Source organism: Larkinella punicea (assembly GCF_003334855.1).
Lineage (GTDB): Bacteria > Bacteroidota > Bacteroidia > Cytophagales > Spirosomataceae > Larkinella > Larkinella punicea.
Window position 1 is genome coordinate 230687 of record NZ_QOWE01000009.1, and the last position, 57671, is coordinate 288357.

A 57671-nucleotide genomic window follows, 5' to 3' on the forward strand; every position below is an offset into this window, starting at 1 on the left:
CCGCGCGCGACACCGGAACGGCATATCCGCCCGGCCATCGGCCCGGAAGTAGAAACCTAGTTCACCTTTCGGAATTTCGCCCCGAATGTAAAACTCCTGCGCTTTCGGCCGGATTTTTTTGGGCGCCATCGCCTGCGGATCGAAATCCCGGGTGCGTTTCAGATCACCCGTCAACCGCGCCAGGCATTGCTCGGCAATTTTCACCGACTCCCAGCATTCCAGCACGCGCACATAGTTGCGATCCCAGCAATCGCCCAGCGTCCCGACGGTTCCTTCGCCAATCGGAATATCGAATTCCAATTCAGGATACACGGAATAGGCATCGACCCGGCGCAAATCGTAGCGCAAACCCGACGCCCGCAAAACCGGCCCCGAACAGCCGTAATTGATCGCAACCGGCAACGGCAACACGCCCACATGAGCGGTTCGTTTCACGAAAATCTTGTTTTCAATCACCAGTTGCTGCAATTCCACCAGCTTCGGTTTCAGATACGTCAGAAACTCCTGACACCGTTCTTCAAAACCAACCGGCAAATCGTAATACAAACCGCCAATCCAGACGTAATTATACAGCATCCGCGCTCCGCTGACCCACTCCAAAAGCCGCTGGAGATGCTCGCGGTCGCGCATCATCCACAGAAACGGCGTATAGGCACCGATGTCCAGTGCGTAGGTTCCAATGGCCACAAAGTGTGACGCCAGCCGGTTTAGTTCCGAAACCAGCACCCGGATGTATTCGATCCGGCGGCCGTTGAGCGTCGTTAACAGTTCCTTGTCAATCCCCAGCATCCGTTCCACGCCCATGCAAAAGACGTGCTCGCTGTTCATGGCGGCCATGTAATCCAGGCGGTCGACAAACGGCAGGATCTGGTTATACGGCAAGGCTTCGGCGTGTTTCTCGAAACAGCGGTGCAGATAACCCAAATGCGGCACCACATCGACAATAATCTCGCCATCGGTGACGATTTCCAACCGCAAAACACCGTGCGTCGAGGGATGTTGCGGCCCCATGTTCAGAATCATCTCGCCGGAGCCGAGTTCGTCGAGCGTATATTTATTCGGCTCGGAAGCCTGAAACACGCCGGGCTGGTAGTCGTATTGGATGGTTTGTGTGGTCATCGTCCGTCAAAGGTCGGCAGGAGACAGTCAAAAGTCAAAAAAGCTTTTCGGTATACCGACTCAACAATTATTTCGCAAGCAACCATTGTGGTTTTTAAGACTTTATCTTACCTTTGCGTTCCTGTTTGAGAAAATATTTACAGCAATGGCTAAGAAAGGCAATAGAATTCAGGTGATTTTGGAGTGTACGGAGCAGAAGGATACGAATGTACCGGGTACTTCACGCTACATCACCACCAAAAACCGCAAGAATACGCCAAGCCGGATCGAACTGAAAAAGTACAATCCGAACTTGAAACGCGTAACCGTACACAAAGAAATTAAATAATTGTAACCGCGGGACTGTTCCCGACGATCCAAGATGGCAAAGAAAGTTGTTGCAACCCTGAAAAAGGAAGGTGGCGGTAAGAACTTCGCGAAGATTATCAAAGCCGTGAAGTCGCCGAAAACCGGTGCCTACACCTTTAGAGAAGAAATGGTCCCACTGGAAGAAGTACAAGCTGCGTTGAAAGGCTAGTTTTTCCGGTTTTATGGTACATCGAAAGTCCCCTTTGTGGGACTTTTTTGTTTGTATCTTTGTTCGACAAAACAGACACGAGGCTGTATACGTACGAATCGCCGTCTGTAGTCTGCCATCCAACGTTCTAACGACAAAGAAATGGGTCTGTTTGATTTTTTCTCGAAGGAAAAAAAAGAATCACTCGATAAAGGGCTGGAGAAGTCCAAAGAAAGTTTTTTCTCGAAACTCAACCGCGCCGTCGTCGGCAAATCGACGGTCGATGAGCAGGTTCTGGACGAACTGGAAGAAGTCCTGATTACGTCGGATGTGGGCGTTGGCACCACCGTGAAAATCATCCGGCGCATCGAAGAGCGCGTTGCCCGGGATAAATACGTCAGCACCAGCGAACTGGACAACATTCTCCGGGAGGAAATTGCGGCTCTGCTGGCCGAGAATAAATCCGACGATGTCGATGATGATTTTTCATTACCTGCCGATAAAAAACCGTACGTGATCATGGTGGTAGGCGTCAACGGCGTCGGCAAAACCACCACCATCGGCAAGCTGGCATCCCAATTTCACAAGCGCGGTTATAAAGTGGTGCTGGGCGCGGGCGATACGTTCCGGGCGGCCGCCGTTACCCAACTGAAATTGTGGGGCCAACGCGTGGGCGTTCCGGTGATCGAACACGGCATGAACACCGATCCGTCGGCCGTGGCTTTTGATGCCGTCAAAAAAGCCGTGGACATGAACGCCGATGTGGTGATCATCGACACCGCAGGCCGTTTGCACACAAAGGTGAATTTGATGAACGAGTTATCGAAAATCAAACGCGTTGTGCAGAAATTCCTGCCCGAAGCGCCCCACGAAGTATTGCTGGTGCTCGACGGTTCAACGGGTCAGAACGCGTTTATTCAGGCCACGGAGTTTACCAAAGCGACGGACGTTACGGCCCTGGCCATCACGAAGTTAGACGGTACGGCCAAAGGCGGTGTAGTGATCGGCATTTCGGATCAGTTCAAGATTCCGGTTAAATACATTGGCGTGGGCGAAAAAATCGAAGATTTGCAGACGTTCCACAAGATGGAGTTCGTGGATTCGTTTTTTAAGAAAATTTGATAGGCAGACATAGTTTTTGATTTTCTGATCTGTGTGTCAAAGCCAGCTCGTTTCGTGCCATTGGCACGCAATGTTTGTAGAAATTGGCCATCCCAACCATTCTCCAGCGTACCATCGGTACGCAACCGATATTCATATTGCGTACCGATGGCACGCGAATCTGCCTGATTAATCGTTTTGCTACAAACATTTGTCCCCTATGGGGCCGAAATTCCATCATTATGTCTGAAAACCGGCTTCCCGCACTACTAAAATCGTATCTGCTCCTGCTGGCGTTTGCTATTTTCACCGCCTGCAAACCCAGCCAGACCAGCACGTCATTTCAGGGCATTTGCGGAACGGTTCTATTCAAATCCGGCAACCACATGCCCGGCCCCGACCGGCCGCAGCCGAAAGGCCAGCCCGTTGTTCGGGAGGTTTTGATTTATGAATTGACGAAAATTGACCAGACAGAAGCTACGGATGACGGTTTTTACACCAAAATCAACAGTCGGCTTGTTAAAAAAGTAAAATCAGATAAAGACGGAAAATTCTGCGTCAGTCTGCCAGTGGGTAGCTATTCTGTATTTGTTCAAGAAGAGAAAGGGTTGTATGCCAACCTCTCCGACGGCCAAAACAACATTTTTCCGGTAACGGTGGAGAAAAACCGCCGGTCAACAATCGCATTTGATATTTCGTATCAGGCGGTATTTTAACCGTCATGAACGCTTTTCTGATCACGGTTTCGGTGCTGGCTCCCTTCGCCTGGGTCATCTACAAGTTGCTTCGCTACACCGCCAAAACCATCGGCGACGAATCGCCGTTAGTGATTGTTGTTACCTACGAAATTGATGATTGGGAGTATTTTGTCAGCTTCAATTTTTTCTTTTTATTCTTCTTTACCCTAATCAATCTATTTTTTCTCTACGCTGCCGTGTTCTTCCAGATTTCCGCTGCAGCCGTCTCCTGGCACTGGTTTATTAGATTATGTTTTCTGGCTATCTCGGTTTACGCCTTGTGGTGGTGCGTTCTCCTTTTTCGGCTTGACTGGCAATATTGGCGCATTACCAGAGGGAAAACTATTACGCTCGACCCGGCCGATAAAAGCCTGGAAATAGCGACCAGCCAGGAAACGGTTCGCTTCACGGCCGCCGACGTGGATAAGGTTGAAAAACATACACCCGGTCTTAATTCCGGCAAAATGGTTGCTGGCTACCATTATTTCATTTTTAAATTGAAAGACGGGCGTCGGATTTATCTCAATCATAACAAGAGCTACCTCGATTTCGCCATCGATGACTATTTCAAAACCGTTCCGATTCAGTATGTCCCGCATAAAATTCCGTGGATTGTTGCCCCATAACTTTCTCCTGAATTGTACTTTTCCGAACTTTGCCCAAAATACCGGTGTTGTGCCACAACGGTCACCGCTCCGGGTACTTAGCATTCTACTACTTTGAAAACAAAAGGATTACGCACGAATAAAATCAATATCGTCACGCTGGGTTGTTCGAAAAACCTGGTGGATTCAGAAGTATTGTTTACCCAATTGAAAGGCAACGGTTACAACGTTTCGCACGAATCGAAGAAAGACGACGCCAACATTGTGGTCATCAATACCTGCGGTTTTATCGACAATGCGAAGGAAGAATCGATCAACACCATTCTGCGGTACGTCGATGCCAAAGACGCTGGCGTGGTCGACAAAGTATACGTAACCGGCTGTTTGTCACACCGCTACAAAGACGAGCTGGAAATTGAAATGCCGACTGTCGATGCGTGGTTTGGTACGAATGAACTACCGCGATTGCTGAAAACGCTGAAAGCCGATTACAAACACGAACTCGTGGGCGAACGGCTTTTGACCACTCCCGCCCATTATGCGTACCTGAAAATTGCGGAAGGCTGCGACCGCCCCTGCTCATTTTGTGCCATTCCGCTCATGCGCGGACACCACGTTTCGCGTCCGGCGGAAGAACTGATCAAGGAAGCACAGTCGCTGGCCCGGCGCGGCACCAAAGAACTGATTCTGATTGCCCAGGATTTGACCTATTACGGGCTGGACATTTATAAAAAACGTACGCTGGCCGACCTCATCAACCGCCTGGCCGACGTCGAAGGCATTGAATGGATTCGCTTGCAGTACGCTTATCCCTCCGGTTTTCCGATGGATGTGCTCGATGTGATGCGCGAGCGGTCGAACGTCTGTAACTACCTCGATATGCCACTGCAAACCGGCTCGACCGAACTCCTGAAATCCATGCGCCGGGGCATTACCCGCGAGAAAACCGAAGCCCTGATCGACACCATTCGCGAAAAAGTACCCGGTATTGCGCTCAGAACCACGTTGATTGTCGGCCATCCCGGCGAAACCGAAGCGATGTTTGACGAAACGTACGATTTTGTCGAACGGATGCGGTTTGACCGGCTGGGTGCTTTTACGTATTCCCACGAAGACAATACACATTCCTACACCATGCCCGACGACGTTCCGGCCTACATCAAGCAGGAACGCGCCGACGCCATCATGGAACTTCAACAGGGCATTTCGGCGGAACTGAATCAAGCCAAACTCGGCAATACGTATAAGGTGTTGTTCGACCGGAAAGAAGGCGGTTTTTTCATTGGCCGAACAGAATTCGATTCACCCGAAGTCGATAACGAAGTGCTGGTTCCGGCGGGGCAATATGTCCGTCAGGGTGATTTTGCCAGGGTTCGCATTACGGAAGCCCATGAATTCGACGTATACGGTGTCGTAACCGAATAACAAAAACAGCTAACTCCCTCTCAACCAAGCCGGTTTTTCAGTATATTTGGGTCCGAACCTTCCCGACGGTATGGCTCCTCTTTACCGGCTTGTTGTTTTTCTTTGTCTATTCTCTCCGGTTTTTGTCTGGGCAGACCAACCCGTCATACCCGTTTCGTCCGGTAATCAGACGCTCGTTCTCGATCACGATCTCTGGTTTGTTCAGGATACGGCCCATCGGCTGACCATCGATCAGGTCGTGCGCCCGGAAATGGCCGCAGCGTTCCAGCCCAGTTCGTCGCCCATTCCGAATTTTGGCTACAGCAGCGGCAATCAGTTTTCACACCCGGTCTGGGTGCGCTTCCGGCTGAAAAACACGTCCAATCAAATCCAGGCGCTGTTCTGCGAAATTGATTTCTGGGCCTTCGACGATCTACAACTGTATATTACCGACGGTCAAAAGGTCGTTTATACCTCTCCCGTATACGGCTGGAAAACGCCCGTTACGCAGAAAATGGTTTACCACCGCAATTACTGGTTTCCGTTCACGTTGCCTGCCGGGATGGAAGTCACCTGTTACGTTCGGTCGTTCAAAAGCCGGGGCGTTCAGGTGGTCCCGATCACCATTCGGCCACAGGGAGGGCTCGATACCTTCATTCTGGGCGATTACGCGTTCTGGGGTGGTATTTTTTCGGTATTTCTGTTCGTTATCGTCATCAGTTTTTTCTTTTACCTGACCACCTTCGACCGAATTTATGCAAAGTACATTCTCTGCGTGATCGGTCTGGCGGGCTACTTTTTCATCAACGACGGTTTTTTATACCAGTTCTATTTCGATAGCCAGTTCCGGATGCCCAACCGAAACATCTATTTCGTGTTTCCGTTGCTGCTCTTCTTCTTCCAATTGCTTTTCGTGCGGTCGTTTTTGTCGCTGGAAAAAACCCCGAGTCGCCTGTGGCATCGGGTGGCAACGGTGGCTCTGGTGGGTGGCGTCTTCTGTTTGACGTCCCTGCTGGTCGAATGGATCACCTACGTCCCCCCCCTGGTCGAACTGATGGTGATGCGGCTTTTTATCGTTTTTTACTGGCTGCCGATGCCGTTGATCTGGGCTTTCATCGTCATCAACCTCATCCGGGGGTATCGCGTGCAGGAAGCCTGGCTTTATCTGGTGGCCGTCAGTCCGTTTTATGCCCTCAATTTTCTGGTGATTCTGTGCAATCTCAAGCTGTTTCCGACCTACGCTTTTCTGGAAAGCTACGAGAATTTCGCCCTGGCGGCTTTGTTTGAAGTCATGGTGCTAACCTTTGGGCTGGCGTACCGGTATAAACTCATCCGCGACCACAACGAACGACTCAGCGAAGAACGCACCCAGCAGCAACGGCTGGCGTTTGAAGCGCACGTGCAGGGGCTTCAGCTCAGAAATGAATCCTTTCAGGAGAAAGAACGCATTGCCCGCGACTTGCACGACAACGTGGGCGCGCAATTGTCGTTCATTGTCAACAGTTTGCAGCAAATCGCGCGTCAGGCCGAAAAACAGCCGGTCGCCAACACCCGGCCCTTGTCGTCGCAGCTCCGTTCTGTCGTCGATTACACGCGCGAAGCCATCAAGATGCTCCGCGATACCATCTGGGCCATCCACCAGGAAAGTTTTACGCTGGAAGAATTTGAGGAGCGGATCAACCACTACGTCAGCCGGTATTTTCAGCAACTGGACCCGCTACAGATTACGATCCATACCGAAGGTAAACTCGCCCAGCCGCTGACCTCGGTTCAGGCCCTGAACATGTTCCGAATCATGCAGGAAGCCTTACACAACGTAGTCAAACACGCCCACGCGACAGAGGTGACGGTTTTGCTGCTCGCCAAACCCGACGGTTCTTTCCAACTGAGTGTCAGCGATAACGGCAACGGTTTGTCCTGGAATCAGGACGAATCGCTCGACAACCATTACGGGTTGCAAAACATGAAAAAACGTGCTGAGGAGTTGGGCGGTCAGTTCCGGATTTACTCCGATCGTGGCACGGTGGTGGAAGTGGCGGTCTGATCGTTATTCCATCCAGACGGTTTTGATATTCAGGAATTCTTTCATCCCGACTTCCGCCAACTCCCGGCCAAATCCCGACAATTTCACCCCGCCAAACGGCACCCGCGGATCGGAACGCATCAGCGAATTGACAAACACCGAACCGGCCTGAATCTGCCGCGCCAGCCGGTCGGCCCGATCCAGATCCCGCGTCCAGAGCGCCGAACCCAGACCGTAATGGGATTGATTCGCGAGCTTCACCGCATCCTGTTCGTCTTTCGCTTCAACGATAACCGCCAGCGGCCCAAACGTTTCCTGATCGAAAGCCGTCATTCCCGGTTTTACTTTATCCAGCAAAATCGGTTGCACATTGCAGCCCTCCCGGTTTCCGCTATGCAGAATCCGGGCACCCTGCCGAACGGTTTCCGCACACTGGCTTTCAATCGTTTCGGCCAGATCGACCCGCGCCACTGGCCCCATGGTGGTATTTTCCAGTGTCGGGTCGCCCTGCTGAATAGTTTGAATATGACTGAGAACGCGTTCTGTAAATTCTTTCTTAACCGATTTTTCGACGATAAACCGCTTGGCGGCAATGCAGCTTTGCCCGGCGTTCTGCATCCGCGACTGCACGGCGGTTTGGGCGGCTTTTTCCAGATCGGCGTCGGCCAGCACAATCAGAGCGTCGCTACCGCCCAGTTCCAGCACCGATTTTTTGATCTGGCTGCCGGCAATTGACGCCACCGACATCCCCGCTTTTTCGCTGCCAGTCAACGTGACGGCTTTGACACGCGGGTCTTTCAGAACGGTTTCGACGGTTTTTGATTCAATGAGCAACGACTGAAACGTGCCGGTCGGAAACTCGCAGGCCCGGAAGATTTCTTCAATCGCCAGCGAACAGCCGCTGACGTTGGCGGCATGTTTCAGCAAACCGACGTTGCCCGCCAGCAGCGACGGAATGGCAAACCGGAACACCTGCCAGAACGGAAAATTCCAGGGCATCACGGCCAGCACCACGCCCAGCGGTTCGTAGGCCACAAAACTCTTTTTGGCTTCTGTCTTTATCGTCAGATCGGCCAGAAACCGGGGTGCGTGTTCGATGTAGTAATCGCATCCAACGGCGCACTTTTCAACTTCCGCCACGGCTTCCTTGAGCGTTTTGCCCATTTCAGCCGTCATTAACGCCCCATACCGCTGTTTTTCCTGGCGCAGATAAACCGCTACTTTCCGAAAATAGGCCAAACGTTCTTCCAGCGAAAGCGTCGACCAACCCGTAAAAGCGCGGTCCGCCTGTTTGATTTTCTGGTCGAGCGACTGTGCGCTCAGGGCCGGATAGGATTTTATTTTTTTCTGGGTGTAGGGGTTGACAGATGTAAAGTTCATGGCCTGTGGTTTTTATTCCTTAGCAAAAAAATACCCTAACCGACTGACCAGTTAGGGTGAAAATTTCAGCAGCAATCCTTATTGCACGCAGTGAATACCCGATAAGGGGCCGGTATCTTTTTCGATTTCCCGCACCAGCATCACCATTGTATCGATCATCTGCTCAACCCGTTCGCGACCAGCAATGGCCTGGAATTTCTCCCGAATCTCCTCCATGCAGTTGAAAACCGCTACCATCAACTGCTTGCCGCGTTCGTTGATAAAAATCTGACTGGAACGCGAATCGCGCTCGTTTTTCACCGTATAAATATAGCCGTCGTCTTCCAGCAATTTGACGACCTTGCTCATCGCCTGTTTGGTAACGCCCGCCCGTCTCGCCAGCTCGTTGTTCGTAATGCCATCCTCCTCCAGATTGGCCAGAAAGGCAATATAACTCGCTTTAAAATCCGGAAAGCCCAGTTCGGGAAGCCGTTGCTCGACATACCGGCCTAAAAACCGCTTCATTTTCGACATGACACGGCCTAACGTCCGCTCACGCACTTTATAAAAAAACTGAAAATCAAACGGTTTTTCAACCGCCACCGCTTCGGTATTCATACGTCTTCCTTTGCGTCGTTACAGAGCCGACAAGTTACAAACTTTTCACAAGGTGAGTAGCATCTACTGCGTAAACGGTCGTTGGCCTGCCCCAATGCCTGCTATTAAAATCCTGTTAAAGTGCGGAAACAACTAGTCAATTAAGTTGACTACTCTCAAAACTTCTTCTACTTTTGCCCAAAAGTAGTCAACTTGGTTTACTAAAACAAGATTCGTATAACTTTTCCTAAAAATGGCAACAGAACAAACCACACCCGTGAAAAAGTATCTCCCCCGTCTGCTCGTGCTGGTCGTTGTGGTGGCGGCTGCTTTTTACGGTTTTCAATCGTATCGCTACAATCAACAGTACGAAACAACCGATAACGCCCAAATTGAGGGCAACACGGCCCCGGTTCTGGCGCGGGTTGCCGGGTATGTGCAACAGGTTGGCATCGAAGATTATGCGGCCGTCCGGCGCGGTCAGGAACTGATCACCGTTGATCCGCAGGAATATGAAGTGGCGCTGCAACAGGCCGAGGCCGATTACCAGCAAACACTGGCCGATATTCAAACCGCCCGGGCGGATCTGCAAAATGCGCAGGCCAGTTTCCGCAATGTGCAGCAAAATCTGAAAGTCACCCAGTCGAATGCCAATGTGCAACAATTACGGGTCTCGAAAGCGGCCAACGACCTCAAACGCGACGAAAATCTGTACAAAGGCCAGTCGCTGACGCAAAAGCAACTGGATGACAGCCGCAACAACTCCGAGGTTCAGGCTCGGCAGTTCGACGCCAATGTGCAGCAGATCGGGCTGGCCAAAACCTCCGAAGCCGTGGCCCAGGCCAACATTGCGAAGGCCCAGGCCAACATTCTGAAAGCGCAGGCGCTGCTGAAAGTGAAACAGGCCGCCATCGACAACGCCAAACTGCGGTTGGGTTACGCCAAAATAACCGCTCCCATCGCCGGCAAAATCGGTAAGAAAAACGTGGTGGTCGGCCAGTATGTGCAACCCGGCCAGAACCTGTTCACCATCGTGAACGACTCGACGTTCTGGGTGGTGGCCAACTTTAAGGAAACGCAACTGCAACACATGCGCGTCGGGCAACCGGTCGATGTGAAAATCGATGCGTACCCGGATCTGGAAGTTAAAGGCAAGATCGTTTCGCTCTCGGAAGCGACCGGGGCCAAATTTGCCCTGCTGCCCGCCGACAATGCCTCCGGCAACTTTGTGAAGGTAACCCAACGGGTTCCGGTGAAAATTGAAATCGAAAATCCGGCGAAATACAAAGAACTGCTGCGGGCGGGTTTGAGTACGGACGTAGCCGTGAAAGTGCAGTAAGATGGCATCAGCAGGATTCAAAAAGTGGATTATCGTCATCACAACCGTGTCGGCAGCCATTCTGGAGCTAATCGACACGTCGATTGTCAACGTCGGGATCACCCAGATGGCGGGCAATCTCGGCGTTACGATTGAAGACATTTCATGGGTCGTCACGGCCTACGCGATTGCCAACGTGATCATCATTCCGATGACCGGTTTTCTCCAGAACTATTTTGGCCGGAAAACCTACTACATCGGTTCCATCATTCTCTTTACGATTGCGTCCTATTTCTGCGGCATTGCCGACAATCTATGGACGCTGGTGGCTTTCCGTTTTTTGCAGGGAATCGGCGGGGGCGCGTTGCTCTCGACCTCGCAGGGCATCATGTACGATGCGTTTCCGCCCTCGCAGCGCGCCATTGCCTCGGCCCTTTTCGGGATGGGCATCGTGATGGGTCCGACCCTCGGACCCACCCTGGGTGGCTACATCATCGACAATTACCACTGGAGCTGGATGTTTTTCATCAACGTTCCGATCGGGATTCTGGCGGTTTTTCTGTGCTCGACCTTTATTGACAAACAGCCGTCCGAATACAGCATCGATCGCAGTACGATCAAGATCGATCAGATCGGGATTCTGTTGCTGGCCGTGGGCGTCGGGAGTTTGCAGTATGTGCTGGAACGGGGCGAAGCAGATGACTGGTTCGACGACCGCGCCATTCTGTACCTGACCATCGTAGCCGCCATTTCCATTCCGTTGTTTCTGTGGTGGGAATTGAAAACCAAGAGTCCGGTGATGGATTTGCGGGTGGTGAAAAACCGCAATCTGGCCGTCGGTTCGGTGCTGGTGTTCATCATCGGCTACGGCTTGTTCACCTCGATTCTGCTGTTTCCATTGTTTGCCCAGCGGATTGTCGGGTATACGGCGACCAAAACCGGGAACATCCTGATTCCGGGCGGGGCGGTGGCGTTGATCATGTTTCCGGTGGTCGGGCGGTCGATGGCGGCTGGTGTTTCTCCGCGCATTTTCGCCATTCTCGGCTATCTGGCGTTCATTTTGTTCTGCTACATGATGTCGAACCTCAACGCCGACGCCAGCGAGCGCGATTTTACGTGGGCGTTGCTGGTGCGCGGGGCCGGTTTAGCGATGATCAATGCGCCATTGATCAACCAGTCGATTTCAACCTTAAAACCGTCTGAACTGCCGACCGGTATTGCGTTTACCAACATGGTGAGGCAATTGGGCGGAGCATTCGGGGTCGCGATCACTAATACGTACATCGCTCAGCGCAGTGCGGTTCACCGCAACGATCTGGTTTCGAACCTGCAACCCGGTGATGCGTTGACCACCGACCGGTTGAATGCGATGGCCCAGAGCCTGGCGTCCCGGGGTGTCAATGCGTTCGACTCCGTTACGGCCGCCTATCGAAACATGGATGCTTTGATTTCCAAACAGGCCCTGATGATTTCGTATCTGGACACGTTCCGACTCGCCGGGCTCTTTTTTGTGGTGACCCTGCCGCTGCTCTTTCTGATGCAGAACAAAAAAATGGACCCCGCAGCCGCCAAAGCCGCAGCCGATGCCGCCCACTAAACATCTCACCCCCAATCGAAATGCCCCCAACCCCCTAAAGGGGGCTAAAACCTCTGTTTTGAAAGCCCCCTTTAGGGGGTTGGGGGCATTTCGAAATCTGTTAGAACCTAATTTTCAGGTAGTTGCTCACACTAATAAAATGAAAAAATTAAGCCTATTTATATTTACCGCCTTGATCACAAACCTTGTACAGGCCCAGTCGATTCCGGACGACTTGCGGGGGCTTATCAATCAGGCCAATACCAACTATCCGCGTCTGAAAGAGCAGCAGCAACAGCTTCGGGCGGGCGAAGTACACGTAGCCATTGCCCGCTCGGCCTACCAGCCCAACATTACCGGTAACGGTATTTACCAGTACGTTACGCCCGTCGCGAAGGCCACCTTGCCGGTTAACGGTCAGGATGCTACGATTCAATTTCAGCCCAACCACAACGTCAATGCGAACATTGGCATCGGGCAGACCCTGTATGACTTTGGCCGAACGGACGCCAGCATTAAACAGGCCGTCGATCAGGTGCAGTTGCTGCGCCGAAATCTGGAACTGACCCGGCAAAACCTCAGCTATCAGGTGGCTGCGGTTTATTACGGCATCGGTTTTCTGGAAAAGAGTCTGGTAGTGCAGGATTCGGTCATTACCGTGGCGCAGGGCAACATCCGGATTTTTACAAACCGCCTGCAAAACGGTGAAGCGTTGCAGTATGATTTGCTGACGCAGCAGGTTCGGTTGAAATCCGCCCAGAATCGAAAAATTGATCTGCAAAACAATCTGGAGCGGCAACGGGCGTTATTGACGTATCTGACCGGCGATCCAAATCCGGCCATCAGCCCTGCTGCCGCTCAGTTCGATGCGCAGGTTCAGCCATTCACACTGGAAGGAAGCCTGCAAACGGCTCAATCAACAAATAAAGAAGTACAACTAGCGCAAGACCGGGTACGGGCGGCTCAAACCGATGTATTGGCCAACGACCGCAGTGGACGGCCTAACCTGAGTTTTAACGGTTCAGCGGGGTACAAAAACGGGTATTTACCGGAAATTGGCGCGCTGAGGTTTAACGTAGCGGCCGGAGTCAATTTGACGGTACCGATTTATTCCGGCAAACGATACAGTCTGCAAAACCAGGCCGCCCGTCTGAATCTGGACGCCAGCCGGTACGCCGTAGAGAATGCCAACGCCCAGTTGCGGCAGAGTCTGGAGCAGTTGAACGCCGACATTCGGAGTAATCAGCAACGGTTACAGAACCTGGAAACGCAGGTGTTACAGGCCCGGAAAGCGCTGGAAATTGCCCAGATCCGGTTAACCTCCGGCGTCATTACACCCGTTGAGTTGCAGAGCGCGGAAACCGGTGTGGAAGAAGCGGAACTGGCCCGATTGAACTATCAGTACCAACTCGTACTCAATCATTTGGAGTACAAACGATTGCTGGGCGAAAATTTATAGGTACCGGAAACGAAAAGTTGATTGTCTGGCAAACTAAAAAAGAAAACAGACGGTTCTTTCAACGTGGCCACGTACACAAATAGCCGCTCTCACACACCAGCAGATGCTCGTCTGCACGACTAGACAACCTGAAAACAGTTTACGACTATGAAAGATCGCGTAACCAACATCCTCAAGAACTTCGGCATCAAGGAATCGGCCATTCATCCTACCGTTCACTTTACGCGCGACCTGGGCCTCGACAGCCTGGACACGGTCGATTTGATCATGCAGTTGGAACAGGAATTCGGCGTTCGGATTCCCGATGAAGATTACTCAAAACTGACTACCTTTCAGGGCGTTGTAGACTATTTGCAGACGGAGCAACACGTTGCCATGCAGGACTAAGCAAAACTAAAGATAGAATACGAAAAGAGCCGACGTGCGATTCCGGAAGGATATGCACGTCGGCTCTTTTTTTGGACTACACTTCCATACTCACCAGCGCACTTCTACGCTTATCAGAATAGCGCGAAATCGATCTTTCTAAAAGATTGAGCCGCCCCAAACAAACTGCTCGAATCCACTGGCGGGTTGGAATCGCCCCGCCAGCCAGCTTTCAGTTAAGTTAATACTCTTTGCCCTTTCATTTACCGTCATCAGATCATGCGGAGTGCAGGTTTCCTTCACCTCAATGGCCGTCTGACGGTTCAACACAAAGTCAATCTCGGTTCCGGTGGTTCGCTGGTAATACTGCACCTTACCCAAACGGGCCAACTGATTGGCAATGGCATTCTCAAAAACCTGACCACCACTCACCTGGCCGATTGTCTGAAGCAGTCCTGTATCCGCGAAATAAAGCTTGGGCTGTTTGGAAAGCTCCTTATCCAACCCACTGGTGAAAGGCGTTGTGGTTTGGATGAAATAGGTGTATTCCAGTAAATGCAGGTAGTCTTTCAACTTATTTCGATTCAGCCCAACCAGACTCGACAACTTCGAATAATCAATACGGCTCCCCACCCGACTCGAAAGCATGGCAATCAGTTTGTAAAGTGTATCACTGACACTAAAATCTGACAACAGCCTGACATCCAGCTCTATGTAAGCATTTAATACATCTTTTAAATAGTCGGTTTTTGCGGCTTCGTCATCGGCTAACACAACTTCAGGAAAACCGCCAAATCGAAGATATTCTTCATAGTATCCCTTCCATTTGTCGTAAAAAGGAAAAAGAAAAGGTTGCATCCGTCCGGTTTGCAGGAGGGTAGTATCCCCATTTTTGAAACGCACAAATTCTTCAAAATCCAGCGGACTCATTTCAAAGATTTGTTTTCGACCAGCCAGACTTTCCGCGAAATGATTACGGAGATAGAAAGAACTGGAACCCGTTACGAGAAACTTAATCCCGTAAGTGTCATAAAGACTCTTGATGACACTTGGGCTGTTGGGAACCAGTTGGATTTCGTCCAGAGCAACTACCGCCGGTCTATCCAGACTCAAGCCCAGTGAAACAAGACCGCGTTCAATGTCATTGTAGGAATTCTGATTGAAGAGAATACGGTTTTCTATCCGTTCAAAATCCAGATAAAGCGTGTTGGAGTGCGGTATTTTGCTGAGTAAATGCCGTAAAGCTGTAGATTTCCCTACACGTCGCATACCGGTAATAACCGTTACCTGCTTGCGATTAAGATGCGCTTCTAAAGCGCTGTATATCCTTCTTTCAACCATTTTATCGGATAATTTGCACAAGATTTGTGCAAATTATCCGATAAAATGCATAATTGCTAAAAATCGGACAAAGTATCCAAATCTACACCTCCATACTCACCAGCGCACTGCCCCGCAAAACCGGGATGACGTCGTATAGATCGTGCTGCAAACAGTAGATAATGTCTTTGTGAATACTGAGCCGGTGCAGCCGCCGGACGTGGGAAGACGGAGCGAGGTAGGCAGGTAAATCGTTTTTTGCCTGGGCATACAGCCGCAAGGCCATCAGTCCGCTGTCTTCTGGAACCATATATTCGTCTTTCAGCCGCTCAATCAGCGCCCCGGCAAACAGGGTGTCTTCCAGATTGACACGCCCTTTCCAGCCTGCACACAAGATCAGCACGTCGTAGCGTTCGCCCTGTAGAAACCGCGCCACCGCTTCGAGGTTCAGGAATGACCCGACGAGTACTTTCACGGCGTTTCGTGAGCGCGTGATGGCGTAGGTACCGTTGGTAGTCGTCATGGCGATGTCGGCGCCGATCAGTCGCTCATCCATGTAGCTGAACGGCGAATTATCCAGTTCGAAACCGTCCACTTTTTTGGCGTTTCGTTCGGCTGCGGCCAGATAGCCCCGGCCCTGCAACTGGCTGCACTCCTCGACCGTCGCCACCGGCGTGATGCTGTTGACCCCGTGGGCAAAAGCGGTCACCATACACGAGGTAGCCCGGAATACGTCCGCTACGACAACAATGGAATTTTCGAGAGAATCGGTATGCAGGTGGAGTAAATCGGGAGTCAGGCAGACGTCGATTGTTTTCATGCTGGGAGGGATAGGAGCACGGATTGAACGGATAAAAATCAGTTTTAATCCGTTCAATCCGTGCTCCTATCTAAGTTAATTTTTTACAAAAGGTAATTTCACGACCTGTGCCTTCAACAGCCGGTCGCGGACTTTGACAAATAGTTCGGAACCCGGTTTGCTGTATTCCGTCGGAACGTAGCCCATCCCGATGCCCTTGCTAAGCGTGGGCGACTGGGTGCCGGACGTGACTTCACCGATGCGGTTTCCATCAGCGTCGCAAAGCTCGTAATGGCTCCGCGGAATGCCCCGGTCGATGAGTTCAAACCCGACCAGTTTCCGTTTCAAACCGTCCTTCTTCTGATTTTGCAGGTTTTCGGAATTGACAAACGGCTTGGTAAATTTCGTCACCCAACCCAAACCCGCTTCCAGGGGCGAAATCGTGTCGTCGACGTCGTTTCCGTAGAGGCAATAGCCCATTTCAAGCCGCAGTGTATCCCGCGCGCCCAGTCCGATGGGCTGGATGCCGTAGGGTTCTCCGGCTTTCATGATCGCGTTCCAAACGGCTTCGGCCTGTTCGTTGGCCACGTAAATCTCAAAACCGCCCGCGCCGGTGTAGCCCGTTGCTGAGACAATGACGTTGGGAAAACCGGCAAAATCCGTTTTTTCGAAGGTATAATACGACATCGAATCCAGCAGGACGTTGGTCAGCGGTTGCAGTGCCTGAGCCGCCAAGGGCCCCTGAACCGCAAACAGACAGGTGCCGTCCGAGATGTTGATCATCTCCAGGCCGCTTTCAAAATCATTCTGGCTCTGGATCCAGTTCCAGTCTTTTTCGATGTTCGACGCATTTACCACCAGCATATATTCTAACTTGCTGATCTGATAAATGAGCAGATCGTCGACCACGCCCCCTTGATCGTTGGGCAGGTAGCTGTATTGCACTTTGCCGTCGTAGAGCAGCGAGGCATCATTGGCCGACACTTTCTGAATCAGATCAAGGGCTTTTTCACCTTTCAAAATGAACTCACCCATGTGGGATACATCGAAAATTCCGACGGCATTGCGGACGGTCTGGTGCTCCAGAAGGTCGGAGGAATACCGCACCGGCATTAGAAATCCGGCAAACGGCACCATTTTTGCCCCAAGTTGTTCGTGAATCGTTTCGAGCGGTACGTGCTTTAAATCCATAAAACGGAAGAATTGTAAATGCGATTCGGATTCCGGTTCAACGCATCGATCGCGCTCTTTATCCATTCACCCGAATTACAAAACTACCGAATTGTTGACGGTTTTCCATGTACATGACCACCTGCTGCCGGTTTCTGTTTCCCTTTGTTTTTTTATTCAGCCCTTTATTAATGCTTGCTCAAACGACGATCAGGGGGCAAGTTCAGATTGATAGCACCCATCAGCCGGTTTCCTACGCGCTGATCAGCGAGCCACAGCACCGGTTTGGCACCTACGCCGACGCGCAGGGACGGTTTTCGGCCCCGATTCCGGAGGGCATCGACACGCTCCTGATTAGCTGCGTCGGCTTTGAGAATCTGCTGCTGCCACTGGCCGGTTTGTCGGACAGCACGGCGGTTTACCGGCTGCGGGCCAAACCGAACGTGCTGACCGAAATTGTGGTTCGGGGCCGAAAACCGAAGGTAGTGGCCGTTGGGGCCATTCGGAAACGCGCGCCGATTGTCTGGGGCAACTGCTCAGGCCGGAACATCGAGTTTGCGTTGCACGTTCGCAATACCAAAGGCATTCGGGGCTATTTGCACCGGGTTTCGTATCTGATTGCACGCGGGGGCGTGGCGACGGCACCGTTCCGGGTGCGCGTCTACGCCAACGCGGACGGCGAACCGGGCGAGGACCGGCTGCCCCAGAGTGTGGTGACAGCCGCCCGGCGGGGCAACACCTGGTGCGAGGTCGATCTGTCGCGCTACCAGATTGAATTCCCAAAAGAAGGCCTGTTCATTGCGATGGAATGGCTCCCGACCAACGAAGACCGGTACAAATTCGCGACCTCGTTCAAAATGCCGGATGGTCAGAAGAACGTGCGGGAGTGTTTCGGGCAATACCTGGCGTTTAACCGGGAGTTGCGCACGGCAACCTACTGGGAGCGCATCAACGGCGGCACCTGGCGACGCAACGCGCCCCTCTCGCGGGTCGGAATGGGCGAGCATCCGGTGATTCAGGCGAAGATTGCGCTGGAGTGAAGGCAACTGACCGGGATTTCTTTCGTATCTTGGCTTTGTTAACGCTAACTCGACGATGGGGACGATTGTATTCAAAGAGCAGATTAAACGCCGAAACCCGAAAGTACCCGACTCCTTGATTTACGAGAAGTTGGGCCGACGCACGCTGTACTACAAAGGGTATAAAGACGTGCTGGCGGGACGCAAAACACCGGAAGAAATCATGGGTTGCAGCGATATTCAGGGGGCGGTCGTGGCTGCTCTGCTGGGGTATTTATATACGAACATTAACCGAAAAGCGTATTTGCTGACGACAAATGAAGTGGGTTTGCTTATGCCCAACCTCGGCCGTACGGCCAACGACATTGCCATTTTTGACCGCAATACCATCACGGAACTCCACGGAAAGTATTTCAAAATACCACCCAAAGTGGTGATTGAGTTTGACATCAAAGTGGATGTTGAAGAATATGCGGCTGGTGATCAGGATTATATCTGGGATAAAACCGATAAACTTCTGGCGTTTGGCGTCGAGCGCGTCATCTGGATCACCACCACCGCCCGAAAAGTGTTCGTCGCGGCCCGCAACGAGCCGTGGATTACGCAGACCTGGTCTGATGATGTAACGGTTTTGGAAGGTTGTACCTTGAATCTGGCGGAGTTGTTAAAGGAAGAAGGGATTGCGTTTTGAGTCACGTCATAAATATGATATATAGTAATCATAAAATTAATTATTTAAAATATTTATAATTTCTAAATGAAGATCATCTCTATTCCTAATAAACTCAAATATTGGCCACTCAAAATATATATGTTTGTCAATTTCTTTTAAAACCTTTGCTCTTTTAAAATTCTCTAACAAATCTTCATCATTATCATTTAGAATTAAATATGCTATTTTAAAAATAGGTGTAGAAGTCCCAACCTTAATTTTTTTTAATTCTTTTTTTAAAGTAGTTTTATTATCTAACCTCTTTAATGCAATACACTTATTAATTAGCAATCTTAGCAAACAATTTTCCTGATGCTCATTTCTTGCTTCAATTTTATCACTAAAATTACAAATAGATTTAGCTAAGTGATTATCATTATTTTTCAAAAAATTGAAAGATTGAACCATCATTGTTTCAATTGCTTTATCGGCAGTACCTTTTTCCCAATTCCCCCAACATTCAAATATAAGAAGCAGCCCTGCAATTTGAAAAACCCTCAGAGATTCAGCGAAGTACTCTTTAGAAATCCCTACAGTGTCTCCAATCTTTAAATTGTAAGGATTATCAGTTCTTGTAATATATTTTTTATTTACAATTGATGAATTATGAACTATTATGTGTCTTCTTTCTCTATATTCTTTGATCAAGCTCCAATTTATTATATCTTTTTCCAGACTAATTTTCAGTCGAGTTTCAAAATGATCTAATAGTTGTTCAAATGTTTTCTCAATCAACATGGCTTCAACTTCCCTTTGAATTTGAGCATTAACTAACTCTTCAATTGACTCATATTCATTAATTTCTTTAAGAGACATTTTAACCTCTTTATCGTTTAGAGATTTTTGAAAAGAAGTGTAATAGAATGATAATAAGTCTGCCAACAGATATTCAAAATAGTTATTCAACATCAAAAAAGCTCCTTTAGAAAGAACTTCAAAGTTCTTTGTTGATATCTTAGATTGCTTGTCCACCATCTTTAAAAGCAAATTTGCATCTGCTTCATCAATCTGTATTTTAAAAGAACTCTTTTCATTATCGTCTCTATTTTTTTTATCATTATTTCTTATTGTATCAATATCTATACCCGATTTCTGAAACAAGGCATTAATAAATCCACTTGCTTCAGAAGCCATACTCCTGTCTTCTCCTATAGCTAAATCTCCAAATTTTTCAAAGTAATAAGAAACCGCTTTCAGGTTAGCTTGATATGTCTTATAAATATTCTCAATACCTTTTGTATTCTTCATAAGTAAACTTTATTTGTATAAAGCTAATAAACTTCAAATTTATAACGAATATAAGCAATATTTATCATTGATGAAGGCCTAAAATTAATCCTTTGCAAGTCTTACCCTAATAGAAGGTTTTTGAAGCCTACTGAGCGGGATTTGCAATCCTGATTAGCCCTCATCAATCCTATGTTGTTTTCACCCCCGGCAGGCGGTTTTTCAGAAAGGTAATCTGCCTCTGGTGGTTTGATTTGTGCTCGCAAACGTGAAATTCATTGAACACGCCAAAACCGCCCAGACGTAGCAGTAATGCATGGTTAAGTTAATCAGTACTCTACCGGAAGGCCCCTGGTAATTTCCTTTTACCTTATTCAAGCAAAAGCCCTGACCATCAAGCCCGGGCCTTTGTAAATCAGCCAACCGGCGTAAGCCGCCAACCAGATCATTAACTCGCCAGAAAGTTAATAGCCTGTTTCAGGGTGCGCTCGTTTCCGGTTTCGGGGTCGCTATACGACCGCTCACCCACCTCAATCGTTAATTCTTTCCTCATCAACTGTTTGGTATCAAGCTCTTTTCCTTCCTGGGCTTTGATCCCAACCTGATCAAACAAACTGATGATCGCGGGCATACCCGCCGGGGATTGATAAAACCGGTGGGAAACGTAACCGGCTTCGTTTTCAAACCGGACGGCAAAGAAAGGTATTCCCTTGCGTTCACTAACGCCCTCCTCAATGTGCGTGATCGTAACGGTTTGTCGACCATCAGCCAATACCGTCTTGTACTGCCCTTCTTCTACTGCGACTTTCATAGCGTTGATGGGGCAAACCCTTTCAATCAGATTTTATATCCTTTTCCTTCAACGAACACTTTCTGATTGTATACTCATCTTTTATCAACTCATGTGGATCGTTTTTTCGTTACTGGCCGCTCTAGCTTCCGCTGTCGTGGTGACACTTTCCAAAGCGGGCATCAAACACGTTGATTCCAGCCTGGCGTTTGCGATTCAATCGGTTTGCATTCTTCTGGTGTCGTGGGGCGTCGTGATCGGGCAAGGCAATCTGCCGGATGTCAGTCGCATTGAACGGCGCGTCTGGATTTACCTGATCGCTGCGGGCATCATCACCTGCGTATCGTCACTGCTTACATTTCGAGCGTTGAAATTAGGCGATGCGTCCCGCACGTCGCCACTGGACAAAATCTCGCTGCTGTTTACGATTATCCTGGCGGTTATCTTCCTGAAAGAAAAAATCAACTGGCAAATCATCACCGGAGCACTCCTGATGGCTGGTGGGGCAGTGTTGATCGCGCTGTCGAAGGAATAACCGGTATGGGGCAAACCCCGCTTACTCACTCTTTCAGCAATTTACTGCGCCGAACGGTTTGCCCGTCTTCATCCTGAATCAATACAAAAAACAGGCCCGGTGGCAAGGTAGACACGTCGATGTTCCCGGAATAATCGGTAGCGGTCCGGGTCAGGAGTGCCGAGCGAAGGGCTATGCCCCGGACATCCACCAGCGTAAACCGGTAGGTCCGGCTTTTGACCGATTCCGGCACAAACGCAACCGTCACCTGCCGGGAAGCGGGATTCGGCGAAACCCGCAGGCTCATTCCCGAACTGACGGGCGGATTTACCGACGTAATGACGTCCAGCGTGATTTCTGCCGAAACCAGTTCGGCACAGCCGTTGGCATTGGCACGAACCGAATACCGTCCCGATTGTGTGGCCGTATACAATTGCTGCGTGGCTCCCGCAATCGGAACGCCGTTCAATAACCACTGGTTGCCCGTTGTCGCATTGGATCGCAGGGTGTAGCCATCGCGGGTAATCACCGGTGCCTGCGGATCTTTGACCGTAACGACGACAGCCGCCGAGGTCGCCGTGGGGCACTCGCCCGACACCCGGACGCTGTAGGAACCGGCAGCAGCCACCGACAGCGTAGCGGATGTAGCCGCCGAAATCGCCTGTCCGTTCAACAACCACTGATAGGCATAACCGGCCACATTCTGCGCCCGCAGCACCACCGAACTGCCCCGGCAAATGTCCGTCGCGCCGTCCGGCGTTACCACCGCCACCACCGCAGAACCCGGTTTTGGCGTCACGGCCACGCGCTCCGATGCCGGGCAACCCGCTGCTTTCACCCGCAGGTTGTAGAAGTAATAATAGGCATTCGTCAGCGTGTCCCCGTTGAACAGTGATCCTTTCAGACTGATGACGCCGGGAATCTGGAACGGAAAACCCGTGACGCCGACATTACTCCGAAAAATAGTAGCACCATCTTCATAAGCAATACCAATCGTGTAATTGCCCGCTTCAGGAATCGACAGATTAAGCAGATAATTGGCGCCCGGATCGGTGGGGTCGTCCGATTGCTGGCCCGACGGGGGCGTTCCAACGGGCGTGTTGGGACTTCGCGTGGGCGTCACATCGAGTGTTACGCTGGAAACGAAGGCTCCATCCGGTTTCTGAACCGTAAACGTAATCCGTCCTGCACTGCCAATATACAGCCGGGCACTTTCCAGAACGATCGGAACCTGCGTCGAAATCACCGGTTGCGGCCCAAAATTCCCCGAATACGTCCCACCGCCAAACGCCTGTTTCGTGGTCGGGCCGAACGTGCCGGCAAATTGGTTGAGTGCGGCATAATAAATTCCGCTGGCCGGTTGGCTGAGCGCCGTTGCCTGATTGCCCGCACCGATCAGGTTACCGCCCGTCGGGGCATCGTACCAGAAAGCTGTGCCACTGCCGGTATTTCGGAGAGAAACCGCACTGTTGTCACAGGCGGAAACCGAAAAACTGCCCTGCTCGGTGATGGCTGCCGAAGTCGTCAGAATGCCGACCAGTTGATCGTTTGCCGCATTTTGATCCGCTGGCAAACGCGTCTGAACCGTGAAGCGATAGGCGGTTGTGGTTCTGAATTCGGCTAAGCCACGCAGAACCAACCGGGCTTCCTGCGACGGCCCCAACGCTACTCTCAGCGTGTCGCTCAGGTTGGCAACAGCCGCACCAAAAGGGGCCAGAATCTGAACCGTCACCGGAATGTTCCGCTGCTCGGTGGAGCCATAATTCCGAACCGTCACCGCTACCTGAATCTCGGACTGGCTGCAAAAACCGTTCTGGGGCGACACCAACGCACTGATTCCGACATCGCTTTGCGGTCGAACGAAGCGCACCAGATAATCCTGCGTTTCGCCGTTGGCATAATTTCCGCAAGCCTGCACGGCACTGGCATCACTCGTTTCGACCGTCACAATCCGCAGGCGCGTAGATTGTCCTTCTACCAAACCGCCCGGCACCGTTACGGTTGTCGAGAACGTGGCCGTAGTCGTCAGCACACCCGAGGTAGCCACTAGCTCGTCGGCGTCATCAAAATCACCGTCTAAATTCCAGTCGATAAACGCTCTTGTAACAGTCTGCCGGTTTTCGCCACAACTGCCGAGGGTGATGTTCAATGGTAACTGCTGCCCGATGGAGACGTTGGTGATGACACTGGAGAAATCTGAATACGACTGGCAGCCGTCGCGCCCGGCCTGATCGATGGTACCGAAACGAACGCGGTCGATGTTGGCCGCACCCGCCGACGTAGCCGCCGATGCACAATAGGCTTTCCCGCCGGTTCCGCTGACGATCAGACCGAAATCCTGTCTTCCATTTGCCAGACTGTTTTTGTGCGAAATAGTCAGCGTATAGGTTTTTCCGGGAATGGCGTCGGCAATCAGAATCTGCTCCACATTGTCCCGAAGGTTATCCCCGCGCGTCGCCGGATTCGCCGGGTTGGCCGGATCGAGCACCCAGGGTAACAGTGTCTGTGAACCATCCGCCACCCGAATGTCCAGGTCGTTGACCAGTCGCGGACTGCGGTTATTGAAATTCGTCACGGAAGCACCCAGACTCGTCCCGGCCGGATCGGTCCAGCAAATCGTGACCACCAGCGGTCCGCGCCCCGAGGCTACGATCTGCACGGTTTGTCGTTCGCCCTGATTCAGCGTTCGCTCTTCCAGCAAATGGCTTTTGTCGGTATTGGCAATAACGCGCGCGGCTTTTTCCACATTGAGCAGCCCCCAGCCAAACCGGTAGTCGGGGCCGGGCGCGTCACCGGCTTCATTGGCGGTGTGCAACGCCAGTCCTTTCAGCGTCGACGATCGCATGAGCTGGCCGTTGTGCGACTGGCTGTAGTATTCCTGCAACAAAAGCAACGATCCCGACACGTTGGGTGCCGCCATCGACGTGCCGGAAAGTGTGGCGTAGGCATTGTCATTGGCCGACCCGGCAGCCAGCACGCTGACGCCCACGCCCACCAGATCCGGTTTAATGCGCCCGTCGTCGGTCGGCCCCCAAGAACTGAAACCCGCCAGCCGGACGTCCGAAGGTTGGGCATATTCGGTGGCAATGCTGCTGACGGCCCCCACCGACAGAATATTTTTGGCGTTGCAATCCGTCGAAATCTGGTCGTAACCATTCTGATTATTCCGGGGGGTGCGGCTGGCAGCATTCCGGTTGACGAGCCAGTAGGGTTCGTTGGCTCCCGGGCCATTCTGCCCGTGCGTATTTCCCGCCGATTTCACCAGCAGATAATACGGAGCCGCCACGGCGATGCGGTCCAGATCGCGGGCACCGCTGTTGTAAATCCCGAATTTGTAATCATCCAACGCATTGACCGTTGTATCGCCCCACCATTCCCATTTGACGTCACCCGCGCGGTCGGCATTAAAAACCCAACCGGCCTGAATGTTGTATGAATGATTGGAAAGCAGCAAATCAGCCGCAGCCGCAGCGATTTCGGCGTCATCATTGCTGAAGTCATACGCTTTCAGATTGGCTCCGAAAGCCATTCCCTGCGCCCGGTCGTTTACCCCGGCACCGATCATGATGCCAGCCACGTGGGTCGGGTGATTGCTGATGGCACCGCTGCTGTCCACTTGTGTGACCCGCCCGGTCAATTCCGCGTGGGTCAGGCGCACTTTGCCGCCATCCCAGATGCCCAGTTTGTCGCGCACAGCCGCGCTGGTGCCCGACAGGTTCAGGCCGAGCGAACCGCCGGTATACAGCGATGAGGTACGGGTCGTATTGCCCGCCCGAGTAGCACTATTTGTCGCCTTAAAGAGCAGATTATTGTGTTCATCGACGCCGTGGAGAAGCATGACCGTTCCGTCTGAGCGTTCCTGACGCAGCGGAATCTTCCGTTTCTGAGCGATTTCTACAGCCCGAAGGTACGCCGGGCGACGGTTTTGCTGCAAACCCTGACTAAGCTGGTTGAGAACCGACCGTTGTTGCCGGTTGTAAAGCGGTTTTTGAGCATTGGCTCCGAGCGCCATTCCTACCAGCAAGCCAATCCACAGAAATCGGAAACGTGAAGCCATAAAAAAATGCTAAGCCCAACAAGTTATTAAAACTGTTGGGCTTAGCATGTAATCAGAACGGATTTTTAATCCGTTTAGTATTAAACCGCCTTCTGGGCAGACAGAACTACGTCTTTTACCTTTTTAGTGGTCGCGTTGGAAACTTCAACCCGGTAAGTACCGTTTACGGCATCTTTCAAACCGAAATGAACCGTGTTTCCTTCTCCCAATTGCTCGCTGGCAATCACTTCGCCGTTCAATTTTGACAACCGAACCGTAATCGGCTGATCATCAACCCTATTGACAACGACGGTTACATTCGCCTGCGGAGCGGATTGGCCCATCAACGAACCAAGCAGTGATTTAGGAGTAACGGCGTCGACTACGCAAATCATAATAAAGCCCATCCCAAGGGCCATTAACGAAGCTTTCAGTGTGGTGTTCATCTTTCTATTTGTTTACAGTGGAAAACCTTTTTTCGAACTATTCAACAAAGTAACTATTAAAAGACGATATAAAGTTCTACCCGTTTAAAGCACTGGTTTTCAGTGCAATTTCGATTTCAACAGGTTATTACAATTGTATTTATGCGCACCAAATATTATTTGGCTTCCAGTAAAAACGGATTCATTTAATTTTCAGATAAGCCGCTTACTCAAGAATCAGAAATAATTGAAAAATTCAAAAATTCTTTATATAATACAATTTTATTTTTCACCAAATGAAGACAATTTGAGGTTTTACCTAAATCTGGCTATTTTGAAAATGCCTGAAATGGCTCTAAAACGGGCCTTTTGGCCATAAAATATTGAAACCCGAACCTATTGAATAGTAAACACAATAGCCTGGAATAATGCAACGAGATCTTGCTGCACTATTGACACTGTTTTAAATGAAAAGCGCAAAAAAAAGCGGTGTAGGTTGATCCTACACCGCTTCCGTGGTTTCCGGCTCCGCCAGAACCGGTTTTGGTTGCTTCGGCGGGGGAATATACTGCCGGAAAAAGCTGGCAATTTTCATTTGCAAAACGCCAAACACGGCTTCTTTGAATATTCCGCTCGACATTTTGGAGGCTCCCCGGGTGCGATCGGTGAAGATAATCGGCACTTCGGTGATGCGATACCCGTATTTCCAGGCTAGAAACTTCATCTCGATCTGGAAGGCGTAGCCAACAAACCGAATATTATTTTGCAGGACGGTTTTCAGTACGTCCCGGCTGTAGCAAATGAATCCGGCGGTGGGGTCCATGACCGACATCCCGGTGATGAAGCGAACGTAAATTCCGGCAAAATACGACATCAAAACCCGGCCCATCGGCCAGTTTACCACATTGACGCCCGTGATGTATCGGGAGCCAATGGCCACGTCGTTGCCGGTGTCGACACAGGCTTCGTAGAGTCGCGCCAGATCGTCGGGGTTGTGAGAGAAATCGGCATCCATTTCGCAAATATACCGGTATCCTTGATCCAGCGCCCAGCGAAAACCGGTGATATAGGCTGTTCCGAGTCCCAGCTTGCCTTTCCGCTCCATCAAGTGAAGCCGCCACGGCAAACCGTCGGCGCCGTACTCCTGCTGCAATTCTTTCACGCGCCGGGCCGTGCCATCCGGTGATCCATCATCGACAATCAGCACATCGAAAGGCGTCGGCAGACTCATTACCTTCCGAATAATGAGTTCGATGTTTTCAATTTCGTTATAGGTCGGAATGACCACTAAGCATTCTTTCAAGGTAACAAACGGGTTAGAGTAGGCTAGTCATAAAATAACAAAAAAAAATACCGGAATCAGGTACTACTCCCCTTAAAATTTGTTAAAACCGGGTATTACTCAGCGATTTCCGCCTTCGCCAGTCGCGCGCCCAACGCTTTTGCTTTCCGGATGCAGTCAGACAGGCTCGGCCCCTCATACCAGTTGGCGCACACATACAAACCGTCCGTTTCCAGCGTCGGCATCTGCTCCCGAACCGGCACCATCCGGGCGTCGTACTGCGGAATAGCCCGTTCCCAGCGCGTGAGCCACTGCCGCACCGGCACTTCGGCCCGAATGCCAAAAGCCTGAACGAGTTCGCGATGCACCTGCTGCCGAATGACCTCGTCCGGATGCCGGGTATTTTCCGCTCCCTGCTGTCCGCCCACCAAACTGGTAAACAATACTTCATCCGCCGGGCAGCGGTCGTCAAAAACCGAACTGCTCCAGATGTGGCCGGCTACAAACTGTTTTTCGACTCTTGGATTCAGACCGCCAAAACCGTCGAGCGGGTGGGTAACATCGGCGCGTTTATAAATCGAATGAACGGCGGTCATGGGCGGATATTCGATTTGGCGAAGCCGGTTGGCCACGTCCGGCCAGGTCGTTTCGAGCAGGTGAGCCGCAGCGGCTGTGTCACAGGCCAACACGACATCATCGGCAGAGTAGCGCCCGCTTTGGGCTTCGAGCAACCAGCCGGTTTCTGTTTTGGTCAGGCGGTTTATCGAGTCGTTCAGGTTGAGGGCCGTGAGTTGGGCAGCCAGGGCATTGGGCAGCGTTTGCAATCCCTCTCGGAAACTGAACGACTGCCGACGCTCCGCCGAACCGGCCTTTTTGATGAAGCCTTTCAGCACCGAACCATACTGTTTTTCGTATTCCAGCAACATCGGATAGGTTTCCGAAACCAGGAGCTGATCGGGGTCACCGGCATATACTCCAGCCACGAACGGCGCGAGGGCATAATCGACCACTTCCTGCGAAAACCGCCGGCGAAAAAAAGCGCTCAAGGTTTCGCCGGGGGGCGAAACCGTCGGATTAGAACGCTCCCGCCAGAACGCTTTTTTGGTTTCCCAGCTAAAGAACGACGAAAAAAGCAGCGACAACGGCCCCGCGGGCAATTTGCGATAGGCTCCGTTTCGGTAAATATACCGCGCTTTACTCACCGGTTTGGCAAACCGAATGTCTGGTGTCAGCCCCAACTGATCGAGCCAGGCCAGCAAAGCCGCATCACCCAGCAGCGAATTCGGTCCGCGTTCAATCAGATACGGTCCGTCGCGCCGGGACTGCATGAGTCCGCCCGGTTCACGCCCGCGATCGAACAACCGATACGGTATCTGGCGTTGCTGAAGGTCATACGCCAGCGTCAGGCCCGAGATACCTGCTCCAATAATGGCAATCATTTCGTTAAATTTTTCAGTCGGGTCGGTAGCTTGCTTTTTTTCACGCTGCTGGTATCCGTCGTTTTTTTACGCCGTTCCAACGCTTCCGTCACCTTTTTATAAATTTCGGCCAACTGTTCCGGGTCCGATGAGTAATAGGTGTAACTCTTCGAATAAGCAGCCGTATCGACCTGGTATTTTCGAAAAATCTGTTTTTCGAGATGCTTGTAAATCAACGTGTTGCTATCCTGCGAAATCCGGTTCAGCTTCGTAACCCGGGCTTCGGCCAAATGGATTTCGGTCAGAATCTGCGCCATTTTTGCTTCCGGAATCAGGTTTTCGGGCGCTTCTGCCACGGGCGTTTGGCAGGCCTCCAACAGAGCCAGAAGCAGGAACAGCAGGCCTATTCGGAATTGGCTGCACAGTTGCGCGTTCATTTTCGTTATTTTTGTCAAAGCTGGCATTTGAATAGCCCCTAAATCCGTAACGACGGCCCGGCCCTAAAGGGGACTTGGACACCGAAGTATCCAGATTCATAAAATCCCCTGAAGGGAATTTAGGGATATGGAAAGTTATGCAAATGTCGGGAATCCTGTTCTTAGTAACACGCTGTTCAACGCAGCTATTCTTGGTGGAATTCTTTTTCACGGGATTTTCAGCCGCGTTGAGTCAAAAAAATACCATGCACGAGTTTTTGGCAAGACTATATCAGTTTGAAATTCGGATCCGGAAAGCCGTCAATTCGCAGATGCGCGGCAATTTTCGCTCCATTTTCAAAGGTTCCGGACTGGAGTTCAGCGATTTGCGGACGTATCAGTACGGCGACGACGTGCGGGCAATCGACTGGAACGTGTCGTCGAAAGGCCACGGAACGTTCGTGAAAATCTTCCGGGAAGAGAAAGACCAGACGGTTTTTTTCCTCATCGACGTCAGCGCGTCGCAGGAAATTGGCACCACCACCCGCTCCAAACTCGACACAACCCGCGAAGTGTGTGGCGTTCTGGCGTTGTCGGCCATCAAGGAAGCCAGTCACGTGGGCATGTATTGTTTTTCGGATCAAAAGGAAAAATACCTGAAACCGTCGAACAGCATGAAACACGGTTATCAGTTGATTGTCAACCTGTTCAAGCTGAAACCAGAGTCCGTCCGAACCAGCCTGACCGATGCGCTGCTGTTTACGCTCAACGTACTGAAACGCCGGAGTGTGGTTTTTCTGGTATCGGATTTTATCGATTCGGGCTATGAACACAGCCTGAAAGCCCTCGCCCGGAAACATGATCTGGTAGTGATTCATATGTATGACCAGCGGGAAACCAGTCTGCCCCGGCTGGGCATCATTCCGGTTTACGACACGGAAAGCCGCCGAACGGTTTGGGTCAACACTTCCTCTTCTGGCTTCCGAAACGGCATCAAACAGACCTTCCGGCAGAGCCAGCAGCAGTTGGAGCGGTTTTGTAAACAATATAACGCCAATTATGTGGCGCTCGATTCGCAGGCCGATTACGTTCCGCCCCTGATTGAGTTGTTCCGTGTCCGAAAAACCCGATGAAATGATGATAGGAACGAGACCGGGTCGTCGCACGATAAAACAGATTAGAACGGATTTTAGCCGATGGCTCGCTATTCGTTATTCGTTATTCGCTATTCATTATTTATTCTTAACTCTTAACTCTTCATTCTTAACTCCCTCACCCGCCCAGCCTCCCAAAGGCGTTTTCCTCACCGACACGATTGAAATTGGCAAACCATTCCAGTATTCCCTGAGCATTCGCCACCGGTCCAGGGTCGATGTGCTGTTTCCGGATACCGCCCGGCACTTTGCTCCGTTTCTGGTGCGCGACATTTCGATTTTTTCGACCAAAACCGATGCCCTAGGCAGCCTCGACAGTTCGGTGTATACGCTCGTATCGTTTGAAACAAGTCCGACCCAGACGTTGCGAGTGCCAGTATTTCTGCTGCGCACGCCCACCGACTGCACCCTTGTTTTTTCCAATGTCGATACGATCCGGCTGCGGGAGCGCATTCAGACGATGCGGCCCGATACACTCCGGCTGTCGACCAATACCACCGTCGTTTCGCTCCGGCAACAGATGAATTATCCGTTGCTGATGACAATTGTGGTGGGGCTGTGTGTGCTGGCGGGAATTCTGTTTCTGTTTTTCGGACGAACCATCCGAACGCGTATCCGGCGCTATCAGTTGTATCGGCAATACCTGGATTTTCAACGGTCATTCAACCGACTGACGCGCGGCATTGGCCCCGAAACCGCTCACGAAGACGCCGGACGGGCCGTGGTGATCTGGAAACAATACATGGAGCGGCTGGAGCGAAAACCGTATACATCGCTGACGACCCGCGAAATTGTTGAATCGGTGCAGGATAACCGGCTGGCCGATGCCCTGAAAGAAATCGACGGCGTTATTTATGGAAGTGTGTATTCCGACCAGACGCAGCAGTCCCTCCGCATTCTGAACGAGGTGGCGGATACGGCCTACCGCCGGAGCAGCGTTCGGATGGAAGAAGTGAATCAGGAAGTACCTATTTGAACAGTTGCCTATGGAATGGTTTTCGTATCAATGGTTTACAATTTCGCAACTGCGCCAGTTTACCTGGGCGCAACCGATTTATTTGTACGCCATTCCGGCCATTCTCCTGCTCTTTGGCTTGCGATCGTTGTTGTCCAGTCCATCGCGGCAACGGCTGAATGTAGCCCTGAACCAGACCGAACTCCAGCCTTCGCTGGTGGGTAGTTTGCGGCATTTAGTGCCCCTCAGCCTGTTTATTGCCACCACGCTTCTGCTGATGGCACTCGCCCGGCCCCAGATCATTCGCGAAGAAACCGAGCGGGTGGCCGAAGGAATCGATTTGATGCTCGCCATTGATATTTCGTCGTCGATGGCCGAAACCGACCTGAAGCCCAACCGGCTGGAAGCCGCCAAGCGCGTGGCCCGCAGCTTCGTTAAAAGCCGTCAGAACGACCGGATCGGGCTGGTCATTTTTGCCGGAGAAGCCTATTCACTCTGCCCGCTGACGACCGACCACGACCTCCTGAACGGCTACCTGGACGACCTGGACGACAGCATGATCAAAACATCCGGCACGGCCATCGGCAGCGCCCTGGCGGTTTGCATCAACCGGATGCGCGAATCGAAGGTCAAAAGCAAGGTGACCATTCTGCTCAGCGATGGCGACAACACGGCGGGCAACCTCGACCCGGTGACGGTGGCGCGGCTGGCGAAAGCGTTCAACATCCGGATTTACACCGTAGCCATCGGACGCCCTCCTATGCCGAGTGTGTCCAGCAACCTGACGACGGTGACCGTGGACGAAGGCATTCTGACGACCATCGCCAACATCGGAAGCGGCAGTTTTTTCCGGGCGGGCGATGCTCCGCGTCTTCAGGCGGTTTTCAAAGAAATCGACCGGCTGGAAAAAGCGCCGGTTAAAACCGTGATTTACAAGGATGTCAAAGATTTTTACCGCATCTATCTGTACTGGGCCATCCTATTCCTGTTGCTGACGCTGTTCCTGAAAAACACGATTTTTGGAAATATACTGGAAGATTAAAGATGTTAGACAAGAGAGTAAAGACCGTTTTGCCGTTGTTGTCTCTTGTCTCATGTCTATCCTCTCACATCTCGTATGCTACTTTCTTACTACAACGAAAACTACATTGAAGCGGGGCTTGACGAAGTCGGGCGGGGGTGTCTGGCGGGGCCGGTGGTGGCGGCTGCGGTTATTTTACCGAAAAACTACACGCATCCCATTCTGACTGATTCGAAGCAACTGAGCCGTTTCCAGCGCGAACAGTTGCGGGAAGAATTGCAGCGCGACGCCCTCGCCTGGGCCGTGGCCGAGGTGTCTAACGAGGAAATTGACCGGATTAACATTCTGAAAGCCAGCTTTCTGGCGATGCACCAGGCACTGGACTCGATCATGAGTCAGATTGGTGGTGTCAAACCGGATCATTTGCTGGTCGACGGCAACCGGTTTGTGAATTACCCGATGATTCCGCACACCTGCATTGTTAAAGGCGACACCAAGTTTCTGTCGATTGCGGCCGCGTCGGTGCTGGCCAAAACCCACCGAGATGAGCTGATGGAAAAGCTGGCGATCGAGTTTCCGCACTACGGCTGGGAGCGGAACGTGGGCTACCCGACGCCCTACCACCGCCGGGCGATTCAGGAGTTTGGGCCGTGCCGGTGGCACCGGATGAGTTTTCGGCTGGTGTAGAAATTCCATCGCCGATTACAACGATTTCCTGTAAACGGGAATCCTGTCGGTATCTGCTTTTCTCCCAGCCCTTTATGAAAACTCTGAACCTGCTGTTTCTGCTCCTTCTGGTAACGGCCTGCAACCGCAAGAACGAGGACGCGATTCTGGCCAGAGGCTCCTCCTTTCGTTTGATTCGAACGGATTATTACGGAAGTCCGGCGAATCCGGCTTCGTTTCGATCCACCCGCTACGACTACGACGAGAACAACCTGCTCCGCGAGGTCATTTCGGAAAACACAAACGGCACGGTGGACAGCAAACAGGTTTACCGGTGGACAGATGGAAATACGCTTCGCGTGGAACAGCATTTTACCAATCCGCCCTGGTCGAGCAGCATTCAATCGGGCTTGCCGTTGAAAATGTATTCCTACAACGAGACGCTTTATAATGCCGACACTACCATTCGCGAACGGAAAAATTATAACCTCCAGATCGATAACACAATCGAGTACCGCTCCTCCACGAAGTTTGAATACAACAACCAGAAGCGCGTAACGAGACGGAACATTTACGCGAGTGATGGAAAACTGGCTTCATATTCGTTGTATGAATATGATAGCCGGGGCAATGTGACGAAGGAAACGCTGTATACCAATATTTCCAATACCACCGAACCCAACATCATTACGACGTACGAATACGATAACGCCCCCAATCCGTATCGGTCGGCCCGATTGAACTCGGAGATCAGTTGGTTCTTGAGTGTCAATAATATTGTCCGCCAAAAGTCGGTTAACCTGGCTTCGTCAATCAACTCGGACGAACAATGGAAATACGAATACCGTCCCGACGGTTATCCCGCCCGGATGATTTATGCCGATGGCCGGAAAGAGGAGTTTTTTTACAATCAGTAGGTTTACGGTTTTCAGTATACTGAAAACCGTAAACCATTACCCCTGCTTCGGGCGCTTGTACAGCGGCACGGTGCTGCACGGTTCGCCGAACATGATGCTCTGGGCTACGGGGCGCAGCCGGCGCGTGATTTCGACGTACGCAGCCGTCGGCACCGGCACCTTGCTACAGCCTTTCACCACCACGCGGGTGTCGCGGTAGTCTTCGATGTTAATGCGGGCGATGGCGTCGAAGTAGAGTTTTTCTTCCAGATCCTGCAGCGAACCGAACACCACGGTGTGGGCGTAGGGTTCCAGGTGAATCGTCAGGAGCATGAACGCCCAGGTCGGAACGATGGCGTCTTCGGTGCAGGTGACGGCCACATTTTTATCAGCGTATTGGCTCCAGTCGTGGGTTTTCAGGAATTCGCGAAAATCTTTTTCCTTGAGAATCAGCCCCATAAACAGGTTGTCCTTCAAGTCGTAGACAACCCGTTCGCCGGGGTGGTAATAATCTTCCAAGTCCAGGGATACCAGGCCACTTTTGGCGACACGATTGACAATCAGTTCCGTTTCCATACCCGCTAAACAACCAGCTTCTTCGGCTTGGTTCCCACAAAATCTTTTAAGTAGTAGGGCTCAAAATCAGCGACACTTTCAAACCGGCCTTCCCGATACGCCAGAGCGGCCAGTTGGCCCACCGTTCGGGCCGAGGGATGAATGACTTGTTCGGGAAAAACCGCATTGGGTTGATGCGCCAAAATCGCCCGGCATTTGGCCGCACCATTCCCGAAAAACACGACGGGCTGTTGCGCCAGTAAGTCCACAAACGATTGCTCATCAATGATTTGCGCCGATGTAGGCACCTTTTCACGGCCTTCTGAATCATAAACCGCACAGTAGACTTCCATCCGCCGGGCGTCGAGCAGGGGGCAAAGGGCGTAGGACGCGGGATAAAAACCGTTTACCTGCCACGCCATCGCTTCGAGCGTGTTGATGGCCAGCAGTGGTTTATCGAGTGCAAAACACAGCCCTTTGGCCGTCGAAACGCCAATCCGCAAACCGGTGTAGGACCCCGGCCCTTTGGCCACGGCGACCGCGTCCAGTTCAGAAAGCGGGTGTCCACTGTCGTGGACCACATTCTGAATCAGCGTCGTCAACATGCCCGACGATGATTTTTCGGTAAACAATTCGAAGCAGGCCAAAACCGCTCCGTCGCGGTGAAGGGCTACCGAACAAACAGTGGTGGAAGTATCGAGGGAGAGAATAAGGGACATAAAAAAGGGAGGAAAGGAGGAGGGAGGAAAGGAAGAGGGGCACCCTCCTCTCTTCCTTTCCTCCCTCCTCCTTTCTTAATTTTTTCCTTTCAAAATAGACTGATACCGGTTCATGTCTTTGAACAGGTCGAGGGCGGCTTTGATTTCCGGATCGGTCGCGAACGATACTTCTTTCATGCCTTTCTGGAGGTAATAATGACCGACAATTTCCTGTTCCAGCAACGTTTTCAGTTCGCTTTTAAACGTCACCAGATCGACATCCTTGCTGTGCGACAGTTTCGTACGCAACGCTTTTAGCTGATCCTGAATCTGATCGAACGATTTTTCTTTCTTGGCCGAGGCTTCGAGCGTCCCCAGTTCCTTTTCAACCTGCGTGGTGTAATCGTATTCCTTGTCTTTCAGCCACGTCACAAAATTCTGGTATTCAGCGTCGGTCAGGCTGAACTCGCGGGCGGGCTTGATCGTCGGGTGGTCGTGCCGGTATTTGATGGCATAATCAAAAATCAACCCCTTGTTGGTCAGGCTGATGGCGATTGGGGCGGGTGTCGTCGGTTCCACCAGCACATCCGGCGTAACGCCACCGCCGTCGTAAACCGGGCGACCGGCTTTGGTTTTGAAGGCGGTTTTCAGCGAATCGGGGATCTTGCCCACGCTGCCGTCCGGATTGCGGTGGCTGTAGTCGATGGCCTGAATGCAGCGACCGCTCGGAATGTAGTATTTGGCTGTGGTAATTTTCAGCTTGGTGTTGTACGAAAGTTCGCGGGTGGTTTGCACCAGCCCTTTTCCGTAGGTCAGTTGCCCCACCAGAACGCCCCTATCGTAGTCCTGAATAACGCCCGAAACGATTTCTGCCGCCGACGCACTCCGGCTGTTGGTCAGCACCACAATCGGGATTTCCAGATCCAGGGGCGGGTTCAGCGCCGTGTAGGTTTTATTCCATTCGGTCACTTTGCCTTTCGTCGTCACGATTTCCGACTCGCGCGGCAACCAGATGTTGGCAATATCAATGGCCATGTTGAGCAAACCGCCCGGATTTTCGCGCACATCCAGCACCAGCTTTTTCATGCCTTTGCCTTTCAGTTCGACAAACGCGTTCCGCACCTCGCGCGACGCCGTGCCGGTAAAATCTTTCAGGTCGATGTAGCCCACGTCGTTCGAAATCATGCCGGAATAGGGCACATTGGTCATTTTGACGACATCACGCGTCACGTTCAGGTCAATGGGATCTTTGGCTCCAAAGCGTTTCACCGTCAGTTTGACCGCCGTGTTGGTTTGTCCCCGGAGCAGTTTGTCGGAATCCAGTTCGCGCCGGGTTTTGATGTCCACGCCGTCGACCTTGAGAATCTCATCGCCAATCTGCAAACCGGATTTTTCGGCGGGTGTGCCTTCATAAATCATCATCACGATGCTGCGTCCCTGCCGCGAGCCGATGAGCGCCCCGATGCCGTTGTAGCGTCCGGTGGTCATCGTCATGTAATCCTCGATTTCGTCTTCGGCGAAGAAGTTGGTGTACGGGTCGAGCGATTTCAGCATGGCGTCGATGCTGTTCTTCACCATCCGGTTCGGATTCAGTTCGTCGACGTAATAGAGGTTCAGTTCTTTGAACAGCGTCGCGTAAATGTCCAGGTTGCGGGCGATTTCAAAAAACCGGTCGTCGTTGCGGAACGAATAAAAACCCAGGCTTCCTGCCAGAAGGGTCGCTCCCAGGGCGACAGTCAGACGTTTGCGCGTAAACATGTTTTTATAGATTAAAGATGCAAGACAAGAGATAAAAGACCTACGCGAGAGTCAATTTTCTCTTGTCTCACGTCTTATCTCTATAATCTACACCCGACCCAAAGCTAATTTCATACTTTTTTCTATCTCTTCAAACGAAATTATTGCGCGGGCGGTATATAAAAAGACAATATAGGCGGGCGGTTGCTTCGGTTTTTCAGCGGTTCCGAACAAAAGTGCCTTATTTAAACGGTAGGCTTCGCGGACCCGGCGACGGATGAGGTTGCGGTCGACGGCTTTTTTGAAGTTTCGGCTGGAGACCGAAATCAGGACGGCAGGCAGCGGGTCAGTACGCTCGGGGTCGTCCATATAGAGGAGTCGAAATGGAAAAAGGTAGAACGTCCGCGTGGTCGCACTACCTTTCTGAAATAACTGACCGATGGTTTTTTTACTGCAAAGCCGTTCGGATTTTTTGAACGTTTGCTTCATAATGCGTTTAAGGTTTAATGTTTAACGTTTAAGGCTGCTTCTTGCGCAGAAACGTTAAACCTTAAACTTCAAACCTTAAACGATTAGATTTTAAACCGATCGCCTTTTTTCTCGTCCGAAACCGTCAATTTATGACGTCCTTTTGCGCGACGGGCGGCCAGTACTCTGCGGCCATTGGCTGATGCCATGCGCTCGCGGAAGCCGTGCTTGTTCCGGCGCTTACGGTTCGAAGGTTGAAACGTTCTTTTCATGACTAACTATATCTTGGATGCCTATTTTTCAAATGAGTCTGCAAAGGTAGAGAATGTTACGGAACGAAACAAGTTTGATTTCCATATTTAGCGTTTTCACAAACAAGCGGTTATATTCGCAGGTATGCACTACCGTATTTCGTCGACCAACCCTTCGTCCCGGCTCCTTGAAGTTGATTTTCTGCTGACGGCCATTTCATCTTCCACCGTTGATTTGCAACTCCCCGCCTGGCGTCCCGGCCGGTATGAGATTCAGAACTTCGCCAAAAATATCCAGCGGTTCGAAATTTTTGACCAAACCGGAAAACCGCTCGCGTTTCAGAAAATTACCAAAGACCGCTGGCGGGTGCAAACCGAAGGCGTTTCGGAACTGGTCGCCCGGTATACCTATTACAGCAACACCATCAACGCAGGAACCAGCTACGCCGACGATCGGCTGCTGTACATCAATCCGGTCAATCTGTGTTTATTTACCGACGATCGGTTGCAGGAAGAATGTACGCTCGAACTGACCATTCCGGACGATTGGCAGGTGGCCTGCGGAATGAAGCAAACCGCATCCAATATCCTGACTGCCTCTGATTTCTACGAACTGGTCGACTGCCCGCTCATCGCTTCGCCCGACCTGCAACATCTCCCGTATGAAATTGATAATACGGTTTTTCACGTCTGGATCAATGGCAATATAAAACCGGATTGGGAACGAATCCGGCACGATTTCAGCCGGTTTTCGGAAACGCAAATCCGGCTCTTCGGCGAATTTCCCGAAAAAGACTATCATTTTCTGACGCTGATTCTGCCGACGGCGCATTACCACGGCGTCGAACACCGCAATTCCACCATGCTCGTGCTGGGTCCCAACGACGAAGGCGAGGGCCTGTATACGGATTTGCTGGGCGTCTCGTCGCACGAATTGTTTCATACCTGGAATATCATCCGCATTCGGCCAACGGAACTTTTGCCGTATGATTTTACCCGGGAAACGTACTTCACGACCTGCTTTGTGGCCGAAGGCGTCACGACCTATTACGGGGATTTGCTCCTCCGCCGGGCGAACGTTTTCACCGATGCCGCCTACTGGAAAGAGCTTCAGGTGCTGTTGAAACGACATTTTGAACCCAGCGGACGATCGTTTCAGTCGCTCACCGAGTCGTCCTGGGATTTGTGGCTGGACGGTTACGACAAAGGCGTACCGAACCGGAAAGTGTCGGTGTATTACAAGGGCGCCACCGTGGCCCTAATTCTGGACTTACACATCCGCCGGAAATGGAATCATGCCCGTTCACTTGATGACGTCATGCGGATCATGTGGGAACGATTCGGAAAACCGTTCGTGGGGTATACGCTTGAGGATTACCGCGCTATCACGGAAGAAGTGGCGGGTGAACCGCTCGGCTGGTATTACGAACGCTGCATCTTCGGCAACGAACCGCTGGAACCGCTCCTGAACGAATACCTGGCATTTGTTGGCCTGCAACTGGAATACGATGCCACCGACTTGGTCAGTGCGCCCTCGGTATTGCTCGTTCAGCACGACGATAAGGCCGGTTTGCAAAACCGCCATCAGTGGTTGGGTGTTCAACCCTGATCGGGTTGAAAGACTGGTAAATAGTCAATCGTAGGGCCACTTGTTATTTTCTTTTTCTCCAATGAAACGCCTTGCCAAAACCGCCCTGTTTCTCCTGATTGCATTGACCGGCACCAGCCACCGAACCGGTTTCACTGGCCAGACAAAACCGCTCGCTTCGGCGGTGACGATCAATCTGAGTGAGGAATTTCAAACCATCCATAGCTTCGGCGCGTCCGATTGCTGGTCGGCCAAGTTTATTGGTAAATGGCGCGATAAGGCCAAAAAAAACCAGATCGCCGATCTGCTCTTTAGTCAGGATACCCTGGCCAGCGGCCAGCCGAAGGGTATTGGCTTGTCGTTGTGGCGGGTGAACATCGGTGCGGGAAGTTTTGAACAGAAAGACAGCAGTGCCATCCGGGATGAATGGCGTCGGGAAGAAAGTTTTCTGACTCCTGATGGCCGTTACGACTGGAGTAAACAGGCTGGAAATCAATGGTTTTTACAGGCGGCCCGCCAGCGGGGTGTTCGCTACACCCTTGGGTTTACCAACTCCCCGCCCGTGCAAATGACCCGCAACGGCAAAGCTTTTTCGCCGGGCGGCAAAGCGTTCAATCTCAAACCAGCCGCCCTGGAACCTTTCGCCGACTTTCTGGTTACCGTGGCCGAACACTTCAAATTTGATTACCTGAGCCCCATCAACGAACCGCAATGGGACTGGACTGCCGGCAAAAACGGCAAAGCCAATCAGGAAGGCTCCCCGGCCGAAAATGCCGATATTCTGGCGGTTACCAAAGCTTTATCGACCAAACTGGCCACTGCCAAATCCAAAACAAAGGTCGTAACCGGTGAAGCGGGCCAGCTTGATTACCTCTACGAGAAAGCCGAAAGTGGCAGAGGCAATCAGCTTGACTACTTTTTTGGCCCGAACCAAACCGCTTCTCTGACTAAACTCCCGAATGCGGAACCGATCTGGGCGTATCACAGCTATTTTTCGACCTGCCGGGACTCGACGCTCGTGGCGATGCGCCAGAAAGCAGCTCAACGCGCCAAAACCGTGGGGAGTCCGCCACTCTGGCAAAGTGAGTTTGGCGTTCTGGGCGACATCTGCGGCCAGTACAACGGCAGTCCGCGCCACACCGACATCGACTATGGGCTGTACGTGGCCAAAGTGATCCACAACGACCTGACGATCGCCAACGTGACCTCGTGGCAATGGTGGCTGGCCATCAATCCCTACAACTACAGCGATGGGCTGGTGTATATCAACGGCCCGGATGGTCTGTATAAAAACCACGACAACGCCCGGCTCGACGGGCAGGTGATCGACTCGAAACAACTCTGGGCGTTCGGCAATTACGCCCGCTTTATCCGGCCCGGTATGAAACGGGTGGCGGTCCGCATCGGTGAGGTGGCGAATCCGGTGGCCGAAGCGAGTCAGGGTATGGTGTCGGCCTACAAAGATGCTGCGCGTAAACAGCTTGTGCTGGTTTGTGTCAACATGACGTCCGACGCCCTGACCGTACCCCTCAGCGGGGTAAAAATCCGGAACGGACGCTTTGCCGGTTATACCACCTCCGCCACCAAAACCCTGACGAAATCCACCGTACGGGCCGACCAAGTTCGGCTGGAACCCAAGTCGGTCGTTACGCTGGTGGGGACGTATCAATAATCAGTGAATACCGCCAAATCAGTTTTTCTTTTTGGCGCGCATTTCCGGGAGCGTCTGTCCGGTATCGCCCTGGGCTGCTTGTGGTGCCTCCAGCGAATTGGTGGTCGTGTCGCCCTGAATTCCCATAATGCTCGTATCATTCGCCATTTCCGTCGCATCGGCGCCTGATTGCGTGCTTTCTGTTTTGGAATTACAACTCAGGCAAAAGGTTGTCAGCAGAATACCAAACCCGACGATCAGGCTCCGGCTTCCATTTTTCAGGTTGTTTTTCATGGTATTTAAACGTTGAGTGACTAGTACCGTAACCGGGAGGTACGCGAGTTGTTTGGAAAAAAAATGACAGAATGAGCATACGCTAACAATCCTGAAAAAGTGCGGTTATCTTTAAAACCGTTCTTGTTTCAATCTTGCTTTTTTCGTATCTTAGCTTGTTATGAATTTCAAGCTGACTTCAGAATTTAAACCGACTGGCGACCAGCCGCAGGCCATTGAAAAGCTGGTAAAAGGGATCAAGGAAGGCGAACCGTCGCAGGTGTTGTTGGGTGTTACCGGATCTGGAAAAACATTTACAGTAGCCAACGTCATTGCCCAACTCGACCGCCCGACGCTCGTGCTGAGCCACAACAAAACGCTGGCAGCCCAACTCTACGGCGAGTTCAAGCAGTTTTTCCCCGAAAATGCTGTTCAATATTTCATCTCCTATTACGATTACTACCAGCCGGAAGCGTTCATCGCGACGACCAATACATACATCGAAAAAGATCTGGCTATCAACGAAGAAATCGACAAGCTCCGGCTGGCGACGGTTTCGGCCCTGATGAGCGGTCGGCGGGATATTGTCGTGATTGCCTCGGTTTCCTGTATTTACGGTGCCGGTAACCCGAACGAATACCAGAAAAGCATCGTGCGGCTGGGCGTGGGCGAAACCATCAGCCGCAACCAGTTTCTCTTCAAACTGGTCGAGATTCTGTATAGCCGCACCGAGGTGGAATTCACCCGCGGTTCGTTCCGAGTCAAGGGCGATACCGTCGATATTTTTCCCGGTTATGCCGATTTTGCGTACCGGATTGTCTTCTTCGGCGACGAAATTGAAGCCATTCAACGCATCGATCCGGCGTCGGGCAAGAAGATCGGCGACGACCGGATCATTGCCATTTTCCCGGCCAACCTTTTCGTAACCGGTCGGGACACGTTGAATATGGCCATCGGCGAAATTCAGAATGATCTGGTGGCGCAGATTCGCTATTTTCAGTCCGAGTTCCGGAATATGGAAGCCGAGCGAATCAAGGAGCGGACAGAGTTCGACATCGAAATGATGCGCGAATTGGGCTATTGTTCCGGTATTGAAAACTACTCCCGGTATTTCGACCGCCGGCAACCCGGCCAGCGTCCCTTCTGTTTGCTCGACTATTTCCCCGACGACTTTCTGACGATTGTGGATGAAAGCCACGCGACGATGCCGCAAATCCGGGCGATGTGGGGCGGTGACCGTTCGCGCAAGGAAGCCCTGGTTGACTACGGTTTTCGGCTGCCATCGGCGCTCGATAACCGTCCGCTTACGTTTCAGGAATTTGAGCAAATGGCCGGGCAAACGGTTTTTGTTAGCGCAACCCCTTCTGATTACGAATTACGCCGGAGCGAAGGCGTAGTGGTCGAACAGTTGATTCGCCCGACCGGTTTGCTGGACCCTGCGATTGAAGTACGGCCCAGTCTGAACCAGATCGATGATTTGCTGGAAGAGATCGACATCCGCGTCAAACGCAAAGAACGGGTGCTGGTGACGACGCTGACCAAACGCATGGCCGAGGAGTTGAGCAAATACCTGGAACGGGTGGGCGTCAAAGGCCGCTACATTCACTCGGAAGTGAAAACGCTGGATCGGGTTGAAATCCTGCGGGAGTTGCGACTGGGTGTTTTCGATGTGCTGGTGGGTGTCAACCTGCTGCGCGAAGGACTCGATTTGCCGGAAGTATCGCTGGTGGCCATCATGGACGCCGACAAAGAAGGTTTCCTGCGCGACATTCGATCCCTGATTCAAACCATTGGCCGGGCCGCCCGGAACTCCAACGGACGCGTGCTCATGTATGCCGACCGCATCACCGGTTCGATGGAGAAAGCCATCAGCGAAACCAACCGACGGCGGGAAATCCAGATGGAGTACAATGAGAAGCACGGTATTACGCCAATGACCATTTTGCGGTCTCATGATGCCATTATGGGACAAACCAGCATTGCCGATTCGCGTCCGGAGGCCAAACAATACTACGTTGAACCCGACGAATTCCGGATTGCTGCCGATCCCGTGGTGCAATACATGGGGAAAAATGACCTGGAGCAGGTCATCAAAGAGACGCAGAATAAAATGGAACGAGCCGCCAAAGAACTGGATTTCATGGAAGCGGCCCGGCTACGGGATGAGTTGTTTCAACTCCGCGACCGGCTGAAAGCGACGCAGGTGTAATCGAATGCCGGGTCGTTTGTCGGCCCGGCATTTCTTAGGCCAACGCGGCTTCTTTCATCCGTTCGGCGTTTTCGGCCATGCGGAGTTGCTCGATAAAGTTGTCGATGTCGCCGTCCATCACTGTCGGCAGGTTATACACTGTCAGGCCGATGCGGTGGTCGGTTACGCGGCTTTGCGGGTAATTGTAGGTCCGGATTTTGTCGGAACGGTCGCCACTGCCCACCATCGACTTGCGCTGCGAACTGATTTCGTCGTTGTGTTTCTGCAATTCAATTTCGTACAAACGCGAACGCAAAACCGTCAGGGCTTTTTCGGTATTCTTGATCTGCGAACGTTCATCCTGGCACTGCACCACCAAACCAGATGGAATGTGCGTGAGCCGAACCGCCGAATAGGTGGTGTTGACCGACTGCCCTCCCGCACCCGACGAGCAGAAGGTATCTTTCCGAATGTCGTTCATATTGATCTGAACATCAACCTCTTCCGCTTCGGGCAAAACCGCTACGCTGGAAGCTGAGGTGTGAATTCGCCCCTGCGATTCGGTGGCCGGAACCCGCTGAACGCGGTGAACACCGGATTCGAATTTCAGTTTGCCGTAGACGTCTTCGCCTTCGACCTGACAGATAATTTCTTTGTAACCACCCGAGGTTCCGTCGGTGAAGTCCATCAACGACATCCGCCAGCCCATGCGGTCGCACAGGCGCTGGTACATGCGGAACAGATCACCGGCGAAAATAGAGGCTTCGTCGCCACCGGTTCCGGCCCGGATTTCGAGAATGACGTTTTTGCTGTCGTTCGGATCTTTCGGAATCAGCATTTCTTTCAATACGTCCTCCATCGGTTCGCGCTGCGGCACCAGCTCATCGAGTTCTGCTTTGGCCATTTCGCGCAAATCTTCATCTCGTTCGGTAGCCAGCAGATCCTTTGCCCCGTCGATATCATTCAGCAGTTTTTTATAAACCTGATACTGCTTGACGATCTTTTCGAGGTCTTTGTATTCCTTGCTTAGCTTGGTGTATTTCTTCTGATCCGAAACGATTTCCGGCATCATGATTTGCTGAGAAACCTCCTCAAACCGTTCTTTTATGGATTCTAATTGATCAATCATTGGTTAGAAAACTTTATGCCTGATTTACCCCGTTCCCCTAAAGGAGACTTGGACGCGGAATAATCCGGATGCAGAAGTCCGGCAACGGCCGACCGTCCTTTAGGGGAACGGGGTAAACTTTGATACAAATCTACGAAAATTCGGTCAGTCAACACTTCGGTCGTACATTTGTCAACGAAACGGACAATCCCATCGTTATCCAGATTGATGACAAGATTTCACTTCACTAAGTTCCTGGCAATGAACCGTATCTTTTCCCCTTTTGCTCTCCTGCTAAGTCTGTTGTTTCTTCTATTATTTGAGTCCGCCTGCTCTCCCGACCAGAATCAGAATACGAAGGAACTGGCGCAGGAAATGAACGACCGGAAAATCAAGCGGGTCACCAACGTCCAACTCACGACCACCGTCGATGAATGGGGCAAAGCCCTCATTCTGACCACCCGAAAAGCTCTGACTCGTGAACTGACGAAAAAGCCCGGAGACTCCACCTTCTGCAACCTGGAAAACGTACCGGCCATTCAGAAACTGGAGAAACAGTACGCCATTACGATCGATTTGCTGAAGGCAAAAGATGTAACCAACCCAGCCCTGGATCCCAAAGAACGGGATTTGCTGGGTGCGTATGTCTACAACGCTCAGAATAAACTGGAGCAGAACGACAACGTCCAGAAACTGAACGACACGCTGTTTGTCTACAATTCACCCGTTGCGACGGATGACATCATCTGCAAAACCTGTACAGACAATGCGGCCTTGCCGTTCGTGATCTGGCGCATCGTGTTCAACAAACGGGAAGTGATCCGGCGGGTCAATCCGAAGAAATTGAAGTAACCCTGACAGCGGTCGCCAGACCCTGTCAGCGGTTGATCTGGATAATAGATTTTTCAACCGCTGACAGGGTCTGGCGACCGCTGTCAGGGTTATGCTGTCAGGGTTATACAGAACAGTATGAAAATACGATTAAATAGTACTTCAGAAACGATGATTTTGTACTTTTAACACATTCGTATTCCATCCCTTAACAAACATACTGTTTAACGTATGAGCAATCTGAAAAATAAAGCCGATCAGGCGGTTAGCCGACGCGGTTTTTTCAAAGCCTCGTCGCTTGCCCTGGCTGGCGTCACCATTCTGCCCCGGCATGTGCTGGGTGGCAAAGGATTTATTGCGCCGTCTGATAAACTGAACGTCGCCGGGGTCGGCATCGGCGGCATGGGAAAAAGCAACCTCAACGCCCTGGCACCCACAGAAAACATCGTCGCGCTTTGCGATGTCGATGAGAAATACGCTGGCCCGGTTTTCGAAAAATACCCGAATGCCAAGCGGTATAAAGACTACCGCAAGATGCTCGATGCCCAGAAAGACATCGACGGCATTGTAGTGGCCACACCCGATCACCTGCACGGTGTTATTGCATCAGCCGCCATGAAACTCGGTAAACACGTCTACGTGCAAAAACCGCTGACCGTTACGGTGTGGGAATCGCGCGAACTGGCGCGGCTGGCGAAAGAAAATCCGAAAGTCGTTACCCAAATGGGAAACCAGGGCCACTCGAACGACGATGCCCGCCTGATCAACGAATGGATTGCCGACGGCGCCATTGGCAAAGTGCAGGAAGTCCACGTCTGGACCAACCGCCCCATCTGGCCGCAAGGTATGGAGGTACCGAAAGAAGCCGTCGACGCACCATCGACGCTGGACTGGGAGTTGTTTTTAGGTCCTGCTCCCCACCGGGCCTACAATCCGGCGTACACCCCGTTCAAATGGCGCGGCTGGGTCGATTACGGTGCCGGTGCATTGGGCGACATGGGCGCTCACCTGGTCGATCACCCGTTCTGGGCGCTGGGGCTCAACCCGCCGATCACCGTCGAGGCTTCCTCGACGCCATTTAACAAGCAAAGCTACCCGGTTTCGTCGCTGGTGACTTTTGAGTTTGAAACAAAAGACAAGAAAAATCCGCTGACGATGACGTGGTACGATGGCGGTATCTTGCCGCCCAAACCGATCGAATTCGGCGATGGTCCCGTTCCGAAAGGTGGTGGCGTTTTGTATGTCGGAACGAAAGGAAAACTTTTCCACGAAACCTACGGCTCCAAACCGCGTCTGCTGCCGCAGGAAAAAATGGATTCCTACAAAAAACCGGCGCAGACGATTCCGCGCGTCGGCATGAGTCACGAACGCAACTGGGCCGAAGCCTGCAAGGGAAACGGCAAGGCGGTTTCGCCCTTCGAATACGCCGGCCCGTTGTGCGAAACCATGCTGCTGGGCATCGTGGCCCTCTACAAACAGGGCACCAAACTAAACTGGGATACAAAAACCATGGCCTTCACCAACGCCCCGGAATTGAATCCGTATCTGAAACGCGAATACCGTCAGGGTTGGGCGATGTAGTTTTTCATTTAGAATAAAGAGCAGAGACAAGAGAGTAGAGACTTAAAAAACCGTGTCTTTACTCTCTTGTCTATGCTCTTTTCTCTCTTTCAAAACCTATGAAAAAAATTTCACTGATTGCGCTGTTCTTCCTATCGGTCGTCCAACTGTTTGCACAGGCTCCGAACACCTTAACTGCACAGGAAAAGAAAGAGGGCTGGAAACTGCTGTTCAACGGAAAAGACGTCAGCGGCTGGCATACCTACGGCAAAACCGGTGTCGGCTCGGCCTGGATTATCGAAAACGGAGCACTGAAACTGCATGTACCGGAACGCGCCGGAAACAAAGCCAAAAACGGGGGCGATCTGGCGACGGATCAGACGTTCAAAGGCGATTTTGAATTCAAGGCAGATTGTAAAGTCGAACGGTTTACAAACAGCGGTATTTTCTTTTTTGTAACCGAAGCCCCGGAATACAAGGAGATTTACCATACCGGCCTGGAGCTTCAGGTGCTCGACAACGCGATTTACGAGGGTGCGCCGGAAAACAAACACCGCGCGGGCGACTTCTTCAGCGTCGCCAACGCCCGCATCCGCGAACCGAAGGCCGTGGGTGAGTGGAACCAGATTCATTTCAAGCTGAAAGGGAAAGTCCTGTCGGTCTACATGAACGGCTATCTCATTCAGGAACACAACGTTGAGAGTGCCGACTGGAAAAAACGAATCGCCGAAAGCAACTTAAAAAACGCTCCGATCAGCAAAGGTCAGTTGGCCGGACGGATCGGTTTGCAGGACTGGGGCAGCCCGGTTTACTACCGGAATATCAAGATTCGGCCACTTTAATACAATATTTTTCCGTCATTTTCCGCCAAAAACGATGATTTCCCGACCGGTTCTTTGCTGCTAAAAGAATCTGGATATATTTGTTTTACAAAACCTAAACAAATATGAATCGTCCGTACTTAGGCGAATTTGAGGAACTGGTGCTGCTGACGGTTGCCATGCTGAACGGGCAGGCTTACGGCGTAACCATTCTGGAAGAAATCGAGAAGCAAACCGGTCGCACCGTCAGTCTGAGCGCCATTCATGCGACACTGCAACGACTCGAAGAAAAAGGCTACCTCAAGTCGCAGATGGGCGGAGCTACCGCCGAGCGCGGGGGACGCCGGAAGCGGTTTTTCAACGTGACGCTGGGCGGAACCCGGGCATTACAGGAAATTCACACCACCCGGAACCATCTCTGGAACCAGATTCCAAAAACCGGGCTGGCTTGATTCCTGGACCGCCTTTGGTTGCCATTCATGTATTCACCTTAACTCGTCCGAACCTTGATCCCCAATTCTGTGTTCAGTGACAAAAATCCCATTTTCATGGACTGTCAGTACCTGCCACTAACCGCCACCGGCCAGTTTTCGAATCTGTTCCTAGATTATATCTCCCAAAAAGAAGCCCTCCAACCGTATTACAACCACTTCCCAACCCTGGAAGCGTTTGAGGAACAAGTCAAAAACCGGGCGTTCGACGACAGCAAGCGGCAGACCTTGGTGGAGGTTTTAGAACGGCAGTACCAGCACATTCCCAACAAACCCGACTTCTCGGTCCTGGCCCAACCCAATACCTTTACGGTGACGACGGGACACCAGTTGAACATTTTCACCGGGCCGCTTTACGTGCTGTACAAGTGGATTACAACGGTAAATCTTGCGAAAAAGCTGAATGAGACGTACCCGGCCTACCATTTTGTGCCGATCTACTGGCTGGCGACCGAAGACCACGACTTTGCGGAAATCAACCATTTTACGCTGTTTGGCAAAAGCTATACGTGGGAAACGGAGCAACGTGGGGCCGTCGGGCGGATGAACCCGAAGGAACTGAAAGCGATATTTGACGAAATGCCGGAAAAGTTGTTTCTGTTTGAAGACGCTTACCTGAAACACGATACGTTATCGGACGCCGTTCGCTGGTACGCCAACGAACTGCTCGGCAAAGAGGGTCTGATTTGCCTTGATGCCGATGATGCTGACTTGAAACGGCTCTTTGCGCCCATCATCAAAAACGAGTTGCTAAACCGTCCAACCGAGGGTATCGTTACGCAAACCACCCAGCAACTGGAAGCCCTTGGTTACAAAACGCAGATAACGCCCCGCGAAATCAACCTCTTCTATCTGGACGATCAGTTACGCGAACGCATCATTACCGATGGCGAGGATTCTTATGAAGTGTTGAACACCGAAATCCGTTTTTCGCGGGACGAAATCCTGGCGTTGGTCGATGAACATCCGGAGCGGTTCAGCCCCAATGTGGTGCTGCGACCGGTTTATCAGGAAGTCATTTTGCCGAATCTAGCCTACATTGGCGGCCCGTCGGAAGTGCCGTACTGGCTGCAACTGAAAGGCATTTTTGATCATTTCCAGATTCCGTTTCCGCTGCTGATGCCCCGCAACTTTGCGTTGTACGTCAACCCGGCCAGCGCCAAAAAAATGGACAAACTGGGTGTATCGCCCGAAGAGCTGTTCTGGGACGAGGTGAAATTGCGCCGGGCGTATACGGAACGAATTTCGGAAAATTCCCTCGATCTGACGGAACAGAAAGCGTGTCTGGAACAGTGTTTTGCCGAGATTCTGCACAAATCCGTCAAAGTGGATAAGTCGCTGGAAGGGGCTGTGCTGGCCGAAAAAGCCCGGCTGATGCACACGATCGATCATCTGGAAAAACGCCTGAAGAAAACCGAGGAGAAGAATTACGAAACGGTTTTGAATCAGTTGATGACCCTGAAACAGAAGCTCTTCCCGAACGGCGGTATTCAGGAACGCTCCGAAAACTACCTAAATTTCCAGCTCAACGACCCGCAGTTTATCCCGAAATTGCTGACCGCTTTTGATCCGATGGCTTACCAGATGCTGGTGTTGAAAGACTAAGCGATGACGAAAGCCGAGCTGCGTGCTGCATTCCGCCAGAAACGCCGGTTGTTGTCCGAAGCCGAGTGGCAAAACCGGTGCGAAGCGATTTCAAATCAGTTTTTTACGCTTCTGCCCTCCAAACCGGTTTCGGTTATCGGTACGTTTCTGCCCATCGAAAGTCAGAAAGAAGTCAACACCTGGCTCATCGTCCGGCGGCTCTGGCAGGAATTTCCACACATTCGGATAGCCGCGCCCGTCACGAATCTGGAAACCGGAACGCTGGAAAACTACGAAATCACCCCCGAAACCGTGTTTACCAAAAACCGCTACGGTATTCCCGAGCCGCCCCCCACTTCATCATTCATCATTCATCATTCATCATTTAACATTATTCTAATTCCTTTACTCACGTTTGACCAAACCGGCAACCGCATCGGCTACGGGGGCGGTTTTTACGACCGGTTTCTGGCGCAGTGCCGCCCGGATTGCCTGAAAATTGGGCTGTCGCTGTTCGATCCGGTCGATCAAATTGACGATGTTTACGAAGGCGACATTCGAATCAATTTCTGCATCACACCTGATCAAATCTGGGATTTTTGATAGGAACGCTGATCTGACGGATTGAACGGATTAAAACTGATTTTATCCGTAAAAATCCGTTCAATCCGTCAAATCCGTCAAATCCGTGTTCCTATTTCGTAGATTGCCGGAATGAAAACCCTCGCTTTCTGGTGTTGTATGCTTCATACGGTTTTGGCTCAAAAACTCCCGGCGGCTCTCGATTCGGTGATGCACCGCAACTTTTCGATCGACCAGCCCGGTGGCGCCCTGCTGGTGGTGATTGATGGAAAAACCGTGTATAACCGGGGTGTGGGGCTGGCCGATCTGGCGACGAAAACGTCCATTTCGCCGGAAACCAATTTCCGGATGGCGTCGGTTTCCAAACAGTTTACGGCGATGTGCATTCTGTTGCTGGAAAAACAGAAAAAACTCTCTTTTGACGATAATCTGCTCAACTATTTCCCGGATTTCAATCAAAAAGTTGGCAAAAGCATCAAGTTGCGCCATCTGCTGACACACACTTCCGGGATTCTGGATTACGAATCACTTTTGTCGTCCAGTCGAAACGAACAGATTTTTGATGCCGAAGTCTTGGCGCTGCTAAAGCCGCAAGATTCGACGTATTTTGAACCGGGGAGCCGGTTTCGGTATAGCAATTCGGCCTTCTGTTTGCTTACGCAAGTCGTGGAGCGGGTTACGAAAAAACCGTATCTGGCGTTCATTACCGAAACCCTTTTCAAACCGTTGGGCATGAACCAGACGACGCTCTACGAACCCAAACGGTCGATTCCCAACCGGGCGATGGGCTATGCCCGGAATCAGGACCAAACCATCCGACTTTCGGACCAGAGCGTGACGAGCGGCACCAAAGGCGACGGCTGTGTTTATACTTCCCTGGCGGATTATAAAAAATGGGACGACGCGCTGACAACCGGCCAACTGGTCGATGTCGTGGAAAAGCTCAAAACCGTCCATCATCAGATTAAAGGACAGACGAACGGTTTTTACGGTTTAGGCTGGTTTTTCACCGAAGCAAACGGCGAAGCATCGGAGTTTTTCCATTCCGGCAGTACGTGCGGTTTTAGCAACTGCGTCGTTCGCATCCCGCAGAAAAAGACATTGATTGTTCTGTTTTCAAATCTGGCCGACAATCACCAGCCTTTTGCCGACGTTTTGAACGTGCTGAAAGCCGATAAGGAACTATCCATCGACGTGTGGGCGTTGCACAATCTGACGAATTGACTGGCTATTTCGGTTAAGTGATGGACTTGAAATAGTTGGGGGAATGATTATCTTTACCGCATTAATTGGCTTATTAACAGCTACCTTACTATGGCATTCACCGACACCGAACGCAACCCCCTCTCCAGCCTGGAACAATGGGAAGATGATCTGCTGATCCGCTACCCTGAACCGGAGCACAAAGCAAAGGAGGAATACCGCAATTATGACGACCCCGCCCGCGATACCGTCCGGGAGTTTTACCGCCTGAATCACACCTACCAGACGTACGATTTTGTGCAGGGAAAACGGGCTGAATTCCTCAAATTCGACAAAAAAGAAATCCCGGTTTGGGGCGCGATGGAGTTTCTGAACACCCTCGTCGATGATTCCGATCCGGATATTGAACTCGATCAGTTGCAACATTTGCTGCAAACCGCCGAAGCCATCCGCGCCGATGGTCACCCCGACTGGTTTGTGCTGACCGGTTTTCTGCACGACATGGGCAAAGTCCTGTGTCTATTCGGTGAGCCGCAATGGGCGGTTGTTGGTGACACCTTCCCGGTGGGTTGTGCGCATTCCGACAAGATTGTCTATCCCGAATACTTTGCGGCCAATCCGGATTCGTATAACAAGGATTTCAACACCAAATACGGCGTTTACGAACCGAATTGTGGGTTGAAAAACGTCACGATGTCGTGGGGCCACGACGAATATTTATACCACATTACGAAGGATCACCTGCCCGAACCGGCTTTGTACATGATCCGCTACCACTCATTTTATTCGCAACACCGCGAAAAGGCGTATGATCACCTGATGGACGATCACGACCGGGCGATGTTCAAATGGGTCGACAAGTTCAACCCGTACGATTTGTATTCGAAAAGCCCGGTCGTGCCGGTGGCTTCGGAACTGAAACCGTATTACGAAGACCTGATCGCCAAGTATCTGCCTGCAACGATTCGGTTGTAACCCCGTCAGGGTCTATCGACCGTATCGACGGCCCGGCGCTGACGGGGTTACGCAAAAAACCGATGTTTCCGACATCGGTTTTTTTGTTTATTTTGGTGACGACAAGCCTATTCGCCGGATGCTCCTCACTTTTATTGCCCTCTACCTCCTCTCCAACCTCGCCATCGGTGCCTGGGCGGCCCGAAAAGTAACCAGTAGTCAGGATTTTGTGCTGGCCGGTCGGCGGCTCCCGCTGGCGCTGGCGGCTTCGGCCACATTTGCCACCTGGTTTGGCTCGGAAACGATCATGGGTGCGCCAGCGATGTTTGTCGACGGCGGTTTTCTGGCCGTTATCGAAGAACCGTTCGGGTCGGCCTTGTGTCTGTTTTTGGTTGGGGCCTTTTACGCCCGCCCGCTGTATAGGCTGGGAATCACCACCTTTTCGGATTATTTCAGCATCCGGTTTGGCCGTTCGGCGGAGTTTCTGTCGGCGGCTCTGGTCATTCCGTCGTATTTTAGCTGGATTTCCGCCCAGTTCATTGCCATCGGGATTGTCCTTAATCTGGTCACGGGCGTACCCATTTTCTGGTGCATTGCCTCCAGCGCGACCATCGTGATGATTTACACGATGATGGGCGGCATGTGGTCGCTTTCCATCACCGACTTTCTCCACAACATCATCATTGTCATTGCCTTGATCATCATTGCCGTCATTCTGTATAATCAGACCGACGGGATAGCCAGCATTGTTCAGAAAACCAAACCCGGTTTTTTCCATTTCCTGCCCAAACCGACGTTCAAAGACAGCGTTGGGTGGGTGGCCGCCTGGATCACCATCGGCCTGGGTTCCATTCCGCAACAGGACGTTTTCCAGCGCGTGATGTCGGCCAAAAATGAGCGAACCACGGTCCGGGCTTCCTATCTGGCGTCGCTTCTGTACATCACCATTGCCATGCTGCCCCTCTTCATTGGGTTGGTAGGCAAGCAGCTATACCCGGATTTGAATCAGGACAATCAGATGCTGATTCCGAACATGGTGTTGCGACAAGCCAACATGCCGTTGCAAATTCTCTTTTTCGGCGCCTTGTTATCGGCCATTCTCAGCGTATCAAGTGGGGCGATTTTGGCACCGGCCACAGTTTTTGGTGAGAACATTTACCGGTTTTTCAAGCCCGACATCAGCGACAAAACGCTGCTGCTCACCATCCGGCTGGCGGTGGCGGTGATCACCCTCATTTGCGTCTGGATGACCGCAGCCCGCGACGTCAACATTTTCGAACTGGTCGGCGAATCGTCGGCTTTCAGTCTGGTGTCGTTATTCGTACCGCTCACGGCCGGTTTATACTGGAAACCCGCCAACACGCTGGGCTGCCTCTTGTCAATGATCAGCGGAATCGTCGTCTGGTTAACCTGTCTGTCCATCGAAACGGAATATCCGCCCCTTGTCTACGGTTTGCTGGCGAGTGTGTCCGGGATGATTCTGGGGGTGATGATTGCCCCTAAATCCCCTGAAGGGGACTTGGACGCAGCTTATCCAGATCTAAAAGTCCCCTTCAGGGGATTTAGGGGCAATCAAAAAAACGCCTGATCGATTTTCCCAATATATTCCAAATTGGTCTGCGACGTCAGCCAGCGCTGAATTTGCCGCCCGACATTTGGATACAGATTCAGGTTGTCCAATTCATGAACCGGCTTCCAGCTAACGGCCAGTGCCGTGGTTTCTTGGGGATTGATGCGGGGAATACCGCCAATCAACTGACTGACAAATATGACGTGCAGCACATCCTCTTTGGCTTCGGAACCGTTAGTGGGGGGGAAAATCACTTCACCGACAAACGCGATTGGCCCGACTTCGACATCGATTCCCAACTCCTCCTGCAACTCGCGCATCACCGTCAGATCCAGGGTTTCGCCCTGGTCGGGATTGCCGCCGGGCAGGGCATACACGTCCGTGTCACCATACCGGTAATGCATCAACAGTAAATGATTATTCTCGATCAGGAGCACCGCAGGCCGTACTTTCATAACTCAGGAAGAAATTGATGGAACATGAACAGTAAAGTACAACAAAACCGATACTTTTGATACTGTATATTTAACCTTGTGTAATGAAAACGATTGTAAAGTTCCTCAGCATTCTTTGCGTATTGACCGGTCTGGCAACTACGACGGTAAACGCCAAAGATGCGATTCTGGTTTTTTCGAAAACCGCAGGCTTCCGGCACAAGTCCATCGAAGTAGGTAAGGCAAGTATTGTGAAGCTGGGGCTGGAAAATGGCTTCAGCGTCGATACGACCGAAAATGCGGCTCTTTTTACCGCCGATAACCTGAAAAAATACAAAGCCGTCGTTTTTCTGAGCACTACCGGCGATATTCTGAACGCTGAGCAGCAGGCGGCTTTTGAACAATATATTAAAAAAGGGGGCGGTTTTGTCGGAATTCACGCGGCAGCCGACACCGAATACGAATGGCCGTGGTACAACCAACTGGTAGGTGCCTACTTCCTGAGCCACCCGAAACAGCAGAACGCCGAAATTGAGATTGTGGACAAAAAACATATTTCGACCAAAGCCCTACCCGACCGCTGGAAACGCTACGACGAGTGGTACAACTACAAAAGCATTGTGCCGGGCCTGAAAATTCTGGGGAAACTGGATGAGAAAACCTACGAAGGGGGCAAAAACGGTGACAATCACCCGTTTATCTGGTACCGCGAATTCGACGGCGGCCGGTCGTTCTACACCGGCGGGGGCCACACGGACGAATCCTACAGCGACGCCCAATTCCTGACGCACATCCTGGGGGGGATTAAGTACGCAATGGGGAAGAAGAAGTAAAAAGAGTTATTTCGCAGAGTTAAGCGGAGAAAAAGGGAGTTAAGCAGAGTTTTTTTCTTCGCTTACCTCCCTTTTTCTCCGCTCAACTCTGCGAAACAACTCCTTAAATCTTGATTTTCCGCCCCGTTTCCGCAGCCTGATACGTGGCCTGGATGATTTTCACGTCCTGCATTCCCTCTTCGCCCGTGATGTGCTTTGGCAATTGCTTCCCGTCAATCAGATCCTTGCAAATACCGTCCATGTGCATCGCCTGGTGATTGACCACCGGTTTGTCAATCGGGCCTTTGCTCGTCATGCCTTTCAGCGGGCCGTAGCCATAAGCCGGACGCAACTCGAACCAGCCATTTTCGGCCGACGCATACAACCGCTCGACACCCGCAGCGTAGCTCGTGGTTGACGTTGAGGTGATTCCGTTCGGAAATTCGAACTGCCAGTACATTGTTTCTTCCACATCCTTGAATTTTTGCGGATCGGTTTTGGGCGCAAACTGGGCCGTCACCGAAAGCGGTTCCAAACCCGTCACCAGCCGAACGCCCTGAATGGCGTAAATGCCCACGTCCATCATCGGGCCACCGCCCGCCATCGCTTTTTTGAGCCGCCACTGGTTCGGATCACCGGCCTTGAAACCGTCGCTGGCTTCCAGAAACTTCAGATTTCCGAATACTTTTTCCCGGCCCAGTCGCATCATCTCCTGCGTGAAGGGTTCATAATGAAGCCGATAGCCAATGGCCAGTTGCACGTTGGCCTTCTTACAGGCATCGATCATATCCTGACAATCCTTCACCGTAATCGCCATCGGTTTTTCGCAGATGACGTGCTTGCCGGCTTTGGCCGCCCGAATGACGTATTCCGCGTGCATCGAATTCGGCAAAACGACGTAGACGACATCGATGTCTTTGTTGTCGATAATGCGGTCAAACGTCTTGTAGTCGTATACATTCGCTTTCGGAATGTTGTACTTAGCCATCCATTCCTCCGCTTTGGCGGGCGTTCCGGTCACGATACCGGCCAGCCGGACGTGTTGCGTTTGTTGCAGGGCCGGGGCCAGTTGATTCTTGGCATACCCACCCAAACCAACCAGCGCTATACCCAATTTACGACCTTGCCGCAGCGGTTCGCCCAGATGCGAAACGAGCGTGTTGATTTGAGCAAACTGATCCTGCTGCGCCAGATTAGCGGCATACCCCGCTAAGGGCGAAGCGAGCGCCGAAGCACCAATGCCTTTCGAAAGCTTTTGTAAAAAATCACGACGGTTGGAGTTCATCATAGAGAAGATAGAAATGAGACAAGAGCGTAAAGACTAAAAAAGTCATAAGTTGTATGTCTCTACTCTCTTGTCTAATCTCTCTTGTCTGAATACCTACTCCGCTTTGATCAAAATCCGGATGTCGGTATTTCGCCCCTTGTCGTCGGCACAGGAGATTTTCAGCGAACCGGGTTGCGGACTGAAGAAAACACCCTCCGTTGGGGCGGCTTTTCGGTAAAGTTTGTCGTTTAGATACCAGTAAACCAGCTTCACTTCATTGTCGGCCTGACAACTCAGTTGCAACTGCTGGGGCTGATTGGGATTGATAAAATACTCACTGCCATCATTCGGACTCACGATCTGCGGCCCCTGCTGCGCAAACACCCGCGTGCAGGCCGGGTTGTGGGGCGGTATTTTCAGGTACGGAATCCGGCGGCTTTCGTAAAAAGCAATCAACTCCGGCGCGAGATTCGGGTAAAACCGCTGAACGGCCTGATCGGATTCCGAACCGGTATTTTCGGGTAAACAATGGGCGCAGTACGACACAGTTCCGGCCGGGTTGGTCCAGACGGTTTTCTGATGCTGGCAACGCTGGTAGGGCGAAACGCCCATGATGGCGTAATCGACGATTTTATGCGCACAGAATTCACCCGGCACATCGCCGGTTTCGGCACAAACCTGACGCATCGACAAGCTTTTCGGCATTCGGAACCAGCCGCTGGTCGAGTTGTAGTCGATGGCGTTGAAAATACTGAATAACAATGGCGTGGCAATGTTGGCTCCGCTCAGTTCCGGTACGCCCTCGCCCGAAAAATTACCGACCCAAACGCCCACCGTATACCGTTTGTTGTAGCCAATGCTCCAGGCGTCGCGCCGACCGTAGGACGTACCGGTTTTCCAGGCGATGCGCGGCAAATGGTAGCTATTGTCAAAGTTATTTGGCAAATCCGGGCGGGTAATCTGGGTAAGCGTGTTGGTAATCAAAAAGGCCGCATCCTCCGAAATCAGGCGGTTTTTTTTCGCCGGAATTTCATTCACGTCGGGAGCCACAAAGTTGAGGTTGCT

55 protein-coding genes (2 of these 55 running past the window's edge) are annotated in these 57671 nt (G+C 51.7%); 32 read left to right on the forward strand and 23 right to left on the reverse strand.

The genetic code is table 11. The features are described 5' to 3' along the window. Positions 1-1119, reverse strand: partial view of an NADH-quinone oxidoreductase subunit D gene (locus DUE52_RS13065; RefSeq protein ID WP_114406453.1) — the 5' portion only. 117 nt of this gene lie to the left of the window's left edge; only the first 1119 of its 1236 coding nucleotides appear in the window; the start codon lies at positions 1117-1119; its stop codon lies off the left edge, out of view. 145 nt (positions 1120-1264) lie between these two features. Between DUE52_RS13065 and rpmG the strand changes: the two genes are divergently transcribed. From rpmG to DUE52_RS13100, 7 genes are all read left to right on the forward strand, one after another. Beyond that, on the forward strand, positions 1265-1447 hold the full coding sequence (gene rpmG, locus DUE52_RS13070) for a 50S ribosomal protein L33 (protein ID WP_038121932.1): 183 nt from the start codon (positions 1265-1267) through the stop codon (positions 1445-1447). Positions 1448-1480: 33 nt separating this feature from the next. Beyond that, positions 1481-1636, forward strand: a complete 156-nt coding sequence (locus DUE52_RS13075; RefSeq protein WP_111626371.1) for a DUF4295 domain-containing protein — start codon at positions 1481-1483, stop codon at positions 1634-1636. A 141-nt stretch (positions 1637-1777) separates the two neighbouring features. Continuing rightward, positions 1778-2737, forward strand: coding sequence for a signal recognition particle-docking protein FtsY (gene ftsY, locus DUE52_RS13080; RefSeq protein WP_114406454.1), 960 nt, complete (start codon positions 1778-1780; stop codon positions 2735-2737). Positions 2738-2958: 221 nt separating this feature from the next. Then, positions 2959-3432 (forward strand): hypothetical protein, encoded by a 474-nt coding sequence (locus DUE52_RS13085; RefSeq protein ID WP_114406455.1) that lies wholly within the window; start codon positions 2959-2961, stop codon positions 3430-3432. Between the two features lie 5 nt (positions 3433-3437). After that, entirely contained in the window at positions 3438-4079 is a 642-nt protein-coding gene (locus DUE52_RS13090; RefSeq protein ID WP_114406456.1) for a PH domain-containing protein, read from the forward strand. 93 nt (positions 4080-4172) lie between these two features. Further along, complete coding sequence (gene rimO, locus DUE52_RS13095) at positions 4173-5483, forward strand: 30S ribosomal protein S12 methylthiotransferase RimO (protein WP_114406457.1); 1311 nt, start codon at positions 4173-4175, stop codon at positions 5481-5483. A 70-nt stretch (positions 5484-5553) separates the two neighbouring features. After that, the gene (locus tag DUE52_RS13100; RefSeq protein ID WP_114406516.1) at positions 5554-7506 is read left to right on the forward strand and encodes a sensor histidine kinase; all 1953 of its coding nucleotides are present in this window, start codon (positions 5554-5556) and stop codon (positions 7504-7506) included. Positions 7507-7509: 3 nt separating this feature from the next. Here DUE52_RS13100 and DUE52_RS13105 read toward each other — a convergent pair whose 3' ends face one another. Then, positions 7510-8865, reverse strand: a complete 1356-nt coding sequence (locus DUE52_RS13105; protein WP_114406458.1) for an NAD-dependent succinate-semialdehyde dehydrogenase — start codon at positions 8863-8865, stop codon at positions 7510-7512. A 78-nt stretch (positions 8866-8943) separates the two neighbouring features. Further along, complete coding sequence (locus tag DUE52_RS13110) at positions 8944-9462, reverse strand: MarR family winged helix-turn-helix transcriptional regulator (RefSeq protein WP_114406459.1); 519 nt, start codon at positions 9460-9462, stop codon at positions 8944-8946. 256 nt (positions 9463-9718) lie between these two features. On the opposite strand from DUE52_RS13110, the gene DUE52_RS13115 reads away from it, so the two are divergent. The 4 genes from DUE52_RS13115 to acpP all read left to right on the forward strand — a co-directional run bounded on the left by DUE52_RS13115 (position 9719) and on the right by acpP (position 14181). Continuing rightward, complete coding sequence (locus DUE52_RS13115; protein WP_229312157.1) at positions 9719-10780, forward strand: HlyD family secretion protein; 1062 nt, start codon at positions 9719-9721, stop codon at positions 10778-10780. Position 10781: 1 nt separating this feature from the next. Further along, positions 10782-12356 (forward strand): DHA2 family efflux MFS transporter permease subunit, encoded by a 1575-nt coding sequence (locus tag DUE52_RS13120; RefSeq protein ID WP_114406461.1) that lies wholly within the window; start codon positions 10782-10784, stop codon positions 12354-12356. A 172-nt stretch (positions 12357-12528) separates the two neighbouring features. Continuing rightward, complete coding sequence (locus tag DUE52_RS13125) at positions 12529-13794, forward strand: TolC family protein (RefSeq protein ID WP_310587805.1); 1266 nt, start codon at positions 12529-12531, stop codon at positions 13792-13794. Between the two features lie 147 nt (positions 13795-13941). Continuing rightward, positions 13942-14181, forward strand: coding sequence for an acyl carrier protein (acpP, locus tag DUE52_RS13130; protein WP_114406463.1), 240 nt, complete (start codon positions 13942-13944; stop codon positions 14179-14181). Positions 14182-14319: 138 nt separating this feature from the next. Here acpP and DUE52_RS13135 read toward each other — a convergent pair whose 3' ends face one another. From DUE52_RS13135 to gcvT, 3 genes are all read right to left on the reverse strand, one after another. After that, a complete protein-coding gene (locus DUE52_RS13135; protein WP_114406464.1) occupies positions 14320-15501 on the reverse strand; it encodes an ATP-binding protein in 1182 nt (393 codons plus the stop codon). Between the two features lie 82 nt (positions 15502-15583). Continuing rightward, complete coding sequence (locus tag DUE52_RS13140) at positions 15584-16300, reverse strand: 2-phosphosulfolactate phosphatase (RefSeq protein ID WP_114406465.1); 717 nt, start codon at positions 16298-16300, stop codon at positions 15584-15586. Between the two features lie 75 nt (positions 16301-16375). Beyond that, on the reverse strand, positions 16376-17470 hold the full coding sequence (gcvT, locus tag DUE52_RS13145) for a glycine cleavage system aminomethyltransferase GcvT (protein WP_114406517.1): 1095 nt from the start codon (positions 17468-17470) through the stop codon (positions 16376-16378). A 170-nt stretch (positions 17471-17640) separates the two neighbouring features. Between gcvT and DUE52_RS13150 the strand changes: the two genes are divergently transcribed. Continuing rightward, positions 17641-18489, forward strand: coding sequence for a carboxypeptidase-like regulatory domain-containing protein (locus DUE52_RS13150; protein WP_165840931.1), 849 nt, complete (start codon positions 17641-17643; stop codon positions 18487-18489). 55 nt (positions 18490-18544) lie between these two features. Continuing rightward, positions 18545-19159 (forward strand): Uma2 family endonuclease, encoded by a 615-nt coding sequence (locus DUE52_RS13155; protein ID WP_114406467.1) that lies wholly within the window; start codon positions 18545-18547, stop codon positions 19157-19159. A 36-nt stretch (positions 19160-19195) separates the two neighbouring features. Here the strand turns inward: DUE52_RS13155 and DUE52_RS13160 are convergent, their stop codons facing one another. Together DUE52_RS13160 and DUE52_RS13165 are read right to left on the reverse strand one after the other, a co-directional pair. Beyond that, positions 19196-20428, reverse strand: a complete 1233-nt coding sequence (locus DUE52_RS13160) for a ubiquitin family protein (protein WP_114406468.1) — start codon at positions 20426-20428, stop codon at positions 19196-19198. Positions 20429-20855: 427 nt separating this feature from the next. After that, a complete protein-coding gene (locus DUE52_RS13165; protein ID WP_114406469.1) occupies positions 20856-21218 on the reverse strand; it encodes a hypothetical protein in 363 nt (120 codons plus the stop codon). A 91-nt stretch (positions 21219-21309) separates the two neighbouring features. Between DUE52_RS13165 and DUE52_RS13170 the strand changes: the two genes are divergently transcribed. Then, the gene (locus tag DUE52_RS13170) at positions 21310-21732 is read left to right on the forward strand and encodes an EamA family transporter (RefSeq protein ID WP_114406470.1); all 423 of its coding nucleotides are present in this window, start codon (positions 21310-21312) and stop codon (positions 21730-21732) included. 25 nt (positions 21733-21757) lie between these two features. Here DUE52_RS13170 and DUE52_RS13175 read toward each other — a convergent pair whose 3' ends face one another. From DUE52_RS13175 to DUE52_RS13195, 5 genes are all read right to left on the reverse strand, one after another. After that, the gene (locus DUE52_RS13175) at positions 21758-25768 is read right to left on the reverse strand and encodes a S8 family serine peptidase (RefSeq protein ID WP_114406471.1); all 4011 of its coding nucleotides are present in this window, start codon (positions 25766-25768) and stop codon (positions 21758-21760) included. Between the two features lie 80 nt (positions 25769-25848). Further along, positions 25849-26193, reverse strand: coding sequence for a T9SS type A sorting domain-containing protein (locus DUE52_RS13180; protein ID WP_114406472.1), 345 nt, complete (start codon positions 26191-26193; stop codon positions 25849-25851). 481 nt (positions 26194-26674) lie between these two features. Further along, a complete protein-coding gene (locus tag DUE52_RS13185; RefSeq protein ID WP_114406473.1) occupies positions 26675-27475 on the reverse strand; it encodes a polyprenol monophosphomannose synthase in 801 nt (266 codons plus the stop codon). Positions 27476-27570: 95 nt separating this feature from the next. Further along, complete coding sequence (gene hemG, locus DUE52_RS13190) at positions 27571-28893, reverse strand: protoporphyrinogen oxidase (protein WP_114406474.1); 1323 nt, start codon at positions 28891-28893, stop codon at positions 27571-27573. After that, positions 28890-29309 carry a DUF4296 domain-containing protein gene (locus DUE52_RS13195; protein ID WP_114406475.1) on the reverse strand — a complete coding sequence of 140 codons (420 nt, stop codon included), beginning with the start codon at positions 29307-29309 and terminating at the stop codon, positions 28890-28892. The genes hemG and DUE52_RS13195 overlap by 4 nt, the downstream gene beginning before the upstream one ends. 245 nt (positions 29310-29554) lie before the next feature. Here DUE52_RS13195 and DUE52_RS13200 point away from each other — a divergent pair, with 245 nt between their 5' ends. The 5 genes from DUE52_RS13200 (at position 29555) to DUE52_RS13220 (ending at position 34001) form a co-directional block, all read left to right on the forward strand. Then, positions 29555-30421: a DUF58 domain-containing protein gene (locus DUE52_RS13200; protein WP_114406518.1), complete on the forward strand. Its 867-nt coding sequence runs from the start codon at positions 29555-29557 to the stop codon at positions 30419-30421. Position 30422: 1 nt separating this feature from the next. Beyond that, positions 30423-31418, forward strand: a complete 996-nt coding sequence (locus tag DUE52_RS13205) for a hypothetical protein (RefSeq protein WP_133299833.1) — start codon at positions 30423-30425, stop codon at positions 31416-31418. Positions 31419-31428: 10 nt separating this feature from the next. Continuing rightward, the gene (locus tag DUE52_RS13210) at positions 31429-32439 is read left to right on the forward strand and encodes a VWA domain-containing protein (RefSeq protein ID WP_114406477.1); all 1011 of its coding nucleotides are present in this window, start codon (positions 31429-31431) and stop codon (positions 32437-32439) included. A gap of 75 nt (positions 32440-32514) precedes the next feature. Continuing rightward, a complete protein-coding gene (gene rnhB / locus DUE52_RS13215) occupies positions 32515-33105 on the forward strand; it encodes a ribonuclease HII (protein ID WP_114406478.1) in 591 nt (196 codons plus the stop codon). Between the two features lie 74 nt (positions 33106-33179). Continuing rightward, positions 33180-34001: a hypothetical protein gene (locus DUE52_RS13220; protein WP_114406479.1), complete on the forward strand. Its 822-nt coding sequence runs from the start codon at positions 33180-33182 to the stop codon at positions 33999-34001. 36 nt (positions 34002-34037) lie between these two features. Here DUE52_RS13220 and DUE52_RS13225 read toward each other — a convergent pair whose 3' ends face one another. From DUE52_RS13225 to rpmH, 5 genes are all read right to left on the reverse strand, one after another. Further along, entirely contained in the window at positions 34038-34556 is a 519-nt protein-coding gene (locus tag DUE52_RS13225) for a DUF2480 family protein (RefSeq protein WP_114406480.1), read from the reverse strand. Positions 34557-34561: 5 nt separating this feature from the next. Continuing rightward, positions 34562-35254 (reverse strand): tRNA (adenosine(37)-N6)-threonylcarbamoyltransferase complex dimerization subunit type 1 TsaB, encoded by a 693-nt coding sequence (gene tsaB / locus DUE52_RS13230; protein WP_114406481.1) that lies wholly within the window; start codon positions 35252-35254, stop codon positions 34562-34564. Positions 35255-35329: 75 nt separating this feature from the next. Continuing rightward, positions 35330-36991: a S41 family peptidase gene (locus tag DUE52_RS13235; protein WP_114406482.1), complete on the reverse strand. Its 1662-nt coding sequence runs from the start codon at positions 36989-36991 to the stop codon at positions 35330-35332. 87 nt (positions 36992-37078) lie between these two features. Beyond that, complete coding sequence (rnpA, locus tag DUE52_RS13240; RefSeq protein WP_114406483.1) at positions 37079-37459, reverse strand: ribonuclease P protein component; 381 nt, start codon at positions 37457-37459, stop codon at positions 37079-37081. Positions 37460-37542: 83 nt separating this feature from the next. Then, positions 37543-37710, reverse strand: coding sequence for a 50S ribosomal protein L34 (rpmH, locus tag DUE52_RS13245; protein ID WP_111628991.1), 168 nt, complete (start codon positions 37708-37710; stop codon positions 37543-37545). 124 nt (positions 37711-37834) lie between these two features. Here rpmH and DUE52_RS13250 point away from each other — a divergent pair, with 124 nt between their 5' ends. Beyond that, on the forward strand, positions 37835-39298 hold the full coding sequence (locus DUE52_RS13250; protein ID WP_114406484.1) for a M61 family metallopeptidase: 1464 nt from the start codon (positions 37835-37837) through the stop codon (positions 39296-39298). A 61-nt stretch (positions 39299-39359) separates the two neighbouring features. Beyond that, positions 39360-40949: a glycoside hydrolase gene (locus DUE52_RS13255; protein WP_114406485.1), complete on the forward strand. Its 1590-nt coding sequence runs from the start codon at positions 39360-39362 to the stop codon at positions 40947-40949. A gap of 18 nt (positions 40950-40967) precedes the next feature. On the opposite strand, the gene DUE52_RS13260 is transcribed toward DUE52_RS13255, so the two are convergent. After that, positions 40968-41222, reverse strand: a complete 255-nt coding sequence (locus DUE52_RS13260) for a hypothetical protein (RefSeq protein ID WP_114406486.1) — start codon at positions 41220-41222, stop codon at positions 40968-40970. Between the two features lie 160 nt (positions 41223-41382). Here DUE52_RS13260 and uvrB point away from each other — a divergent pair, with 160 nt between their 5' ends. Continuing rightward, entirely contained in the window at positions 41383-43410 is a 2028-nt protein-coding gene (gene uvrB, locus DUE52_RS13265; RefSeq protein ID WP_114406487.1) for an excinuclease ABC subunit UvrB, read from the forward strand. 34 nt (positions 43411-43444) lie between these two features. Here uvrB and prfA read toward each other — a convergent pair whose 3' ends face one another. Beyond that, positions 43445-44518 carry a peptide chain release factor 1 gene (gene prfA / locus DUE52_RS13270; protein ID WP_114406488.1) on the reverse strand — a complete coding sequence of 358 codons (1074 nt, stop codon included), beginning with the start codon at positions 44516-44518 and terminating at the stop codon, positions 43445-43447. A gap of 240 nt (positions 44519-44758) precedes the next feature. Here prfA and DUE52_RS13275 point away from each other — a divergent pair, with 240 nt between their 5' ends. The 9 genes from DUE52_RS13275 (at position 44759) to DUE52_RS13315 (ending at position 54111) form a co-directional block, all read left to right on the forward strand. Then, positions 44759-45349, forward strand: a complete 591-nt coding sequence (locus DUE52_RS13275; protein WP_133299834.1) for a hypothetical protein — start codon at positions 44759-44761, stop codon at positions 45347-45349. Between the two features lie 210 nt (positions 45350-45559). Next, positions 45560-46909 carry a Gfo/Idh/MocA family protein gene (locus DUE52_RS13280; protein ID WP_114406490.1) on the forward strand — a complete coding sequence of 450 codons (1350 nt, stop codon included), beginning with the start codon at positions 45560-45562 and terminating at the stop codon, positions 46907-46909. Positions 46910-47007: 98 nt separating this feature from the next. Beyond that, entirely contained in the window at positions 47008-47730 is a 723-nt protein-coding gene (locus DUE52_RS13285) for a 3-keto-disaccharide hydrolase (RefSeq protein WP_114406491.1), read from the forward strand. Between the two features lie 104 nt (positions 47731-47834). Beyond that, the gene (locus DUE52_RS13290; RefSeq protein WP_114406492.1) at positions 47835-48161 is read left to right on the forward strand and encodes a PadR family transcriptional regulator; all 327 of its coding nucleotides are present in this window, start codon (positions 47835-47837) and stop codon (positions 48159-48161) included. Positions 48162-48257: 96 nt separating this feature from the next. Further along, positions 48258-49805, forward strand: coding sequence for a bacillithiol biosynthesis cysteine-adding enzyme BshC (bshC, locus tag DUE52_RS13295; RefSeq protein WP_114406493.1), 1548 nt, complete (start codon positions 48258-48260; stop codon positions 49803-49805). 3 nt (positions 49806-49808) lie between these two features. Continuing rightward, positions 49809-50387, forward strand: coding sequence for a 5-formyltetrahydrofolate cyclo-ligase (locus tag DUE52_RS13300; protein WP_114406494.1), 579 nt, complete (start codon positions 49809-49811; stop codon positions 50385-50387). A 111-nt stretch (positions 50388-50498) separates the two neighbouring features. Next, the gene (locus tag DUE52_RS13305; protein ID WP_114406495.1) at positions 50499-51590 is read left to right on the forward strand and encodes a serine hydrolase domain-containing protein; all 1092 of its coding nucleotides are present in this window, start codon (positions 50499-50501) and stop codon (positions 51588-51590) included. A gap of 90 nt (positions 51591-51680) precedes the next feature. After that, positions 51681-52544, forward strand: a complete 864-nt coding sequence (locus DUE52_RS13310; protein WP_114406496.1) for an inositol oxygenase family protein — start codon at positions 51681-51683, stop codon at positions 52542-52544. Positions 52545-52662: 118 nt separating this feature from the next. After that, a complete protein-coding gene (locus DUE52_RS13315; protein ID WP_114406497.1) occupies positions 52663-54111 on the forward strand; it encodes a high affinity choline transporter 1 in 1449 nt (482 codons plus the stop codon). Here the strand turns inward: DUE52_RS13315 and DUE52_RS13320 are convergent. Next, a complete protein-coding gene (locus tag DUE52_RS13320; RefSeq protein ID WP_114406498.1) occupies positions 54096-54548 on the reverse strand; it encodes an NUDIX domain-containing protein in 453 nt (150 codons plus the stop codon). The genes DUE52_RS13315 and DUE52_RS13320 overlap by 16 nt on opposite strands. A gap of 83 nt (positions 54549-54631) precedes the next feature. Here DUE52_RS13320 and DUE52_RS13325 point away from each other — a divergent pair, with 83 nt between their 5' ends. After that, positions 54632-55360, forward strand: coding sequence for a ThuA domain-containing protein (locus tag DUE52_RS13325; protein ID WP_114406499.1), 729 nt, complete (start codon positions 54632-54634; stop codon positions 55358-55360). A 103-nt stretch (positions 55361-55463) separates the two neighbouring features. Here the strand turns inward: DUE52_RS13325 and DUE52_RS13330 are convergent, their stop codons facing one another. Next, positions 55464-56627, reverse strand: coding sequence for a Gfo/Idh/MocA family protein (locus DUE52_RS13330; RefSeq protein WP_114406500.1), 1164 nt, complete (start codon positions 56625-56627; stop codon positions 55464-55466). Positions 56628-56720: 93 nt separating this feature from the next. Continuing rightward, on the reverse strand, positions 56721-57671 hold the final stretch of the coding sequence (gene pbpC / locus DUE52_RS13335) for a penicillin-binding protein 1C (RefSeq protein ID WP_374755897.1). The gene runs 1395 nt beyond the window's last position; the window shows 951 of its 2346 coding nt (coding positions 1396-2346); its start codon lies beyond the right edge, outside the window; it ends in the stop codon at positions 56721-56723.

Excerpts from the sequence above, each read along its gene's own strand:
- rpmG (WP_038121932.1), top strand. The coding sequence starts at position 1,265 with ATGGCTAAGAAAGGCAATAGAATTCAGGTGATTTTGGAGTGTACGGAG.
- DUE52_RS13075 (WP_111626371.1), top strand. The coding sequence starts at position 1,481 with ATGGCAAAGAAAGTTGTTGCAACCCTGAAAAAGGAAGGTGGCGGTAAG.
- ftsY (WP_114406454.1), top strand. The coding sequence starts at position 1,778 with ATGGGTCTGTTTGATTTTTTCTCGAAGGAAAAAAAAGAATCACTCGAT.
- DUE52_RS13085 (WP_114406455.1), top strand. The coding sequence starts at position 2,959 with ATGTCTGAAAACCGGCTTCCCGCACTACTAAAATCGTATCTGCTCCTG.
- DUE52_RS13090 (WP_114406456.1), top strand. The coding sequence starts at position 3,438 with ATGAACGCTTTTCTGATCACGGTTTCGGTGCTGGCTCCCTTCGCCTGG.
- DUE52_RS13100 (WP_114406516.1), top strand. The coding sequence starts at position 5,554 with ATGGCTCCTCTTTACCGGCTTGTTGTTTTTCTTTGTCTATTCTCTCCG.
- DUE52_RS13105 (WP_114406458.1), bottom strand. The coding sequence starts at position 8,865 with ATGAACTTTACATCTGTCAACCCCTACACCCAGAAAAAAATAAAATCC.
- DUE52_RS13110 (WP_114406459.1), bottom strand. The coding sequence starts at position 9,462 with ATGAATACCGAAGCGGTGGCGGTTGAAAAACCGTTTGATTTTCAGTTT.
- DUE52_RS13120 (WP_114406461.1), top strand. The coding sequence starts at position 10,782 with ATGGCATCAGCAGGATTCAAAAAGTGGATTATCGTCATCACAACCGTG.
- acpP (WP_114406463.1), top strand. The coding sequence starts at position 13,942 with ATGAAAGATCGCGTAACCAACATCCTCAAGAACTTCGGCATCAAGGAA.
- DUE52_RS13135 (WP_114406464.1), bottom strand. The coding sequence starts at position 15,501 with ATGGTTGAAAGAAGGATATACAGCGCTTTAGAAGCGCATCTTAATCGC.
- DUE52_RS13140 (WP_114406465.1), bottom strand. The coding sequence starts at position 16,300 with ATGAAAACAATCGACGTCTGCCTGACTCCCGATTTACTCCACCTGCAT.
- gcvT (WP_114406517.1), bottom strand. The coding sequence starts at position 17,470 with ATGGATTTAAAGCACGTACCGCTCGAAACGATTCACGAACAACTTGGG.
- DUE52_RS13150 (WP_165840931.1), top strand. The coding sequence starts at position 17,641 with ATGCTTGCTCAAACGACGATCAGGGGGCAAGTTCAGATTGATAGCACC.
- DUE52_RS13155 (WP_114406467.1), top strand. The coding sequence starts at position 18,545 with ATGGGGACGATTGTATTCAAAGAGCAGATTAAACGCCGAAACCCGAAA.
- DUE52_RS13160 (WP_114406468.1), bottom strand. The coding sequence starts at position 20,428 with ATGAAGAATACAAAAGGTATTGAGAATATTTATAAGACATATCAAGCT.
- DUE52_RS13165 (WP_114406469.1), bottom strand. The coding sequence starts at position 21,218 with ATGAAAGTCGCAGTAGAAGAAGGGCAGTACAAGACGGTATTGGCTGAT.
- DUE52_RS13170 (WP_114406470.1), top strand. The coding sequence starts at position 21,310 with ATGTGGATCGTTTTTTCGTTACTGGCCGCTCTAGCTTCCGCTGTCGTG.
- DUE52_RS13175 (WP_114406471.1), bottom strand. The coding sequence starts at position 25,768 with ATGGCTTCACGTTTCCGATTTCTGTGGATTGGCTTGCTGGTAGGAATG.
- DUE52_RS13180 (WP_114406472.1), bottom strand. The coding sequence starts at position 26,193 with ATGAACACCACACTGAAAGCTTCGTTAATGGCCCTTGGGATGGGCTTT.
- hemG (WP_114406474.1), bottom strand. The coding sequence starts at position 28,893 with ATGATTGCCATTATTGGAGCAGGTATCTCGGGCCTGACGCTGGCGTAT.
- DUE52_RS13195 (WP_114406475.1), bottom strand. The coding sequence starts at position 29,309 with ATGAACGCGCAACTGTGCAGCCAATTCCGAATAGGCCTGCTGTTCCTG.
- DUE52_RS13200 (WP_114406518.1), top strand. The coding sequence starts at position 29,555 with ATGCACGAGTTTTTGGCAAGACTATATCAGTTTGAAATTCGGATCCGG.
- DUE52_RS13205 (WP_133299833.1), top strand. The coding sequence starts at position 30,423 with ATGATGATAGGAACGAGACCGGGTCGTCGCACGATAAAACAGATTAGA.
- DUE52_RS13210 (WP_114406477.1), top strand. The coding sequence starts at position 31,429 with ATGGAATGGTTTTCGTATCAATGGTTTACAATTTCGCAACTGCGCCAG.
- rnhB (WP_114406478.1), top strand. The coding sequence starts at position 32,515 with ATGCTACTTTCTTACTACAACGAAAACTACATTGAAGCGGGGCTTGAC.
- DUE52_RS13220 (WP_114406479.1), top strand. The coding sequence starts at position 33,180 with ATGAAAACTCTGAACCTGCTGTTTCTGCTCCTTCTGGTAACGGCCTGC.
- DUE52_RS13225 (WP_114406480.1), bottom strand. The coding sequence starts at position 34,556 with ATGGAAACGGAACTGATTGTCAATCGTGTCGCCAAAAGTGGCCTGGTA.
- tsaB (WP_114406481.1), bottom strand. The coding sequence starts at position 35,254 with ATGTCCCTTATTCTCTCCCTCGATACTTCCACCACTGTTTGTTCGGTA.
- DUE52_RS13235 (WP_114406482.1), bottom strand. The coding sequence starts at position 36,991 with ATGTTTACGCGCAAACGTCTGACTGTCGCCCTGGGAGCGACCCTTCTG.
- rnpA (WP_114406483.1), bottom strand. The coding sequence starts at position 37,459 with ATGAAGCAAACGTTCAAAAAATCCGAACGGCTTTGCAGTAAAAAAACC.
- rpmH (WP_111628991.1), bottom strand. The coding sequence starts at position 37,710 with ATGAAAAGAACGTTTCAACCTTCGAACCGTAAGCGCCGGAACAAGCAC.
- DUE52_RS13250 (WP_114406484.1), top strand. The coding sequence starts at position 37,835 with ATGCACTACCGTATTTCGTCGACCAACCCTTCGTCCCGGCTCCTTGAA.
- DUE52_RS13255 (WP_114406485.1), top strand. The coding sequence starts at position 39,360 with ATGAAACGCCTTGCCAAAACCGCCCTGTTTCTCCTGATTGCATTGACC.
- DUE52_RS13260 (WP_114406486.1), bottom strand. The coding sequence starts at position 41,222 with ATGAAAAACAACCTGAAAAATGGAAGCCGGAGCCTGATCGTCGGGTTT.
- uvrB (WP_114406487.1), top strand. The coding sequence starts at position 41,383 with ATGAATTTCAAGCTGACTTCAGAATTTAAACCGACTGGCGACCAGCCG.
- prfA (WP_114406488.1), bottom strand. The coding sequence starts at position 44,518 with ATGATTGATCAATTAGAATCCATAAAAGAACGGTTTGAGGAGGTTTCT.
- DUE52_RS13275 (WP_133299834.1), top strand. The coding sequence starts at position 44,759 with ATGAACCGTATCTTTTCCCCTTTTGCTCTCCTGCTAAGTCTGTTGTTT.
- DUE52_RS13280 (WP_114406490.1), top strand. The coding sequence starts at position 45,560 with ATGAGCAATCTGAAAAATAAAGCCGATCAGGCGGTTAGCCGACGCGGT.
- DUE52_RS13285 (WP_114406491.1), top strand. The coding sequence starts at position 47,008 with ATGAAAAAAATTTCACTGATTGCGCTGTTCTTCCTATCGGTCGTCCAA.
- DUE52_RS13290 (WP_114406492.1), top strand. The coding sequence starts at position 47,835 with ATGAATCGTCCGTACTTAGGCGAATTTGAGGAACTGGTGCTGCTGACG.
- bshC (WP_114406493.1), top strand. The coding sequence starts at position 48,258 with ATGGACTGTCAGTACCTGCCACTAACCGCCACCGGCCAGTTTTCGAAT.
- DUE52_RS13300 (WP_114406494.1), top strand. The coding sequence starts at position 49,809 with ATGACGAAAGCCGAGCTGCGTGCTGCATTCCGCCAGAAACGCCGGTTG.
- DUE52_RS13305 (WP_114406495.1), top strand. The coding sequence starts at position 50,499 with ATGAAAACCCTCGCTTTCTGGTGTTGTATGCTTCATACGGTTTTGGCT.
- DUE52_RS13310 (WP_114406496.1), top strand. The coding sequence starts at position 51,681 with ATGGCATTCACCGACACCGAACGCAACCCCCTCTCCAGCCTGGAACAA.
- DUE52_RS13315 (WP_114406497.1), top strand. The coding sequence starts at position 52,663 with ATGCTCCTCACTTTTATTGCCCTCTACCTCCTCTCCAACCTCGCCATC.
- DUE52_RS13320 (WP_114406498.1), bottom strand. The coding sequence starts at position 54,548 with ATGAAAGTACGGCCTGCGGTGCTCCTGATCGAGAATAATCATTTACTG.
- DUE52_RS13325 (WP_114406499.1), top strand. The coding sequence starts at position 54,632 with ATGAAAACGATTGTAAAGTTCCTCAGCATTCTTTGCGTATTGACCGGT.
- DUE52_RS13330 (WP_114406500.1), bottom strand. The coding sequence starts at position 56,627 with ATGATGAACTCCAACCGTCGTGATTTTTTACAAAAGCTTTCGAAAGGC.